Raw genomic sequence first — 57671 nt, 5'->3', positions numbered from 1 at the left:
CGGCGGACAGCTTGGCGATATCTTTACGCAGAGCGTCCAGATCTCTTTTCAGGTTGGTGTAATCTGGGTTTTCAGTTCTATCGCGAACAAATGCTTCTTCTCTGACACTCATTTTCGGTCTCCTTGTTGATTAGCAGGCGTCGCCTTACGCTCGCCTGTCTGCAACAGGGAAACGGCAATAATCATGCCGCCATGTCGAGACCACGGTAATCGCGCCGAAGGACTGGAGATTCATGAATATCATATGGGGGACACGAAAAATCACAGGTTTCTCTCAACGTAATTTTTGCAACGCTTTTGCGCAAAATTGCATATTTTGCAAAACCGGTAGCGTGTAACGTTCTATTACAGCGAAAGAGAATTGCCTCTGCGTCAAACTTGGACCAAGCTTAAATCTATCCCGAGTCTTTTCCGGACCAGTCCAGGGAGGCGCGGTGGAAACTTCCGGTTGCTCTTAAAACGCATCTATATCGGGGGTGGGATTATGGTCGACACCTTACAGGACACACGCAACATTCCTTCCGTCGTTCGCGAGGCGCCCGCCGCCGAACGATCTTCCAGATTCCAGGAACTGACAGAAATCGCCTTTGCAAGGCCATTGGAAACCCTTAGTGCGGAGCAACTGCGCGAATTGCAGATCGCGCTGCATCGCCTGGGTTATCCGGTGGGCGACATTGACGGCCTGTACGGACCGAAAACCCGCAGCGCCTGGGCCGAATTCAAAATTGACGTATTTCCAGGCAATCCAACGCTGGTGGGCCCCCAATCTCTGGCGGAATTGATCCGACGCGCCACGCAGTGTTACGAGTCCGCGCACTATGACCTCTCCAGCATGGCTCAGGTCAAGCAGGCCATCTGCGACGAATGTCAAAAGCAAGGCATAGGACTGCCGCAACAAATCGCCTACGTGCTGGCGACCGTGCAATGGGAAACGGCTCAAACCTTCGAACCGGTCAAGGAAGCTTTCTGGTTAAGCGAGGAATGGCGCAAACACAACCTGCGCTATTACCCCTATTACGGCCGCGGCTATGTGCAACTCACCTGGGAGAATAATTACCGCAAATATCAGCAGCTCCTGGGCGCGCCACTGGTGCAGGAACCCGACCTCGCCATGCAGCCGGAAATCGCCCTGTTTGTGCTAACTCACGGCTTCATGACCGGCGCCTTCACCGGTCACAAAATCTCGGACTACATCAACGAGAACAAGAAAGACTTCCTCAACGCCCGCCGCTGCATCAACGGACGCGACCGCGCCCATGAAATAGCGGAAATAGCGCGGGAGTATCTGGCTAGTGGAGAGGTGAACGGCCGCGGATGACGGGTGGAAATCGCCTCAAGCCGCCGCGCGTATTTGCTTTTTCAGCGCGGCGCGAGCGCGAAAGATAGTACGCCACTCTTTAAAAGGGCCGCTGATATCGTCAGAGCAACGAATGCTAAAGTACTCACTCAGGGAAAAGTGAGGGTTAAGGCTCGGGTTCGGGATAGGTCTTGCGAGAATGGCTTTCACCAGAGTATTAATTTCGGACAAGATCAATAAACAATGAAAGGCCATAAACATACCGATACCCACGATTATCCAACTGCTGAGGTCTCCGGAATACCGTGTATACCCAACGAAAAAAAGCAAGGCGACTACAAGGAAAGTCAACAGGTTCACGACCATCTTCCGCTCATGCACGGCTTTAAGTCCCAAACAAAAAGCCGCCCCTTCGTATTCCGCACCAAAAGCCGCGATCTCCCTTAAAATCCTTCTCCGATGGAACAGGCGATTGCCAACAGAGAAAAAGTCATATTTGTGATAACTGAGCACTTCTCCAAACAGCTTCAATCCCAGACCGCGCATCAGTGGAAGCAGTGTCCTCAGATCCTGGGTCGGCGCGACAAACCGCACATACTGTTTATCCAACACAATTCCGTCAATCCGTTGTAGCGCTTCAAAAAACAGCCGGGAGCCATCGCCATGCAGGGTCCATTCAATCTCCTGACCTTTTTCTTGCGCTGCAATAATTGCATCGGCAAGCAGTGCTGACGCCTTTTCAATAAAGGCTTCCCGAGATGTTTTAAGCTTTCCTTCCGACTTCGCATACAAAAAAGGCGGCAGGTAATACAACTCATAGTCAGGGCCTATGACGTCCTCGCCTTTGGCTCTCCAATTAAAAGGGGCGCCGATCCATGGCAGCTGTTGGCTGATAACCATGTCCATACCCAGGTTCATGCCATTGATTACAACAGAAGAGCAGCGCACTCGCTCCGCCGGCTCACCTGCAGTACGGGCCTCTTTCGTCTGATGGATGAGATAAAAGCCCGGTGTAGCGTTTATTAAATCAAAGGAGTCAGCTTCTCTATCCAACATCTTTCTTTCCACTTACAGAAATGACCCATAGCGCCGTAAAATACGAGCGGCGCCACCAAACCTCCAACCGCAATGACAAAAGGAAGTTTATCAGTAGATTGACTCTCACTTACGCCAGAGAACTCAGGGAAAGTTAGCCCAAAGGCGACCCCGAAAAAAATCAGAACGCTATACGCCAGCACCAGCGCGTCGAAACCATGGTATTGCAGTTTCTTGTAAAACATCCTGAAACCTCGCCAGACCGGCTTATCTCTGGTCTCAATCCGGCTTAGCAGTTCTATAGCCTCGGCATTACCTTTATTCGCTCCAAGAATCCAGAATATATGGCCTCGCGCTTCGTCATACTTATTCAACTGAATGCAAACTCGCGCCATCAACATCAACGCCCGCTGATTAGTCGCCTCCAGACGTAAAGCGCGCTCGGCATAGAGATACGCTTGCTCCCATTCTGAGCTGTCGCAATAACACTCCGCCAGGGCGTAAATAACAGCAAAATCATTTGGGTGCTCAGATAAAAGCAACTTCAACGGCGCTAAGATATCTAATCCCTGCTGCAGTCGATCCAACCGAAGTGAAGCGATTTGATAGGCGGTAGTTTGAGGCTCTAATTCCAGAGCCAACTCAATATGCCTGCGAGCCGCGTCATAGCGTTTGTTCGCTTCAGAAACGACCGCCGCGGCGTATTGGCAGAATGCGCTACGACGATCTTCCGCCACGCCATACTGGGCTTCCACTCGCGCAGCCAACATACGGTTTTGCGGAATAAGACATAACGCCAAAAGTGCATGCCCTTCAGCCGATGGAGTCGAATCCAGTATATCTTTCAGCTGCCACGTAGCTTTTTCATAATCTAGATGGTTATAGCTGCGCCATGCTTCACTTAGGCTTTTATCGAGCTTCATATTATCCCCACGAGCACAAGACGACCTATCTCTGTGAAGTGATCAGACACGTCCAAATTCACCGCCAACATAGTGAAACCAAAGATTAACGCCGGCTCATATTCTTCGCTCTTATCCCTGTATTTCGTTCTATCACGTCCTTGATTTTGCGATATAAAAACATAAACAGTGGCGCTCAATTTCCATGCGAACAACACCAGCAAACAACCCTCATACCCTGGGCCGTCGACTGTAAACCAAGGCAGCAGAAACCCAGCTAGCAAATAGGCGCCAATAAGCCCCACAACCATAACGACAAATTCTCTGGCGTAGTTTGGGTTTCCTACAATCCACCCTCCCAGAATAAACAAGGGCCAGCTGAGCCAGACACCCTGCATTAAAAATGCAATCAAGGGTATCAGCGGATTAGAGAGAAAAGACGCAAAGTAGTACCTGTGGGACCAGCGATCTTCATCCGCAAGTTTATAGTCGCTCATTGCCGCCCCCTGCCTTTGTTCCGGTCATTGTCGCCGGCCAATCAGTCTTTCGCAGAAGCGGAAATCTTCCCGACTCTGTTTCACTGGGTTTGTAACAAACGCTGTCGAGAAACTCCGCCATATTTTGTTTGACCCGTTCCATAAAGTTGGTGTCTTTGGTGTCGCTGGGACCTTTTTGCGAGGAAAGCTCCACGGAAACCTGAAGCAGATGCTCGCTTGTCAGCGGAAGCAGGTAGAAAAGTCGCCGATAGGCGCCTGGAATACGCACCTCATAGTGAAACCACGTCAGCCCGTTAGCCTCTTTCTCCATCAGATCGTCCATGGTTATGGGGTACTGGAGCTGCTGTCCTGAATACACCTTGCCCGCTTCAAAGCGTATTACCTTATGCATAGATTTTTTCGGTAAATAGACAGTCGCATACAGCTCCCACCAGTCGTCCTCACACGCTTTTAATAGCCACCGCTTCAGCGACTCAGCGCGACGAAAGTCAGTATCGCTATTCCGGTATGGCAACCGACATAGTTTCATCTCCAGCAGAGCCTCTCCCAGCACGCCCTCATGATCGCAATAGCCCCACCCGGCATAAACAATGGACAGCCTTCTGACCGGAACGTCGTCCAGCCTCGTCAGTAAAGTATCTTTATAAAGATCCGCTTGCTTGGAGATAAAGTATGATTTTCGCTGCTCGCCCCACGGAGTCGTCCGAGAGGCCGAGCTTACTGGCAGCGAAAAGCTCAGTGTGCTCCGAGACAGCAGGATTTCATGCACTGGCGCAGACTTGAAATCCGGCCCCGAGAGACTGGATCTGGACCCTAAACGCAGAACTGATTCGCCTTGCTGGGGTGGGCCTTTTCGCCGTGCGCGGTTAAACCACTTCATCCGCCCTCCTGTCCGCAATATGGGCGTCCGTTCTGGCGTAAGGAGAGTAAATGACCCGAATTTCGCGCATCAGATTTCGAATATCGAGAGGAATGACATCGTCAACGTTCAGGTTGGGACTGAAATAGTCAGGTGTTTTGTCGTCGAGATCAAAAGTAAGGGTGACAACATGGCTGGGAGTCACCGCGGCGTGGGCGACCACATGACCATGATCATGAGGTCTAAAGGCTTCATATATCAGCCAGGGAACGCCATTGATCAAACAAGTAAACAGTTCCTCCGGTTGCCGAGGACGTCGCCAAAGTCGCAAGTCTTCGACAATATTTTTTCCTTCCAACTCCTTCCCGTAAACAGCCTTGATCAATTTACCAAAGGCTTTTGCTGAATCTTTATGGCTATCCCGCGCGCCCAGCCCTAATTCTTCGAGGCGTTCGGCAACGATCTGTTTATCTTTCTCTCTAAACGACTTCTGTACAGAGGTTAACACCCACTCCGCCAACTGCTCGATGTCGCGTAAATCCAAACCATCACTGTCTTGCGCCCACACCAGCTTGGCGAGCACACGCAATTCCGCCACAGCATTCGCTTTCTTTAATGCCCCGGATAAATGATAGGCAAGGTCGAACTTCAGGAGATCGATATACGGGAGCCTGCCCCACATCTCGTAACTCCACTCCTGATAAATGTCATAGACGCCACATAGATCCAAAGAACCGTCACGAGCTTTGCTGGCCGGATAAGGAACGCTAAGAACGATGCCGGAAAGATTGACCAGATAGCGAGGCATCGCGGCGAAGTCGTAGCGGACAACGGCGTTCTGAGCTGGCTGTAATGTGGACATGAAATACCTTAATGACGCCGTGTTCTCAGTTTGGCGTATTCGCGACGAATGCCGCGCCAATTGCCAAAAAAGCCTCTGAAGTCATCCGTGTAGGGAAAACGAAAATCATCCTTCCAACAAAAATGGGGATTCATCTCGTATTGGGGAAGCTTTCTTGCGTAGAACGCCTTAAGGACGTTATTCATATTGGCAAGGCTTAACACCCCCATGAAAAAAATCACGATGCCAAAAACAGCCATCATCCCCCAGTTTATTGTCTCGTCGCCGAATCTTGTCGCATAGAGCAAAAGTCCCAGACAGACCAGCATAATCACTGTATCCAAGCGCCATTTGCGCTCTTTTCTCATTCGTTCCTTCAGGTTATATGCAGCGCCTTCATACTCGGGACCATAATCTCTTACTTTCTTAACAATCCGCCCGTGCTTAAAGACGCGATTGGTCAGGCTCTGATAATCCAAAGGGTTATACCAAAACACATCGCCAAATAAGTTTATGTCGTGCTTGCGCATTTTCGGCAACAGCTTTGTCAAATCATAAGTTGGCCCGATGAATGTCATGTAGTGTTTATCCAAACGCTTATCTTCGATTTTACTCAGCGCCTCGTATATCAACCTGGAGCCCTCGCCATGAACGGTCCACTCCACCTCAACATCTCTACCCTGGGCCTCCTCCAACGCCGCCGCCAGCATCTTAGGGGCCGGATCTGCCGACAGAGCCGCTACGACGCTGTTGCGTCCCTTCCTTGCCTGTGTCCACGCCTCAGCGGGAAAGTAAAAAAAATCAAAGCCGACGACGGCTAAATCCGCGTCTTCTGGATCACACTGCAACGTCTTCCGCACCAATTCCGGCAAAATGGACTCCGCCTCCATCTCCCTGCTTACCTGGAACCCAATAACAGCAACATTCTTCTTGATCACGAATGGTTTAGGACCCGTAGCGACCCACTTCCCATCCTTCCAATTCGCTGTGTAAAAACCTGCCTCAGTGATACTCATTGTCTTAGTTTTAAATGTTTAAGTAAGGTTGCTTTATCGCTGATTTGTGCGCCTCTGAGCACCCCGTAGGCTGCAGCAAATATTGAAAATACTCCAATGAACACGGGGAATACCGAATTCTGAGGATCTTCTTCAAAGATCTCCGGCCATCCTTGATTGACTAACATAACCACCCAGAAGCTGAAAGGAACCAAAAGCGCCGCGGTCATATACACGGCATCCAGACCTAACCCCTTCACCTTTTCGTAGATGCGCCATTTCAGCTTCGATTTCAACGAGTTCCTAGATGCCAGCGCTGCTAAAAGGGCTATTGCTTCACGATTTTTTTGGTTCGAGCTTAACGCCCAGAGTAAATGCGTTTCCGCTTCCGCATACTCTTCTCGTTGGATGCAAATTCTCGCCATAGCTAGCAGCGCATTGACGTTGACGGGCTCCAATCTCATGGCCATGGACAGGTATTGATTGGCCAGCCCCCAATCTTCCCTTTGCTCGTATAAACGTCCCATTTCCATAAAAATGGGAAAAGGGTCTGTCACAGTCCTTGCCAACTGAGACAGTTGCGTCAAGCACTCCTCCTCACCCTGCGTCGTCAAACGCATCATGGCGACATGATATTCCGCGTTATTCGGCGCCAACTTCAGCGCCGTCTGCAAATGCTTTTTCGCAGTCTCAAATCGACCCTCTTCCGCGGCGATCTCCGCCATTACGTAGTGGCAGTATGGGTTGTTTCTATTACCCGCAATCCCTTTTTGAGCCTCAATTTTACCAGCGACCTTTCTTCCTTCCCGCCACAGTATGAGCCCCAAAAAAGCGTTCGCTTCTGGAAACGCCCCACGACTCAAATACTTTTTGAGTTCTTCAATCGCAATTGCTATGTCGCCAGAGCGGTAATAGCACTGCACGTCCCATAGTTTTTCCTTGCTGTTCATATCAATACCCCCGCCAGCGCATAACGCCAGAAGTCATTCAGGTAGGCGTCTACCTGTATTTGCTTGATAAAGATGAGTGCAATTGAAAAGAAGATAAGAGGAAAATGTCTCCTCTTCTGTCGATCACAGGAGGCTTGTCGCCAACAGCTTTGCCAATGATAAACGCCCACCGTTATCAGCGTTTTCCAAGCCAACAGCGCCAGCAACCATCCATTATCGACATACCCCGCGCCGCTGCCCTGAATAGCGACAAAGTTATACTCAACAAACAGGTATACCCCAAGAAAGCCAGTGAGAATTAATAAGGCTTCCCGTTTCAGAGTAGGACTTCCGGCCGCGATGCCACTGAGAAGAAATAGCGGCCAGCTTATCCACAAGCCCAGCACGACAAAGGCAATCAGAGGGACAAGAGGATTGGCGATGGACTCTATATAGTAAGGATGCACCAGGTTTTCATGTTCGTTCTCATCCGTTAAAAAATAACGAGACATTATTCTCTCCTGCTTCTTACGCCAGTCATTGCCGTTGGCCACTGACTGACGTAAAACATCTTGATGTCGCTTTTTTCCTGAGCGAAAAGATTCGTATCCCTGGCGTCGCCAGGCGCTGCTTGCAGGTCACAAAACCCAAGTGCGTCGCGCATATCCAAACGCCCTTTTATGCCAAACTGGATTTCAGGGGCGCACCAAAGAGAGAGTACGACTGCGCTGGGCTCCGGCAGAGGGAAGGTCAGGCTGCTTCTATCTAATATCAGTTTGTGGCTCAGCTCAGAGGCTATATCTGGCCCCAGCAAGTTAGAGCGTCCAGCCTGCTCAATTCTTTGTTTGAACGCCATCTGCTCCTGATGAAGGCGCCTCTTTTCACCCCATCCCATCAGTCTCTCCCATTTTCGGGCGCTCAGACAGCTTGGCGTAGCTTGAATAGGTCACAAACACATTGCTCATGTAAGTGCGAATATCGGTCTGCACAATTTCATCCATACCCAGTGAATGATCGAAGAGGCTTTCTTTGGCCTCATTCACACTAAACTCAATGCTTAATATGTGCTCTGGAGTAATCGCCGCACACGCAGTTACTTCAACGTCTCCATCAACTTGAAAACACTCAAATACCAACCATGGAACATCGTTGATAAGGCAGGCGGTAAAGTCAGATTTGGTAGAAGGAAAGCGCCACAGTCTTGGGTCTTTTAGTGGATCTCCCTTACGGGGTCCAGGTGGATGGACCTCATAAAGAAGCCAATCATCAACAACTTCGTCATAATAAACGACTTCTTCATGTGAAGACGGCGCTTGGTATTCCAACAAAACGCTCTGGTTGGATGTCTCATACCTTGCACAGATATTGTCCAGCACCCACTCCGACAGCAATTCGATATCTCTCAAATCAGCGCCTTCCCCCCTGCAAACACTACGGTAGACGCCAAGTCTTACGTCTAGTTTTCCCAGACAAGTCTCATTATCCGTGGAATCTTTCCAGTTATAGGGCCAAACGCTTCCACCCAATCCAATACACCTCAACTCACCCCATTCCGAATAAGCCTGGGGCTGATATAGATCATGGGTGCTGCATAAATCTACAACATTGCAGTTTTTGCTATAGTTCGTAGGAGCGCTCAGATAGATGCCGGACAAGTTAAGCAGAAGCCGAGAGGTTTCCGCGAGATCGCGTCTGACAATGGCGTTTTGAGGTGACTGCGGTGCAGGTGATGTGGACATGTACTCCCTTAACTTCGCTTTGTCATCCAGAGGATGGGATGCAGTCCGCTTCAAGCGGGCAGGAAAATTCGGGAGAAAAGTTTAAAGAATCGGGCAGTGAGATAAATAATCCATTCAGACTATTCGCCCGATCCCTTTGCCTTTGCCTTTGCCTTTGCCTTTGCCTTTGCCTTTGAAGAAGCCAGCTCCAAGGCGCCTAACGCGTCGCCCCACGCAATATGGAGATCCAGCGCCATAGGCGGAACATGTCCGCCAGGGTGTTGGCGACGTAGGTGAAAGATTCCGCTCTAAGTATGCGACGCACGGCGTGTTCCTGTCGGGGAGTGATGTATTCTCCGTCCACCAGGATCGGAAGCGCTTTGTTAAAGCTGGCGTCCCATTCCAGCGGCAATACGACCATCTGCGCCGCCACGGAAGCCAGCAAGGCGATCAGGCCAGTGGCGATGGTCAGCAACACCAGTTGCGGCACGTGCAGCACCGCAAGAATGACAGGGGAAAACATGAAGATAGTGAGAGCCAGTTTTTCCGCGGACTGAGCCGCCGGGGAGTATTTCGCGCGCAGTTTGGTGATGTTCTCGCCGCGAGCGTATTGGATTGCATGCCCGACTTCATGGGCGGCGACAGCGACGGCGGTCAGGGATTTGCCGCGGAATGTCTCAGGGCTCAAACGAATGGTTTTTTCTTCCGTCGAATAGTGGTCGCCGCCGGATTGCGCCATAACCACTCTGACACCATCCAGTCCGAAGCGTTGAACCAGATGGGAAGCCAACTCGCCGCCGGTGCCTGGCATATCGGCGATGTCAGCAGAATACTTTTTCTTTACATGGCGGACCCACAGGTGCGGACCAGCAATGACGACGACTAATACAGATGCGATTATTATTATCAGGTGCATACTATTACGCTCTCACAAAAACCAAGCCTACATTCACTACATCCGCACCGGTTATCCGATGCATTTCGTGCAGCAGTTTCTGCTTCGCCTGGGAGCCCTCCGAGCCAGACGAGTTTCGGGCTGTCTTCGCCAAGCCGGCTTCCTGCCGCCTTCTTAGTAAGGAGTTCAGCGTAGGCGCGCTGCGCCGTCGCAAAAGAAAGTTATTTCAACCCACTTTTTTATTCCTTAGACAGGGATAGAGTGTAGCGTCAATATTCAGCTTAGGCAAAAAAGACTACTTGATGAGAATTATGGGCTAATCCCCTCTTATTTACCCATAGCGTCATCTTGCCGCCAGAGGCCTCAATGAATGTTTCTTCATTCTTCTCCCACCTCTTCTTCAGGCTGGGTGACGGGAAGCCAGATCGTGAATGTCGTCCCTTCTCCCGGCTTGCTGGTCACCTCCATACGCCCGTGATGTTTCTGCACAATACTGTAGGACACGGACAGTCCTAATCCGGTTCCCTTACCCACGGGTTTGGTCGTGAAGAACGGTTCGAAGATGCGGTTTAGATTCTCTGTCGAGATGCCGGAGCCGGAGTCAGAGACTCGGATGAACACCATGTCGCCCTGCTGACCGGTGGAGATTTTGATGACGCCCTGTTTTTCAATCGCATGCGCCGCATTGACGATCAGGTTCATGAATACCTGATTGATCTGCGATGCGATGCATTGCACCCGGGGAATATCGCCATAGTCTTTTTGAACTTCGGCTTTGTATTTCACCTCGTTCCAAACCACATTGAGCGTGCTGTCCATACCATTGTGCAGATCCGCCAACTGCCAGTCGGATTCGCCGACGTGCGAAAAGCCCTTCAGATCCTGCACGATGCGTTTGACTCGCTCGATGCCATCCTTGGATTCATTGACCAGCGTCACCAGATCCTCTTTCAGATAATCAAAGTCATACTCTTCTTTCGCCTTGTTGACGGCGTCCCGAACCGCTGCGTCGCCAACCTTCTCAAACTGTTGTTCATAAACCTCAATGACCGCCAGCAGGTCATTCACCATATGTCCCAGAGACCCCATGTTGGAGTACACGTAACCGGTAGGATTGTTGATCTCATGGGCCACGCCCGCCGCCAACTGGCCGATGGCCGCCATCTTCTCTGACTGCAGCAGTTGATTCTGCGCCTCTTCCAGCTTGACGATGAGTTTCTTCTGTTCTTGCTTTTCGTGCTCCAGACGGGCGGTCAGTTGCTCCAGTTGCAGGGTTTGCTCCGCCACCTCAGTGACATCTGTGATCATGATCAAAACGCCGGTAACCTCGCCTTTTTCATCTGTCAGCGGAGAGAAAGTGGCGTTCTGATACATTACATCAAGCCCTCCGGTCATCGGACGGCTGGTGGGGAAACGAAAGACGTAGGGGCGTTTTTTCCAGTCGGTGAACGCCATGTTCTGAATGGTGTACACCGTGTCGATTTTTTTCTTGAACCAGCTATGCGGCAGGTCGGGAAATACGTCAAAGATGCTTTTGTCGATCGCGCTCGCTTCGCCGCTGTTGATCTGCATGAACTCGTTCCAAAAGCAGATCCGGCAATCCTGATCCAGAATGACGATCCCCATGCTGATTTGCTGCAGCACATTCTCCAACAGCTTTTGTTCGAACGACATCCCCACTCCTTCCCGCAAGTCCTTTACTTACGCGCGCCTTTCGCCAAACGCGCGCCATGGGTCAAACGCCTTTGAGCAACTTATCCACTGCGGTGACGACAGTGGCGATGGATTCATTCGCAATACAGATCAGCAATTCACAGAAAAAGGCGTGCGCTTCGATTTTGAACTGAATTTCCACCAGCAGCGCTTCTGAATCCTGAGGCAGGCGCTGGTTTTCGAGAGCTTCCGCCACGGTTTTTCCCTCCACCAACAGCCCAGGGGTGGAGAATGACGATTTAGTGAAATTCAGCTGCTGGCTCAAGCCGGTAATACAGGCGCCCACCAGAATATTGGTAACGTCGAGAATCAGCTCTTCCTTGATCCGTTGAGGGTCGCTTCCCTGTGAGTATCCCATCAACTCGGCCAGCTCATTGGCGCCGTTCATGCCGAAAAATATCACTACTTCGCCTCGCAAAGGCCCCACAAACGACTGCCGGGTGGCGATGATGGGCGTATCGCCGAGTCGCTTGATCAGTTCCGGATCGGCCTGAGACTTGAGGGAGTAGAGCTTCGGCGCGGACAGGACAACAAAGGTTTCAATCAGGCGAGCAAGCCTGTTAGCGCCCTGCCCCATGGCGATATTGAATATTTCCTGCAGCGCGTCTAACTGGTCTCGAGTAAACATCTTTAAAGTAAACCGATATCGTGAATACGCTTTCTCAACAATTCCGTGGTGACGGGTTTACCGATAAAGCAGGCCGCCCCCAACGCCAGCACTCTCTGCTGCGCCTCGGGCTGAATATCGGCGCTGATGACGCAGACAATTGTGTTCGCTTCCGCTTCCTTCAGCTTTTTTAGCACGGTGTAGCCGTCCATTTCCGGCATGGTTAAATCCAGAAACATAACATCAGCCTTACCGGCGTAATAGGCGTCCATCGCTTCTTTACCATTACGGGCGAACGTGATTTCCACATCGCTAAGCTGCGGAGGCAGAGCGTTCATCACCATTCTCCGTGACAGTGACGAGTCGTCTGCAATAACAATATTCATTGTCATAGGCATTCTCCATTGCGGGCCGTACCGTTTAAGTATAGACAATGAAAAACAGCTGGTGCGGAATCGCCTCCAGCTGAGGGAAATAAGCGTTTGGGAAGCTACAGAGAATGGGTGTCGATGCTTTCGACGTAGGTCAGTAACTGAGGGTAAAAGCCCATAAAGCAGACTTCCAGCGCCTGATAGTGCAGTTCCACTTCCTCGCCTGCGCCATACATCGTGGTGCGCCGGCTCAGTCTGGCGGCGATGTTGTCCAGCGATCGGTAGATATTCGGCAGGCGCGCATAGCCGTTCAGCCAGTCATGTTCGCTCATATGGCTCACAGTGCGTTGCGCCCTTGGCGGCATCAGCTCATATTCTTCCAGAAGTGACGCATAGACGCCGCCAGCGAACGCTTCCAGTGAATCGGCATGCCAGTCTCGCCAGCTCCGAGCCAGGTAATGATCAAACGCCACATCCACAATAATTCCAGCGAAACGGCGGCGGGCGGGAGAAATCAACGCCATGGCCTCTTTGACCAAAGCATGATTATCCGTATACAGGTCGATAGCCCGGTGCAGACGTATTCCTGTGGCTACCGACGCCGGCAAATAATGCAGCTCCGCGCCCTTTACGAAATCGCCAAGTAAATTACCGGTGAATGATGTCGCGGAAACATCCGCCAAATGGAAGTGCGCCAGGAAGTTCATAAGAAGCTAAGTAGAAAGGAACAACGGTATACGGGAGGCCCTCCCTGGCCTCCATTCGGTTAGCGATAGCGGGCGATAATTTCGTCGATTTTACCTTCGCTGCGCATCTTCGCCAGCGTTTCATTGAGCAGGTCGACGTACTGTTGCGGCGTATCCACATTCAACGCCAGATACATCTCTGCCTGATTGAAAACATAGGCCGGCTGCGGAGAGGGATATCCCGCCTGTTTCGCATAATACGGGCCGGAATAAGGGCCGGAGATCCACAAGTCGATGTACTTGCCATAAAGACGCTTTAGGTTCAGCGTATCATCATCGATCAGGCTGACGTTCACGCCTTTCTCAATCAGATACTCGCTGGCAATATCGCCTTTGTATCCGCCCACCCGGTACTTCTTCAGATCCTCAATGCTGGTGATGCTCATGGACTCATTGGGGCGACTGAACGCCACCCAGGAATCCTCCACCAGGGGCCCCACCCATTTGAACATGCTCTCGCGCTCTTCTGTACGAGTGGTGGAGAATACGCCGCGATAGGCCTTGCGTTGTGCGTGTTCAAAGGCGTAATGCCAGGCGCGCAGCTTCATGTTGTAAGGCAGTTTGGTGCGTTCGAACAACATTTTCACAATATCCGCCGAAACGCCGTATATCTGGTCGCCGGAGTGTTCGTACTCACTATTGTTCATGCTCATGTTGTACGGCGGGTAGTTTTCCGTAACTAGAAGAAATGTCTCCACTTTTTCCGCTGCAGACGCGGCGCCCGCGCACAGAGTCAGCGCCAGCAGTAGAGATTGAAAAGAATGTGCGATCAAAAATTTAAAGACCCGCATTTCGAACAGATGCTCCCCTTTTGGAAATAGTTTTGCTCAAACTAGTTTGGTTCTTGTTTGGAAGATTCGCCAGTATATCAGCTAATTAGCATAGGAATGCGGAAATAGCGCTGACGCGCCGCAATTTCAGCGTTATGATGATCACCTGAAGAGACCGGAAACACCCGAATCCCCCTGACATGCAAAGACAGGGCGAAAATGAATTTAATCGTGTAAAATTAATTGGCCCAAAGTTGATAAGTACAGCCACATGGGCTATTTACGATAAAGGGAAAGCAGAGCAAACTACTCGGAAATAAAATGGATTTAAGGTGATGGACATGCCGACTCTGGTGCAAGCAATATTCGGAAGGGGACAAGCCAAACTCAAACGGCTGCTGAAGGACTACCCGCCCTATCAGGCCCCGCATTCACAGGAACCGTTTTCCTTAACGATTGAGCAAGCCTACGCCAATCTCAACTACCTGATCGCAGAAAAAGCCAACCGTCTGGTTATTTACGGCGAACTGCTACGCAAGTTCGGTCTGGACCTGGACGAAGGGCTGCACAACGCTTCGCCAGAAGCCTTCTTGCGCGATCTTCACGCCTGGGCCTATAAACACTGGCCGGAAGTCTACGAACCGCATCTGGCGCGAAAAGACATATGGTTGAATTCCAAACGGGACGGCGATCATATTGTTTTCTCCATGTTGATGGACACCGCTATCGCCCTGGGTGAAATCGTGGTGAAGCATCGCCCGCGCACTTATTGGGGCCTGGATCTAAGCAACAGCAGCTGGCGCCTGCGTTACGTCAGCTATCAGCGGCCAGTATTGCTGGGCGTTCCCGACCCATACCAGAATAATGCGTTCATGGCGTTGGACTTCGAGAACACCGCCTTCTTCCATTATTCCAATATTCTGGCAACGCCCCAGCCGGCGCAGCCATTGGGCGTCAAAGTCCTGTACGCCCTGCGCGAAGAAGAAACCCTGACCCAGGACCCCGCCGGCTTGTTCGGCAGACGGGCGTAGCCTGCGCCGTACGCCCGTAGCGTTGTGAGTTAGTCGCTGCTCAGGGGGTTCTCCAGGTCAATGACATACAGGGTGTTGGCGTCTACGCGCCCTGTAGCTGGTATTATTTTTTGCGCTACATTCCCATTCTGCTCAGCCACCGCGAAATCATCGTCATTGATCACCGCCACTTTGTTAGCGCCCATAATCCACAACCCTTCCAGCTTATCGTGCGGATAATTCATCTGCGCCAGCAAGTCGACCACCAGGGTCTTGCGCACGGGTTGCACGCCCGCCGCCGCAAGCTCGTCCCAGCTTAGCTCCTCCAACGCCTTACCATTGATTTGCATGCCGGTCTGCGAATCAAAGTCTCCGCTGACGTCCGTCGCCCCACGCAGATCAATTTTATATAAACGCTTATATTTGGCTTTTTCACCGGCGAACCCGCCGTCCCTTTCCACCATCAGAAACTCATCTTTGGAAATGGCGGCGATTTCTGAGTTGGACAGGTTGTCCGCTTCCTGACGATACAAATACTGATGGGTTTCGCCTGTCGCAATATCCAGCGTCAGAATGCGCGTCAGGGCTTTATTCTTCACCGCTTTTTTAGAGGGATTGAACAGCGTGGATTGCATGACGCCCACCAGACGTTGCTCATCCGGCGTAATCGCCAGTCCTTCCATGCCGCGATTAGGTCTTCGATTGGCGAACACTTTCGGCAGTTTACGACCGCCCGCCCCTGTTCCAAACGGATTAAGGCGCTCCAGCTCATAGCCTGCGGAAGAGTAATGCACGATATGGGGGCCATATTCATCGCTCACCCAAAAGCCCCCATCCTTGAGCGCTGCGATACCCTCAGGATCAAGTCCGTAGGGATCGAAACGCAGTACGCGACCAGCGTAATCATAAGGCGTTTCCCCCGTCGCCCCCATGCCTTCCGGGTTAGGCAGCCCCGTAATAGGCTCACCGCCGGGCGCATGCAGGGTCAGCGTGCGCACAATTCGCAGCTCGCCATTGCCGAGTCGCTCCACTTCAGCGATACGTGGCGAGTAACCTGGCACAGGGAACTTCTTACCTTTCCCCTCTGGCCCATCAAAGTCCACATTGGGACCACGATCCGTCAAGACATAGAAATGGTTGGGTTTAAGGGGGTGTCCCGTCATGGCGGAGCCAAAGCCGCCATTGCGCACTTCCACGCCGTTATCCAGTTTCTTTATTACCGAATAGGCGAGCGCGCCGACCAGTTCTTCCTGCGCTGACGCGGTGGCGACAATAGCGCTCAAACAGAACGCAAATGCGCCCTTACTGAGAAATGTTCGCATAGTGATTCCTTAAAGAAGACGTTAAGCCCTCTTCTGATATCAACCTTGCATGACAAATTCATGAAAATTTATCATTTTTTGAACAACTCTCTGAAAAATAAGCAATAAACTCTCACGGTTTCACAGAAACATGAACTATAGTTAATGCGTGCGCGAAGGACATTCATTTTGCGTACGGCCGATCAGTACCTCGTTAGTTAACTGGCGGCGATAACAACTAAAGATACCAATCCGCTTTTCAGGGACATCCAGGACTGTACACAATGCTTTGCTGTTCATTCGGCCGCGGCTTACTACGCGCCTCGCCCAGACATTCCTTATTATCCGGCGACGCCAAATCGCCACTCTCCAGTTCTCCCACGCTGCGTGCGCGGCGCTTGGTTCTGGCGGTATGCGCGCCGGCGTTGCTACTCAGCATCGCCGCCTGCCGGCAGACTGAGGAGGCCACGGACTCAACGCCTGATGCGCCTAATACAGGGCCGGGAACTACGCCAGAGGTAATTCATTTGCAACAAGGCTGGTCCAGCGCCACCCGGGACCAGGCTCAGTTCGCCTCTTTCGGTTCGCGCATTGTTCCCTATGACTGGCTTCTACATCTGGAACAGGCGGATAACGCAGCGCCGTTCCTGGCCGCTGCGCATATGGATGAACTGGGATTCCTGAGCGCGCCGGCGTCCGAACACAACCCTGACGCACTGCCTGTAGGTTTCGCCAAAGATGTGGACGACAATGGAGTCGCCTGGGCGGGATTGGGATGCGCCGCCTGCCATACGGCGGAAGTGCGTTATCAGGGAAAAAGCATCCGTATTGACGGCGGCTCAGCGCTGATCAACTACAGCGGCCTGGAATTCGCTATTCGCGACAGCATACAAGCGACGCTGGCGCAACCCGAGAAATTATCCCGCTTCGCAAAAGCGTTATCAGCCGAATCAGAAGCACAACTGAAAGCAGCCCTACAGCAGCGCCTGGACTATTTCTCAGAGCGTTTCGCCATGAACAGCACCGAGGTCCCCTACGGTCGCGGAAGGCTGGATGCATTCGGGCAGATCTTTAACGTGGTCACCTCTGAAATCACTCATCAACCGGAAAACCGCCGCTCGCCCGATGCGCCCGTCAGCTTTCCCGTACTCTGGGGCACTCCGCGCATGGATCTGGTGCAGTGGAACGGCTCCGCCAGCAACGCCGCACCAGGACCATTGGCGCAAAACGTGACTACCGCGTTAGCGGTATATGGCGCAGCAACTGTAGATGGCCACAGCGAGTTGCCCGGTTATCCCAGCAGCGTCAATTTCGGCAATCTGGGCGATATTCAAAAGCGCAATGAAGCCCTGCTGGCGCCGAAGTGGCCGGAATCGATTCTTGGCAAGTTGGATACGCAACGAGTAGAGCAAGGGCGCAGTCTATACGCGGAACGCTGTCTCTCCTGCCATACGCTGACGGACCACAACGCGCCTGACGCGAAGATCAATGTCGCTCTGACGCCGCTTGATGAAGTTGGCACCGACCCGAAAATGGCCATGAATTTCCTGCTCGCCAGCGCACAAAGCGGACCTTATCAGGGACGTAAGCTGATGGTATTCGGCGGCGCGGTGCTCGGAGCGACGGAGCCCAGCATCAAGCTGGTCATTCACGCCGCCATCGGGGCCATCGTGCGTCACCCCATCGCCGCCACGCTGGATGTCGCGGAAGCCTCACATCCCAGCGGCAAACCCAGCGCGACGGCGATCCCACGCTATTACAAAGGACGCCCGCTGGATGGCGTCTGGTCGTCCGCACCCTATCTGCACAACGGCTCCGTTCCCAACCTGCAATCACTGTTGTTGTCGCCGGAACAACGCCCGCAAACATTCTATGTCGGCGATCGTGAGTTCGATCCCGTTAAGGTCGGCGTCAGCACAGAGCAGAGTCCCGGCGCGACGCTGTTCGACACGCGCCAGCCCGGAAACAGCAATGCAGGGCACGTGTTTGGCGTGGATCTGAGCGCTGACGACAAGCAAGCGCTGCTCGAATATCTGAAATCTCTATAACAACGCAATAAGAACGAAATAGGTGCGAAAGGAAAGGATATGACCTCCAAGGGAAGTATGAAGTTTGTCCAGCAAAAACGCAGCGCGCCGCTGCGACTGATCAAATGGCTAACGTTCGCCGTTATCGTATTGGTCATCGCCGCATGCGCCGGGTTCGCCTGGTTTGTGCTGTATCCCAATAACAGCCTGCCGGCGGCGGAGCCTGTCGATAAATATGTGTATCTGGATCAAGGCTGGGATGGAGACAACGCGTCCTTGCGGGAACTTTATTATTACACCCCCCAGGGGGTTTCCATGCCCCAGGGCGCATCCGCTGGAGCGGTGCGCTATAACTGGTTCATACACTTGGAGGAGCCTTTCAGCGAACAACGTCTGGCGGACCCGGAACGCATGCGACTTTTCCGCTTTGTCGTCGACCCTGTTCCCAGCGCGGCCAATCCTGATCAGCTTCCGTTGGGCTTCAGCAAACACCTTGATCCTGCAATCGGCGAAGACGTCCTGGATGTCTCCTGCGCTGCCTGCCATAGCGGCGAACTGCACTATCAACGCGACGGCGTCCGTTATGCGGTGCGCGTCGATGGCGGTCCCGCCATGCACGCGCTCACCAGCATGGAGCACGGCGCGTTTGCGCCGACTTTGGTGGCCTCTCTGTTTTATACCGCCGTCAATCCCTGGAAATTCGACCGCTTTGCGCAAAAAGTGCTGAGCGACCGCTACCCGGAAGGCAAAGATGAGCTGCGCTCCGCCTTGTGGAGCAGTGTCGGCGGATTTGTCGGCGCAGGCCAAAACAACCCTCTGCGTAAACTCTACCCGGTGAACGAAGGCTACGGCCGCACCGACGCCCTGGGCCGCATCGGCAATACCCTGTTCGGCGACCACCTGAGCGCGTCCAACTATCAAGTCGGCGCAGCGCCAGTCAGCTATCCCTACCTGTGGGATATCTGGAAATTCAACTGGGTGCAGTATAACGGCTCGGTGGCGCAGCCTCTGGCGCGCAATATTGGCGAGGCGCTTGGCGTCGGCGCGCGCATTGATCTGGTCAACGCCGACGGCTCCCCCGTCCCTCCCGGCGAGCGCTTCCACAGCGCCGTGCGTATCGAAGATCTCGCCCGTATCGAAAGCGCGTTGCAAACGCTCAAGGCGCCCACCTGGCCGGAAGAAGTATTCGGTCCAGTGGATCAAGACCTCGCCACCCAGGGCGAAGGACTGTTCCGACGCTATTGTCAGGGTTGTCATGGCCCCCATGAAGCCAATGTCGCCGATCTGGAGATCAATGCGCCTCTGAAACCCGCTCCCTGGTCGGAATGGATGATTTCGGTAGCGCCGCTCAGCGTGGTCGGCACCGATCCCAGCGCCGCCCAGGCCTTTATCGACAAGCACTACGACCTGTCAGCGACCGGATTGAGCAATCAGGATATCGACGACGCTTTACGCCCGTTGTTTACGCAACGTCTGATCCGTGAAGTGCGCGCCGGACTGAGACAGATCATCGCACTGCGCCAGGAGCGGGAGCTGCCTCTCGGCGACCTGCCGGAGCTGCTGGCGGCTTACCCCGCCAATGACGTCGTTCCCGTCGTCGCGCCGATTGGCGATTTCGCCGCTATTGCAACAGCGCTAAACAGTCTGTCCACACCAGAAGATAGCGCTTCCTCGAAAACGTCCTATCGTCCCCATTACGTGGAAAGCTGCGACTTGCTCTGCCTTAACGGGAAATTGTTAAGACTCACCCAACAGGGAACCAAGGACATCGACAACCTGCTGGCGAAGCAGGACATCCACAGACTGTCCGAAGGTTTGGCGTTGAATCTCATTGGCGTCCTGGTGAAAAACCGCTACTACGCCGACAACAATATCGATTATGGGCAACGTCAATGCCTGGAAGGCTTCGGCACGCTCGACCTGCCGCAGGAAGTCGCAGGTTATAAGCCGCGCCCTCTGGCGGGAGTCTGGGCGACGCCGCCCTTCCTGCACAACGGCTCGGTGCCTAATCTCTATCAACTGTTATCGCCGCCCGAGCAGCGGGAAAGCCGTTTTCAGGTGGGCTACCGAGATTTCGATCCCCAACGCGTCGGCTTCGTTTCACAGCCGCCACAGGGCGCGGACGCCAACGGCTTTTGGTTCGACACCCGTTTGCCCGGCAACAGCAACAGCGGTCACGCGTTCTCCGCCTCCGTGACGGATTGGCGCGCGTTCCTGCGGGACTCCGAGGCGAATCCGCTGCCCAAAGGCGTCATCGGCCCCATGCTCACGGAGAAGCAGCGCATGGCGATTATCGAGTATCTAAAAGTGCATCGCGATGCGCCGGAAACGCCTCTGGAATTCAGGCCTCCCGGATGCGCGACAGCCTCGGCAAACTGAGCGCCGAACGGCGCTTGCAGCGTCTGACGGTGAAGAAAAGAGGCCGACAAAGGGGGCTTGCAACAGCCTGCTGTTAAGTCGACAATGCGGCCTTTATTGGTAATACTAACCGACTATTGCGCCTTTCCTCCGGCGTACGCTAGGAGAGGGCATGGAAGCTATTTCTTCCAAAGGAACATAAGTTAGTCAACTTTTTGGAGATGGCCAAATGCCTCGCCATAGCTATACGCTAGCTTGCTTAGTGTTTGTGTTGCTTTTTGCCCGAAGTTTGGAGGCGGCCGATGGCGTGTCTCCGTTCAACGCGGACAAAGGCCTCGACATGGCAGGGCTGACGCCGCATCTGGCGTTGCTGGAGGACCCATCGCAATCCCTGCGTTTTGAAGAAGTCAGCTCCCCTGAATTCGCCGACCGCTTTAAATCCACGGGAGGCCAATCCCCTAATTTCGGCTTTTCAGAATCCGCCTGGTGGGTCAAATTCACGCTGCATAACACCACTGCGGAAGAGTTAGCGGTCACGTTACGCCAGGACTATCCTCTGATCGATCACCTGACGCTTTGGGAGCCACTGGCTGACGGTTCCTGGAAACGCCACGCCACAGGCGACCGCCTCTCTTTCTACTCCCGAGACGTCGAGCACCGCGACTACTTATTTCCTCTGAAGCTGCCGGCCAATGCGTCCTACACCTACTACATGCGCTTCAGCAGCGACGGCTCCATGAACATCGGTCTGTCCCTGTATGCGCCAGACGCTCTGCTGGAACATATCGGCAAGGAGCAACTCGCTTACGGCGCTTACTACGGCGGCTTTCTGGTCCTCGTTATCTATAACTTTTTCATGTTTATCGCGGTCCGCGACCGCACTTTCGCTCACTATCTGCTGTACGTCACCAGTTATGGCCTGTATATGGCGGTGCATAACGGACTGACGTTCCAGTTTTTGTGGCCGAATTTTCCCTGGTTCGCCAATCACAGCCTGTTGATCCTGCTGATTCTTTCTTTGCTGGGAGCGTTACAATTCGCCCGCTCGATTCTGGTGACGCAGCAAATTGCGCCCAGAACCGACTTCGCCGCCAGAGTGCTGGAGTGGCTGATGCTGATCAGCCTGGCCTGTACGCCGTTCTTTACCTACCACACGATGATCGTGCCGATATCCCTGCTGACCTTCGTCATCGCCGCCCAATTACTATTGATGGGCGTACTGGCGTTAATGGCGGGATCGCGCCCTGCGCGCTATTACATGACCGCCTGGACGGCGCTGTTGATCGGCGTGCTGGCCTACATGCTGAAAACCTTTGGCCTGCTGCCCCATAACGTGCTGACCCAGAACGGTTTTCAGATCGGCTCACTGACGGAAATGGTGTTGCTGTCTCTGGCGCTGAGCAGCCGTGTCAACGAACTGCAGCGTAAAACCTACACGGACGCCCTGACCGGCCTGTTCAACCGCCGCCATTTCGACGACAAGTTCGCAACGGAATTTCATCGCGCTCAACAAAGCAAACAGCCGCTGACTCTGCTGGTCATCGATATCGACTGCTTCAAGCAGTTCAACGACACCTACGGCCACAACGTCGGCGACCATGCGTTGAAGGAAGTCGCCCGCATACTGGCGAAAGGCGTACGTAAGCCGAACTGTCCCTGCCGCTACGGCGGCGAAGAGTTCGCCGTCATCCTGCCCAATACCGACCACGAAGCCGCCATGAGCCTGGCCAATCGCCTCAGAGTCAAAGTGGCGGAAGAAACCGAGTCTGGCTACAAGCTATCCATCAGCGTTGGCGTGGCGAGTATGAATCACGATGAATTCGACTGCCCCAACAAACTGTTCGAACGTGCGGACTACGCGCTGTACACGGCGAAACAGCAGGGCCGCAACAGAGTGGTGGATTATCGCTCCTGCGCCCCGCGCCGGGAGTCGGATACATCGAAAGAAGGTCTGGTGGGCGCTGAGAGCTGATCAAAGCCTGTCACCGCAGCGGCGATGATGGCTGCGCCAAGGAATAAGAACTATTCATGAGAACAGTTCCTGACGATTTAAAGACTCTCAATAAACTGACTGATCGCGCGCCAGTATTCGGGATACATGCTGATGTCGTTGTGATCCGCTCTATCCAGCGTGACTGTCCGTTGCGGACCGCCCCAGGCCGCCATCAGCCGCTGCCCATGCTCCATCGGCACAACCCGGTCCCTCCCCGCCAGCAAAGCCAGCGCAGGCGCTTTGATCGTCGCCGCGTGAACCAATGAATTAAAAGGATGACGCACCAGCAGACCGACCGGCAACCAGGGGTAATGTTGCTTGCCAACGGCGGCCAGACTGTCAAATGGCGTGGTCAACACCACCGCCCGCACCGGACGGCGATCCGCCAGCTGCACCGCCACGCCGGAACCCAGGCTGCGTCCCAGCAGAACGATATGTTGGGGGTCGATTTTCAGCTTGCGCGTGAGATGGTCATATAAGGCGACGGCGTCGCCCACCAACGCCTCTTCTCCCGGAGCCCCCTCGCTGTCGCCGTAGCCCCGGTAGTTCATCAGCAGAAAGGACTCCACCGGCAATTTTTCCATCTCCCAGGCGTTCCATGACACCTCTTCGCCATTGCCGCCAAAGTACAGCAGCAAGGGCTTGCGCGCAGAGATCTCTCCCCGTTGAAACCACCCGGACAAGGTCACGCCATCATGCTCAAACTTAAACTCTATGGACTTCAACCTGCTGCGATTGCCTGCGTCCACCGCCTGCGGGAAAAAGATCATCCGGTCCTGATATAACCAGAAAAACGCTGCGCCGGAAAAGCAGATAAGCAGAAGAGTGCTGATAAGAGCCCACATGAATGTTCGCGCCTTAGCCCAGGATTGTCTCATGTTCTAATTGTCATTCCGTCCGCCAGAGAATAGCGATAAGCCCGATAGGCCGGCGCTGCTCCGATTAATACGCCCGCCAGGATGATGCCGCCCAGGACGGCCAGGTTATCCACGGTCAGCGGGTCCACGCCGATAAACAGACCGAAGTAACTCTCCAGCGCCGGCTGAGCGGCGAACAACGTCAGAAACAGCATTGCGACGCCGACCAGCACGCCGCAAACCGCCATCAAACCGGCTTCGATCATCAGTAGAACGAAAATATGCCGCGGCTTGGCGCCAACGGAACGCAGGATGGCCATTTCCCGGCGGCGTTCGTTCAACCCTGACCAGATTACCGTCAACATGCCGATCAAGCCAGTCGCGACGACAAATGCCGACACGGCGAGCAAGGCGACCTCCGCCACGCCCATCATGCTCCACAGCTCCTGCAGCGCCACGCCGGGCAGGATAGCCAGCAACGGCTCTCCGCGATAATTATTGATCGCACGTTGCAGAGTGAAGGTGGCGATTTTGGAGTCCAGTCCAACCAAAAAGGCGGTTATCAGCTTGGGTTGTAAATCCGCATGCCGCGCCTGCTCCGCGCTAATCGAACCACTGGGCGCGCCGCTGTCCCATCCCAAATGGATCGCTTCAATGCCTTCCAGGGAAACGTGCACGGTGCGATCCACCGGAGTGCCGGTCTTCTTCAAAATGCCGACGACTTTGAAAGGCTTATCATCGTGATTGGCGAAACTCACTTCGCCGGCGCCGTGAGAAATCACAATGGACTGACCAAGTTTATAGCCCAGTTTTTCCGCCACTTCCGCACCTAATACGGCGTCGTATACATCCTCGAAACGGCCGCCGTCGCTAAATGCCAGCTCATGTTTGGCCCCGTAGCGGAAGTGCTCAAAGTAATCCGTATTGGTGCCCAGCACGCGAAAGCCGCGATGTGAGTCGCCTAACGATAACGGGATGGTCCATTTCACCCGTTTCATGCCGGCAACTTCCTGGTAGCTATGCCAGGAAATATTGTTAGTGGCGTTGCCGATGCGGAAAACCGAGTACAGCAAGAGCTGCACGGAGCCGCTGCGAGCGCCCACAATCAGATCAGCGCCGGAAATGGTGTTGGCGAAGCCGGCTTTGGCTTCCCGACGTATGTTGTCCACGCCCAACAGCAGCATGACGCTGACGGCGATGGAGAAAATGGTCAGCAGCGCCGTGGTCTTGCGATTCAACAGGCTGCGTAACGTCAAACTGTAAATAGACATCGAAAAGCGGCTCCCGCAGGTCAAGATTCCGGTGGCTGATAAGCGCGATTGATTTCCGCCAGGCTGACAGTGCGATCAAACAGGTCCTGCAAAGCAGGATCATGACTGACGAACACCAGCGTCGATCCACTGGCGGCCACTTCCTGAAACAGCAGTTCGATAAACGCCACACGGGCGTCCGCATCCAGGGCGGAGGTAGGCTCATCGGCGATGATCAGCCCTGGCGAGCCGATCAGGGCCCGCGCCACGGCGACCCGTTGTTGCTGCCCCACACTCAGGTCAGTCACCGGCCTGCGTCCGAGTTTAGCCACATCCAGACGCAAATGAGAAAGCAGGCGCTCCGCTTCCTGCGTCAGACTCGCGCCGCGGGCGCTCACTCTTTGCCGCCGCGCCTTGGAGAAGCGGCAGGACAATGTCACGTTATCCACCAGTGACAGGTAAGGAATCAGATTAAACATCTGAAAAATGAAGCCGATGTTGTCCGCCCTGAAACCATCCCGGCTTGAAGCGCCAAGCGCGCTCAGTTCGGTATCCATCACCCTGATGCTTCCCTCCCTGGGCTGGATCACGCCTCCAAGCAGGCTCAGCAGCGTCGTTTTGCCGCTGCCGCTGGCGCCGCGCAGAAAGATGCGTTCTCCCTCCCGCACCTGCAACTCGGGAATGTCTAACACATCATCATCGCTCCCTGGCCAACGAAACTTCAGGCCTTCCAGCTGCACAAGGGCGCGGGCCGGCGCAGGTTTAACCGTCGCGTCTCGCTCTGGCGCGATGGCGGGTTCGCTTACATTCTGCATGACGCCATTCTCACTACTTACAAATTAATCTGATGTTTTTCCGGGCTCAGCTCAATGGCGGTCTGCCCCTTAGGCCCGATAACCTGTACGTCGAGATCCTTCAGGCCAGGGAAATGCTTGAACAACAAAACGTCCACTGCGGTAAGCTTGCCCGCGTCGCCGCACTCGAAGATGTAAGAGGCGTCGATATCGGAGTGGCCGTGTTCATGATGGTCATGATCATCTTCGTCATCGCCGTGTTCATGCTCATCGTGCGCCGCTTCCTCGTGCTTGCCGCCGTCTTCGTCGTATTCGAAAACATCGCCGTCCACTTCCGCCGACAGCAGCTTACAACCCGCAGCCGGGGTAAGGCCAAACAGTTCTTCGCCCTTGTTCAGCAAGACCGCCGCCTTCTCCACCTGCTGACGTTCCGCGTCAGTAGCGGGAGCATGTTCAAAGCCCACCAGGTTCATCGCGGGGCTTTCCAGCTCAACGACCAGATTTCCCTCTTCCAGCGCCAGATTCATCGTCGCCGCGCCATGCACATGCGCCCCATGCTGCTCAAATTCTTCGGCGTGCGCGAACTGGCTGGCCGCTAACACCATCATACCGACCCACAGGCGATTTCTATAACTCATAAATTTAATGCTCCTGAACTTAGAGAGTGATTCTTCCGCTTGGTTTTTTATGTTATAACATAACGAAACAAAATTGTTATAGGGCGAATTAAATTCAAAAAAGTTAATCTTGGACGCACGCGGTCATACAATGTGTTGCACTTGCTGTTGCGTGGTGTTGCGCCTGGCCAGGATTAGGAATGGCTGTCGGCGGTCTGGATCGCCTTTCCACGTTTTGACGAAACCACTGATTCCATAGGATATTTATGAACAGATTGCTCTCGACGCTGATCGCGCTCGCATTCTCCTCCCTGCTTTCCGGCGGCGTACTCGCGGAGGATTTCAAGACCGTACAATGGCAGGACCTGATCCCCAAGTCCGCGCAGCAAAAAACCGTCAGCGGAACCGTGGAGCATGGCCAGATCGCCATGGAGCCGCCGCCCCAGGCCAGCGCGCCAATCGTGCCGGAGCTGAACAAACAGAAAGTTCGCATAGCGGGCTTTGCAGTGCCTTTGGAAGGCGACGAAAGCGGGGTGACCGAGTTCCTGTTGGTGCCGTACATGGGCGCATGCATCCACGTACCGCCGCCGCCCTCTAACCAGATCGTTTACGTCAAAGCCAAAAAGAAACCGCTGCCGTTGGACTACCTCTACGACGCGTTCTGGGTATCCGGGGCGATCAGCGTGGAGACGGTCAGCAGCGAGCTGGCGGAGAGCGGCTACAGTATGCAGGCGGACGCCTTCGAGCCTTATCAGTACAACTAAGCGGCCAGACATAATTCCAGAGCCAGCTCCTGATCTCGACTACACTTTAAGTATCCGCGCTCCTGCGGAGCTTTAATGGAAGTTGCATCGACAAACCGGGAGAATGTTTGTGGCCAGCGAGTATCAGCCGGATTCTCTGGATATCCTCAACCATCAGGGCAGCGTACAGCAAAAACTGGAATATCTGCTGGAAAATCTCCAGCAGACCTACCCTTATATCTGCCGCATCGCCATCGCCATTTACGACGCCTTGCAGGATCAGCTCAAAACCTTCGCCTCCGCCGGCTCCAGCCATCCCCTGCTGGAGCACTATCAGACGGCGCTGCACGAAGTCTCCTCCCTGCAACATATGAAAGACAACAGGTTCATCCGCGTCATCAATGACATCGGCGATGAACTGGGCGGTGGAGAGAGTCCAACCCAGCACACGGAAGCCCTGCTGAAAGCCGGGTTTCACGCTTCTTACACCTTCCCCATGCGCTACAACGAGCGCTTTCTCGGCTTCGTGTTTTTCAACGGCGCGGAAAAGGACTGTTTTCAGGGCCGGGCGCTGGTGGATATGGATATGATCGGACACATGATCACTCTGATCGTGTACAACGAGCGCAGCAATATCCGCACGCTGATCGCCACGGTCAAATCAGCCATGCTGCTGACCCACTCCCGCGACCCCGAAACCGGCGGCCATCTTGAACGCATGGCGCGCTACTCCAGACTGATCGCCGCGCGTCTGGCGCCGAAACACGGCTTCTCCGACGAGTATGTGGAGCACATTTGCCTGTTCGCGCCCTTGCATGATCTCGGCAAAATAAAAGTGCCCGACAGCATTTTGCTCAAACCAGGTCGGCTGGAGGAAGAAGAACTGGATGAAATGCGTCGCCATCCGATGTACGGACATGAATTAGTGGACGCCTTGATTAATAACTACGGCCTCAATGGCGTCAGTCATGTGAACATGCTGCGCAATATCGTGCTGTATCACCATGAGACTCTGGACGGTGGAGGCTATCCCGAGCATTTGCGCGGCGAAAATATTCCCATTGAATCCCGAATTGTCAGCGTCGCCGACGTCTTCGACGCGCTTACCAGCGCCCGCCCGTACAAACCCGCCTGGGACAATGACAAAGCCTTCGCCGAACTCAAGCGTCTGGCGGGAACAAAATTAGACAGGGGGTGTGTGGTGGCGCTGATGGATTGCCGCAAACAAATTGAAGAAATCCAACAGCGCTTCCGCGAGAACGAATACGGTTAAAGTGGTCGATACACCAGCACTTTGCGCCCGTTTCCGTTGAGATGGCTTGCGTGCAACTGACTCATAACGCCTTTGTCGCAGAACAGCAGGTAGCGGGTTTCTCCGTCCAGCTCCGCCATGCGGCTTTCCAGCTCGTAGAAAGGCACCTGCAGAATTTTGTTGTTGGTCAGCATCAACGGCGCCTTTTCCTGCTCGTTGGGGTGACGGATGTCGATAATCACGTCGTCCAGCGAAGGCGTCGACACCACTTCCACCTCATCCACGGTCAGTTCCGACTGCATGATCTCGTCGATGTTGATCGCCCGACGGTTGGCCAGCGCCTGTTCCAGCACTTGCATATCGAAGCGCTTCTCATCGTTCTCAATGCGATAATCCCGCGCTTTGGTGGTGGGGCGGTCGGAGATGACGCCACAGTATTCCGGCATGTTGCGGGCGAACTCTTCCACGCCAATCTGGCTGGCCATGCGGATAATGTCCTGTTTGTCGGTAACGATCAGCGGACGCAGCACCAGCATGTCAGTGGCGGAATCAATGACGTTCAGGTTGGTCAGGGTCTGACTGGACACCTGCGCCACACATTCGCCGGTAACCAGCGCCGTGGCGGACAGATCACGCGCGACCTGGGTCGCCGCCCGCAACATCATGCGCTTCAGTACTACGCCCATGTTGGAGTGATAGATCTTGTCCAGAATTTCCGCCACCACGCCTTCAAAGGGCACAGTGATGAATTTGACCCGCTGGCCGCCGCCGTACTTCTCCCACAAATACAGCGCCGCCTGCTTCACACCCACTTCGTGAGCGGTTCCGCCCAGATTGAAGAAGCAAAAGTGCGTGCGCATGCCCCGCTTCATAGTCAGGTAGCTCGCGACGCCGGAATCGTAGCCACCAGACATCAGGGACACGACCGGCTCCAGACCGCCGACGGGATACCCGCCCAGGCCTTCGTAGCGTTTCTCTACCAGGTAATATTTATCGTCGCGCACTTCGATGGAAATGATGACTTCCGGATTCGACAGGTCCACCCCCGCCGCCTTGGTGTGCTGGCGCAGTCCTCCGCCGACGTAGCGCTCCAGATCCATGGAGGTGAAATCATGTTTGCCGGCGCGCTTGACCCGCACCTGGAAGCGTTTGCCTTCCAATTGCTCTTCGTACAACGCCTTCGCGTTCAGGTAAATAGTGTGGAAGTCCGCCAGGGGATATTCATGCACCACCAGGAAGTTGGTGATTCCGGACACCCTTTGCAGGGCTTCAATCGCCCGTTTACTGGTGCGCTCGTCGGCGTCCGGCAGCAAGACTTCAATTTTGTCCCAAGATCCTTCAACCACCACGTTTTCGTCAATTTGACGCAATACGCGACGAATATTTATGCGTAACTGCTTGACCAGATCCTTACGCACCGGTTTACTTTTAATTGTGATTTCGGGAAATAATTTGACGAGAAACTTCATAATCTGGCCTGATCCAAATCTCAGCGGGGGCGCTATTCTACTATCATTCCCCCTGTCATGCATGGGCCGATCGCCAAAAATCCCCCTGCGCGGACAACGCCAGGGAGTGATAGCCAACTTCGCCCAGACGACTTACTATTTAGACTCCATCCGGAAAACCCGCTTACCTGCGCCGCGCCGGTCATCCTTACATTACCCTGCTCCCGGATGGGCTCTTATAAATGATAACAATAGCAGATTAGGCTCTATTGGCATTGCAGCGTCGCCACCGTCACGCCTGCATACGCTGTCAGGCTCTGGCTTGCTCCCACAGCCGTCCGCCGGAATCGGAACCGCCGGCCCCGCCGGCAAGTAGAAGTATTAGAAAAGGAAAGATATAGATATGAGTAACAAAATAACCGCACGCATCGCCCCGGAAGGCAGCCTCGATCTGGTCTCACAACACGAAGTCAACCTGTTGAAGGACCGCAGCAATCGCGGCGTGTATCGCCTGTTCCGACAATGCGCCCTGGCCGTATTGAACTGCGGCAACGAGTCCGACGACCCCAACACCATTCTGGCTGAATTCGCCGATTTCGACATCCAGCTGATCCAGCAGGCCCGCGGCATCAAGCTGGAGGTGATCAATGCGCCTCACAACGCTTTCGTCGACGGCAAGATGATCAAAGGGATTCAAGAGCACCTCTACGCCGTGCTGCGCGACATTATCTACGCCAACAACGTGCTGTCTCACAACACCCAGCTGAACCTGAACAACGGCGAGGATATCACCAACTTTATTTTCCATATGCTGCGGAACGCCGGCGTATTGATTCCGCGTCGTTACCCCAACATCGTCGTGTGCTGGGGAGGCCACTCCATCAGCCGGGACGAGTATGACTTCACCAAAGAAGTCGGCCACTCACTGGGTCTGCGCGGACTGGATATCTGCACCGGATGCGGCCCCGGCGCCATGAAGGGACCGATGAAGGGCGCCACCATCGCTCACGCCAAGCAGCGTATTCAGACCGGACGCTACATCGGTTTGACCGAGCCGGGCATCATCGCCGCCGAGTCGCCGAACCCCATCGTCAACGAGCTGGTGATTCTGCCGGATATCGAAAAGCGCCTGGAAGCCTTCGTGCGACTCGGCCATGGCATCATCGTCTTCCCCGGCGGCGCTGGCACCGCGGAGGAGATCCTGTACCTGCTGGGCATTCTGCTGAACCCGGAAAACGATTCACTGCCTTTCCCGGTAATTTTCGCCGGAGCCAAGAAAAACGAGGAGTATTTCGGCCAGATCAACGAGTTTATCGGCCTGACCCTGGGTAAAGCCGCTCAACGTCGTTATCGCATCATCATCGACGACCCCGAGCTGGTCGCCCTGGAAATGAAGAAAGGCATCCAGGACGTCACTTACCACCGCAAGGGCTCCAGCGATGCGTACTACTACAACTGGTTGCTGAAGGTACAACCGCAGTTCCAGCACCCCTTCCAGCCGACCCACGAGAGCATGCGCGCGCTGGCGCTGCACCGCGAACAGCCTATTCATGAGCTGGCGGCGAACCTGCGCCGGGCGTTTTCCGGCATCGTATCCGGCAACGTCAAGGAAGAAGGCGTACAGCTGGTGGAACGTCTGGGACCATTCGAAATCAGCGGCGACAAAACCATCGTCGGCTCTTTCGGATCATTGCTGGAGTCTTTCGTGAAACAACAGCGGATGAAACTGCCAGGCAGCAAATACGTGCCCAGCTATCGCATTGTGGATTAGGAATGCGTCCTTGCTAGAAAGGAGAAGCACTGGCGGCGGCGAGCCGCCAGCGCCCAGGAATCAGAAGTCAGCGATCAGGTTTCCTGCAGCCAACGCGCCGCATCCAGGGCGTGATAGCTGATAATCATGTCCGCGCCCGCCCGTTTCATACTCAACAAGGTTTCCAACACCACGCTGCGTTCGTCGATCCAACCGTTGGCCGCCGCGGCTTTCACCATGGCGTATTCGCCGCTGACGTTATAAGCCGCCATCGGCAGATCGAAGCGATCGCGAAGTTTGCGCAACACATCCAGATACACCATCGCCGGCTTCACCATCAGGAAGTCCGCGCCTTCTGCTGCGTCCAGCTCCGCCTCCCGCATCGCTTCACGCAAGTTGGCCGGGTCCATTTGATAGTGCTTGCGGTCGCCGCCGGCGGGCGCGGAATCCGCTGCATCCCGAAAGGGTCCGTAAAAGGCGGACGCGTATTTCACTGCGTAGGACATGACGGATACGTTCTGGAATCCGTCTGCGTCCAGCGCACGCCGAATCGCCGCCACCTGACCGTCCATCATGGCGGCGGGAGCGACCACATCCGCTCCTGCTCGCGCGTGACTCAACGCCACCTTGGCCAACAGCGCCAGGGTGCGATCATTATCCACGCCATCGCCGCAGAGCACGCCGCAATGGCCATGTTCCGCATACTGGCATAGACATACATCCGTGATCAGCGTCAGCCCTGGCGCCGCCTGCCTGATCAACCGCAACGCCTGCTGCACCGGCCCGTCTTCCCACGCGCTGCGCCCCTGAGAGTCTTTAACTTCAGGCAGCCCGAACAGCAACACCGCCTTGATGCCGCTGCGCCAGGCGCCGACGCAAAGCTCTACCGCCAGATCCGGCGACAGGCGCTCAACCCCGGGCATCGACGCAACCGCTTCACGCTGCTGAACGCCAGGGATGACAAACAGGGGATACACCAAATCCTCCACCCGCAACGCAGTCTCCCGCACCAAATCGCGTATGGAGTTATTGCGACGTAGACGCCGGGGACGAGCCACTGGAAAAGAAGCCTTCATAGTGAGCACCGCCTTTCAGTGATAGGCATTGAAACTCTCTCCCTTTATTCTTAACTGCCTCTGCATCAATGACCCAAGGGCCTGGATTTCATATCCTTCTTCGATTAAGCCATCGTTGGGATACACGCGAATATCCACCTGCGCGCCCATATCCTCAAAAATAACCGCCGCCTCCCATGCTTTTTGCATCAAAACCCTTGCTTCAAGGTCTCTCAGGGTGATCAACATAGGAAGCCCTTCCAAGTCTTCAACGCAGTATTCAGCAACGTTCTTTTCGCTTAACGCGACTCCGTTTAAAAAGGCAACTGCGTCAAGCTGCGTGGAATTACGGTATAGATATTCAGCTACGACACTCGCGCCTTCACGGACCCCCACCAAAACAATGTGCGCCCGTTTATTCACCCTCGCCAGCAAATCATCAATTAGATTTGACACAACCGTGACCGCATCGCTAATCCAAAAAGAGTCAGAAGGATCAGCATGTGACGGACAACAGAGTTGCGCATGTCTTCGCCACACAGATGCAGAAACATAAACAACCCCATCTAGTCGCAGAAAGTTCGCCAGCTCACTCGCCCGTATCCCACGTTCTTTGCCAGGCACATAAACAAGAACCGTTTCAGCGCTTTCAGGTTTACCGCCATATATCTCCAATGTGCTCAGGCGCATAGCCGCTGTCTCTCATATCCCTGATAAATTTTCCTTCACCACGGCGATCTTACGCCTGTGCAGCCCGCCCTACTTCCTGAGAGAAGCCAATGTTTACGCCGAACCAGACAAACCTAACAAAAAGTCATCTTTCTGGTTGGCGCTGAAAATAAAGACTGGGAGCGACGCCCATAATGCGTCGAAACATAGCGGAAAAGGCGCCCGGCGTTTCGTAGCCAAGATCCGCAGCGATCAGTGTCACCGGGTCGCCGGCGGCGAGACGGGGGATTGCGTTGAGCGCGGCGACCTGCTGGCGCCAGTATTGATAAGACACTCCCAGCTCATTGCGAAACAAACGGGACAGCGTACGTTCGGACGCCCCGATTACAGTCGACCAATCTTTCAGCTCGCGCGGATCAGCCGGATTGGCCAGGATAGCCCGACACAGGTTCTGCAAGCGGGAATCGCGGGTGGCGGGAAGTCGTAACGGGCGCTCATCAGACCATTCAATTTCCTCTAAAATCAGTGACATAATTCGACCATCCCGGCCACCTTCGTCGTAATTGCTGGGAACTCGCATCGCACGAATGATCAACTCCCTCAGCAACGGCGATATCTGCAGCGTGCGCGGCTTTTGCGGAAAGCTCACGGGACAGGCATGGGGCTGGATGTACATGGTGCGCAGGGACACGTCGCCACGGGCGCGCATGCCATGCTCCACATTGGGCGGCATCCACACCGCCCGTTGCGGGGGTATCAGCCATACCCCCTCGTCGGTGACCAGCTCCATCACGCCAGACGTGGCGAAAATAAGCTGGCAACACTCGTGTTTATGCGGCGTAACCCGATATCCGCTGGAAAATTCACGGGCCCTGGCGACGATAGGTCGCTCGCCCCTGATAGGCATATATTCTCCGGAATCAAAATCGGCTGCCGTCACATCGGTTTGCTGTCTGACTGTCTGTTCTGTCATAACGCCCTGTTTTAACTCCTTTGGCAGCGATAATCAGCGTAACGGCGCTAATTATCCATGGCGTAAAGACAAGCTCAAGGAAGGAAAGCGCCTGAATCATGAAGATATATGGGAGGACGAAGGAAAGACGGCGGAAATCTGGGACTTGAAAGTGGTTGGAGCGGGACAAGCGCAGCCGTTGATCCGCGGCTGCGCGAAAGGTCAGTTTACTTCATGCTGGAGAAATACGCAGCCAGATTGGCGATATCGTCGTCAGACAACGCCGCCGCCTGACCTTGCATGATAACCGCCTGACCGCCATTACGGTTTTTGCTGCGGTAGGCTTTCAACGCCTCCACCAGATACTGCTCGTTCTGGCCCGCCAGGTTGGGATAAGTTGGGATAATTGCCTTGCCGTCCGCGCCGTGGCATGCCGCGCAGACTGCAGACTTAGCTTTGCCCGCTGCAGCGTCCGCCGCTTGTGCGGACACGGAAAGCAGTATGGAAGCCATGCCGGCCAGGATTAAAGGGACTTTCTTGGCTACTCTCATCAGTAATTCTCCTTCTTGGAGTGTTGGAATTTTTGTCAAGCCTTTATAGCATAGGTCGCTCGCCGCCCACCAGCCGCCAAAAACTTATGCTTGAACGGTTGTCTGGACGTCGAAAATGATCCGTCCGCGCATGGGAAGCGTAGACACATTTCGTTCTGCGAAGGCGCTATAATTCAACGCCATACGCTCGGGATCGCAATTGTAAATATTCAAACTGCGCGCTTGCATTGACGCATTGCAGTTTTCAAAGCGCTCTCCCGATATAAAATTAATATCCCTTAGCTGGAATGCCTATCTGAATGATCATTAGTCCCGATAACACCCGGAGCGCCGTGCTGCTTGTCAACCTGGGCACGCCGGACGCCCCAGACGCCCCCGCCATACGCCGTTACCTGAAGCAGTTCCTCAGCGATCCCAGAGTGATCGAGGTCCCGCGCCTGATCTGGTGGGCGATCCTGAATCTGGTCATTCTCCGTTTGCGTCCCAGAAAACTCATTCCCAACTATCGCAAAATCTGGACGCCAAAGGGCTCGCCGATCAAAACCATCACGCAACAACAAGCCTGCGGACTGCAAAACGCATTGGGACAAGAGCTGGGCGCCCGCGTGCTGGTGGATTTCGCCATGACCTATGGCGCGCCATCCCTGCCGGACAAGCTCGCAGCGCTGCAACGCCAGGGCATCGAAAAGGTACTTGTGCTGCCCTTGTATCCGCAATACTCCGCCACCACCACCGCCGCCAGCTTCGACGCGCTGGCTCAGGCGCTGGCGAAGATGCGCGACATTCCAGAGCTTCGCTTCGTCAAGCGCTACCACAACCACCCCGCCTATATCTCTTCTCTGGTGGATAGCGTGCGCGCCCACTGGCGGGTGAGAGGGCGTCAGGGCAAATTATTGTTCTCCTTCCACGGGCTGCCCAAAGCTTACGTGGAAAAAGGCGATCCTTACCGTCGTGATGCGGAAGAAACCGCCCTCGCCGTAGCGAGAGAGTTGAAGCTGGATGAATCGCAATGGCTGATGAGCTTTCAATCCCGGGTTGGAACAGCGGAGTGGCTGAAGCCTTACACCGACGCCACCGTTACCGAACTGGGCGCCAACGGCTGCGAAGCCTTGGATGTTATCTGTCCCGGCTTCTCCGCAGATTGCCTGGAGACGCTGGAAGAGATCGAAGAAGAAAACCGGGGCTTGTATGAACAGGCTGGCGGCAAGGATTTTCACTACATCCCCGCCCTAAATGCAGAACCGGAGCATATCGAACTGTTACAGGAACTCTGCGAGCAGCACCTACGAGGCTGGATCTGACCTTAACGACTGACTGCTATCCGGCGCTCTGCGCCTCGACGCCACCGCCATGAGTACCCTCGAACTTGCTGCGCAGGTGTTGAAAGCGGGGATACTGCTTGTGCGTGGGCTTGATATGCACAATGCGGTCAAAACAGGCGGCGCAGGCTCTACGCGCCGCGCCGTCACCGGGAGATGAACTTAGCTGCTTCAGCAACACCTGAGCCAGATTCAGATTTAAGGCAGGATGTCTGGCGGAGTACTCCAGCGCCTCGTTAAAGGCCGCGACAGCGCCTTTGAAGTCTTCCTGTTCGGCCAGCTTAATCCCCTGTTTATTCAGTTCCGCCGCTTTTTGCCGCGCCGCCGGACTGACCGGCTCGTCACGCATTTCCTCAATACGTTTTTGCAGCTCCGGTTCATCCCCGTGCATCAATGACAATTGCGACAGGATGAACTCCGCCTCCAGATCTTTGCCACTGGCCAGCAGCACCTGAGCGTACTCCATGACCCGTGAGCTTGGCAGGTTGAATCCAACCGATTGATACAGGGTCTCCGCCAGCGCCAGTCGCTCGTCCCGCTCCTCTTCATGCTTCAACATGCAGCAGGCCTTCGCCGCCACCACTTCATATTGAAAACGCGCGGTGTCGTTCATGACAAAGCGCTCGTCCATATTACGCAGGACTTCAAAGGTTTCCTGCAGCGCCGCTTCACGCATGACTTTTGGCTGCGCGCCGGCGCGTTCACAGAGACTACGGGAAAATCCCAGATGGTTGTCGAGCCTGTCAAAGATGCTTTTGCGTCCCAGCTCAACCGCATTACGAAACGCCTCAACCGCGCAGTCCACATCCTGATTTTCCCAGGCGATATCCCCCAGCCTGGCATGCCTGAGGATGGCCGTCGGCGATAAACCCACCGCATCCACCAGCCATTCCTGCGCTTCTTTACCCCGGTGTGTGTCCACCAGCACCCGCGCCAGCAAGTCATAGGCCACGAGACAGTTTGGAGCCGCCTCCACCACCTTGCGCAGTAATTCTTCCGCTAAATCGTAATCCGCCTGGGCGATATAGACTCTGGCTACCCCAACCTGCGCCCAGATCAGCGTGCGTTCCGACAGCACCTGTTGATACACCCGCAGCGCCTCATTGAGCGCGCCGGTCTGGAAGTACAGCTCCGCCACGGTTTTTTCACACCAGCGCAGGTACTTGCTGCCACGGGCGATTTTTTCTTCGCAACGGGAAATCGCTTCGCTCCAGCGCTCCATATCGATGGCGTGCTTCAGTTCATATAACACCTCGTTGTCCACCAGCAAGTTATCCAGACGCTGCTTTAAGACATCGGATGTGATCGGTTTGTTGATGTATGCGTCAGGTTGATGATCGATAGCCGCCAGCACCATTTCCCGGGTGGTTTCCGCCGACATCATGACAAACAGGGAGGTGTAACGCAGAATTTTGCGCTCTCGCAGCTCTTCCAGAACATGCTGACCATTTCTGCCCGAAAGCTGGTAGTCGCAGATGACGACGTCGAACAGTCCATGCTCGCACTTGTTGATAGCCTCATCGCCATCCGCCGCCATATCTATGTACCAGGCGCCGAATGATTTCAGCATTTTCTCCAGAGCCAGACGCAATTGGGTATTGCCGTCCACTATCAGGAAGCGTGCGTTGCGATATTCCCTGTTAAACATCAGTCTTCAGCTCAGTTTGAAATCTAGTAGGAAGCGTGCGTCAACATCTTCGAAGCGAGAATGTTTTAAGCATAGCATCGCCGCCACGGAGCGTCGGGAGACACGCCCGTTTTTTGATCCATTTCAATTTATGCTTGCGACCAGCTTGGCCCACAACGCGCCTAAATATTCGTGCCAGGCCTTCTGTGTCGCGGCCAGTCCCCCGAGCGCCGGCCGAAAGCGTCGCCAATCCAGTTCCTGATGATGTTTGATGGTATGTCCTGTGGGCGCTGGAATGGGATGCAGTCCCACGCCTTCAAATAGCTGCATCGCCCGGGGCATATGGTAAGCCGAGGTCACCAGCGCGAATGGCTGATCCCCCATTCGCGCCTGCGCCGCCAGAGCCTCTTCATGGGTATCCCGAGGATCTTCCTGCAGATCGATCCGTTCACTGGGAAAACCCAGCGACTCCGCCAGTCTCGCGTAGGCTTCCGCGTTAGAGAGAGGGTCCGTACGCGCATAGCCGGACACCAGCAGCCTCGCCTCCGGATTAAGCAGAGCCACCCGTATTCCCTCAATAATGCGATATATCGCATCGCCCTCTATATAACTGGTGATAGGAAGACTCGAATCCGACTCATGATAACCGCCCAGCACCACCACATAGCGCACCTCCTGACCGGCGTAGGGTGGATACTGACTCTCCAGCGGCTCCATCACTTTGTCAGAGAACCAGGGGGTGCTGATAGTGAGCAATCCCAGCCAAACTACGCCGAGCATTCCCAGCGCCAATTTTCGTCTGCGCCCCCTGATCAGCATCATTAGCGCAATAAATGAGATCAGCAAAGCAAGGGGTAAGGGCATTGCCCAGTAACTAATGAATTTCTTTATCAAAAACATAAACTTGCCACTTTTATCCTTGTATACAAAAGCATCAAAAAGGCCAAGCTTTGCACAATTTAACAAAGCTCCGCCTTGAACCGCCCGCTCTAATTGGTTATTCTGCGGCCGCTTTTTCGAACAGCCGTTTACTCCTTGAGAACGTTAAATTTTCACTAACACACAGGAGGAAAGCTTTGGTTAGCTCGATGCAGTCAGTGCGCTAACCAAAGTTTTCATCTTAAATCTCGGGAGAAACCATGTTATTGGAAGCGCCTATCGAATCAACTCTAGCTGCGGCCCTGACGTTGTTCGGCATAACCTATACTGTTCGCACCGTACTTAACCACATGATCAAGCGCGCGCAGGAAAAGCGCGACGCAGCCACCGTCGAAGCGGGAGACACAGGAGCCTCCTCCACCGCTGACGCCTGATCGGACACTCGTCCAGATTACTCAAGCAACTGACTCAATGTCAGTTGCTGCCCTTACTTCCTCCAAACGCCCCTTCACTCTCAAAACACAACCGCTTGGAAGCGCTAAAAACTTAACGGCGTTTACTCGCATACTTCGGGCCCTTCGCGCTACCGCCGCTTCCTTAAAACGTTTCCTGGCTATTCCGTTTAGCGCCCGCAGCCACAAGATTTTCTCTTTTTAAATAACGCATTTACGTTACCTCTTGGCGGTTATGGCTAATTCCCGTGGTGGATTCTGCAATGCCGTTGCGCCGCCATAAGGTCTAGAATGGACCTATGCGAGCCAAGGCTCAGAGCGTAGAGGAAGACCGTGTGACATCTTCCAGAGCAGGCTCATTCTATCCATAAAAATAAGATTACAAGGAGTCCCAAAATGCAAACCAGGGTCCCGTTATATATAGACGGCTCATTTACGGAAAGCGCAGCCACCCGCCACATCCCGAACCTGAATCCGGCCACCCAGCTGAATCTGGCCGACACTCCCTGCGCCACCCCGGACGAAGTCAACCGGGCGGTAGCCAGCGCCAAACAGGCGTTCGAAACCTGGAAGGACGTCCCCGTCATCGACAGGGCGCGCCTGATGATGAAGTTCGTGCAACTTCTCAAGCAGAACCAGGACGAAATAGCAGAAATTCTCAGTCAGGAAACCGGCAAGATTTTCGCCGACGCCAAGGGCGATGTATGGCGCGGCATCGAAGTCGTAGAACATGCCTGCAACATCCCTTCCATGATGATGGGCGAAACCGTTGAGAACGTGGCGCGGGATATCGATACCAGCTCCTACATGCACCCGCTTGGCGTTTGCGCCGGCATCACGCCGTTCAATTTCCCGGCGATGATTCCCCTATGGATGTTCCCCATGGCGCTGGCCTGCGGCAACACCTTCGTGCTCAAACCCTCAGAGCAGGACCCGCTCACTCCCATGCGCATCGCGCAACTGTTTGACGAAGCGGGCTTTCCCAAAGGCGTACTGCAAGTTCTGCACGGCGACCGCGAGCAAGTAGACATGCTGCTGACGCATCCAGACATCAAAGCCATCTCCTTCGTCGGCTCAGCGCCTGTCGGACAGCATATCTATCGCACCGGCACACAGCACCTGAAACGGGTGCAATGTATGACCGGCGCCAAAAACCACATGGTCATCATGCCGGATGCGGACAAGAAGCAGGTTATTTCGCACCTAACCGGCGCCTCCGTCGGCGCTGCTGGGCAACGCTGCATGGCCATCTCCGTCGCGGTATTCGTGGGCGAATCCGCACAGTGGCTGGACGAACTCAAAGCTTCTATGGCGGAAGTGAAACCCGGCGCCTGGAATGACGAAGCCGCCGGCTACGGCCCGCTGATCAGTCGCGGTTCCAGAGATCGCGTGTTGGGTCTGCTCGCCAAGGGCAAAGAAGAAGGCGCACAGTGTCTTCTCGACGGCTCCAGTTTCACCCACCCGGATTTCCCGGAAGGCAACTGGGTTGGTCCAACGCTGTTCAGCAAGGTCACCCCGGAAATGACGATCTATCGTGAGGAAATCTTCGGCCCAGTGCTGCTCGCCATGCAAGTGGACACCATTGACGACGCCCTCAAGCTGATCAATGACAACCCCTTCGGCAACGGCGTCTCGCTGTTCACCAATTCCGGCGGGGCGGCGCGCCACTTCCAGCGCAATGTGCAAGTGGGACAAGTCGGCATCAACATCCCTATTCCTGTGCCTCTCCCCTTCTTCTCCTTCACCGGCTGGCGTAACTCTTTCTATGGCGACCAGCATGCCTACGGCAAACAGGCGGTGCGTTTCTACACCGAGACCAAAACCGTGATCAGCCGTTGGTTCCATCACGGCGAAGAAGTGCAAGGCCCCAACCTGACCATTCAAATGCGGTAAGGATGCGGTGATAGGCAACTGTTAAGAGTGTATGTATCGTGAATTTTGAACTATCCGAACAGCAAATTGCTTTCCGCGACAGCGCCCGCGCCTTCGCCGAGAAAGAACTGGCGCCCTTCGCCGCTGAGTGGGACGCCACCGCCCACTTCCCTGTGGAGACAATCCGCAAAGCGGGCGAAATGGGCTTTCTGTCTCTGTATACCCCGGAGGAATGGGGAGGCCTGGGCCTGCCCCGTCTGGACAGCTCGATCATCTTCGAAGAGCTGTCACGCGGCTGCACCTCCACCACCGCTTACCTGACCATTCACAACATGGCCACCTGGATGATCGCCAGCTTTGGCCATGATGAGTTGCGTCAGGCCTGGCTGCCCAAATTAGTCTCCGGCGAGCTGCTGGCTTCCTATTGCCTCACTGAGCCCAACGCAGGTTCAGACGCCGCCTCTTTACGCACCTCTGCGAAGAAAGACGGCTCCGACTACGTTATCAACGGCTCCAAGATGTTTATTTCCGGCGCCGGCAGCACGGATGTGCTGGTGGTGATGGCGCGCACCGGTGAACCCGGGGCCAAAGGCGTGTCCGCGCTGGTCGTGCCCGCTGACGCCCCCGGCGTCACCTACGGCCGTAAGGAAGACAAAATGGGCTGGAACAGCCAGCCTACCCGCGCGATTACCTTCGATAATGTGCGCATTCCCCAGACCAACCGCCTTGGGGCGGAAGGCGAAGGCTTCAAGTTTGCGATGATGGGGCTCGATGGCGGTCGCATAAATATCGCAACCTGTTCCATCGGCACCGCCCAGGCGGCGCTGGAAACCGCGCAGCGTTATATGCAGGAGCGTGAGCAGTTCGGGCGCAAGCTGTCCGACTTTCAAGCGCTGCAGTTCAAACTGGCGGATATGGCTACGGATTTAGTGGCGGCTCGCCAGATGGTGCGACTCGCTGCGTTCAAACTGGACTCCAAACACCCGGAAGCCTCCACCTATAGCGCCATGGCCAAACGCTTCGCGACAGACGCCGGCTTCAAGGTCTGTAATGACGCATTGCAAATCCACGGCGGCTATGGCTACATCAAGGAATATCCGCTGGAACGCTTCGTTCGCGACAGCCGGGTGCACCAGATTCTGGAAGGAACCAACGAAATCATGCGCGTCATCATCGCACGCCGCCTACTCCTCGAACACGCCATGGAGACTATTCGCTAATGACAGGCACCGAGAAACTCCAACTTGAAATCATTGAGCGCACCGCCGTGCTCACTATCGCCAACCCGCCCGCCAACACCTGGGATGAAACCAGTCTGCCGGCGCTCAAGGCGTTAATTCAGCAACTCAATGACAACAAAGACGTTTATGCGCTGGTGATCACCGGGCAAGGCGAAAAATTCTTCTCCGCCGGCGCAGACCTGAACCTGTTCTCCGATGGAGACAAAGCCAGAGCGCGCCACATGGCGCGTATCTTTGGCGAAGCATTCGAAACCCTATCCAACTACCGCGGCGTATCCATCGCCGCAATCAACGGCTACGCCATGGGCGGCGGCTTGGAGTGCGCGCTCGCCTGCGACCTGCGCATCGCCGAAACTCATGCGCAAATGGCGCTGCCCGAGGCCAGCGTTGGCCTGCTGCCCTGCGCGGGAGGCACACAGAATCTACCCTGGCTGGTCGGCGAAGGCTGGGCGAAGCGCATGATATTGATGGGCGAGCGAATCAACGCTGAAACCGCGCTGAATATCGGACTGGTGGAAGCGGTCGTGGAAAAAGGCGCCGCCCGCGAGACCGCACTGGCTTGGGCGGAAAAAGTCGCGCGTCAGAGTCCGCCCGCAGTGCGCGCCTGTAAAGAACTGATTCAGTCCGCCCGCAGCGCGCCGCAACGTATGGGCCTGCCGGTAGAAAGAGAACTGTTTGTGGATCTGTTTGATACCGAAGACCAGAAAGAGGGTGTAAACGCTTTCCTCGGAAAACGCTCGCCGCAATGGAAAAACCGCTAGAAGGCGACGCCTGACAATATTGAATAGATGGAAGAGAGTGGAATGAGCGAAAAACCTGTTTTATTTGAAGAACGCGAATGCAGCGATGGTCACCGCATCGGCGTGATCACCCTGAACGTGGAGAAATCGCTCAACGCGTTGAAGCTGAGCATGATCGAGTCGATGTACAGCGTCATGCAGGAATGGCGGCTGGACGACAAAATCGTCGCGGTATTTATGCAGGGGGCGGGCGATAAAGCCTTCTGCGCCGGCGGCGATATCGTGCAGATGTATGAATCCATGTGCGACGCAGGCGAGGGTCCGCCGGCTTACGCAGAAGAGTTCTTCACGCGGGAGTATCGTCTCGACTACCTCATTCACGTCTATCCTAAACCTGTCGTCTGCTGGGGCAACGGCATCGTTATGGGCGGCGGACTGGGTCTGATGGCAGGAGCCAGTCACCGCATTGTCACGGAGTCTTCCCGTATCGCCATGCCTGAAGTGACCATCGGGCTCTTTCCCGATGTCGGCGGCACCTGGTTCCTCAACCGCATGCCCGACGGAGCAGGCCTTTATCTGGGACTGACCGGCGCCGCCTGTAACGCCGCTGATGCGCTTGAGCTGGGTTGGGCCGACGGCTTTTTACCCCATGCGCAAAAGGAAGCCTTTCTACAAGCGCTGACCCGAACCTCATGGAGCAGCCCTGAAAGCAACCATACTCGCGTCACGCAACTGCTGCGCTCCTGGAATGAGCAGCATCAGTCGCAACGTCCGGGCGGTCAGGTGGCGCATCATCGCGCCATGATCAAGCAGGTTACCCAGGGCGACTCCGTCACTCAGGTGGTGGATGCCATTCTGAACTACCCCACCGTGGATGAATGGGTTGGCAAAGCGCAGAAATCTCTGCGTAACGGCTGCCCGACCACCGCGCATCTTGTATGGCGGCAAATTCACGAGGGCGGCGGCCTGAGCTTGCCCGACGTCTTCAAACGTGAACTGATTATGGCGGTGCAGTGTACAATGCACCCCGAGTTCCGCGAAGGCGTGCGAGCCCTGCTCATTGATAAAGACTTCAAACCGCAATGGCGTTACCCGTCTTTTGCGGATGTTCCGGAGGCGTGGGTGGATGAATTCTTCTCTTCCCCTTGGGACATCAGTCCCTTGCATGACTTAGCAGTACTGTAAGCACAAGCAACGGTCCCGGACCTTCAATTAATCACCCAGACAAAAATAACAATCTGGAGGGAAACCATGAAAACTATCGGATTTATCGGCCTCGGGCACATGGGTGGCCCTATGGCTCACAACCTGCTGAAAGCCGGATTTGAGTTACGTGTTTTCGACTTAGTCAAAGATGCAGTCTCCGCCGCAGAGAAGGCGGGCGCCACCGCTTGCAGCAGCGCCCTGGAGGCCGCCCAAGGCGTCGATGCGGTAATTACTATGTTGCCGGCCAGTGAGCACTCTGAAGCTGTCTATCTAGGCGAGAACGGCCTGCTGAACCAGCTTACCGAGCGCCCTTTGCTAATCGATTGCTCCACTATCGCACCAGAGACATCCCGCCGCATCGCTGCGGAAGCCAGCAAAAAAGGCTTCGCCATGTTGGACGCGCCAGTTTCCGGCGGCACAGCGGGAGCCACAGCGGGGACGCTGACCTTCATTATCGGAGGCTCGCCTCAGGATCTGGAAAAAGCGCAGCCAGCTCTGTCAGCAATGGGTAAAAACCTGTTCCACGCAGGCGATCACGGGGCCGGACAAGCCGCAAAGATCTGCAACAATATGCTGTTGGCCGTTCACATGATCGGAACTGCGGAAGCGCTCCAGCTGGGCGTCAATCTGGGACTCGATCCTAAGGTGCTTTCCGACATCATGCTGAAAAGCTCAGGCAGAAACTGGTCTTTGGAACTCTACAACCCCTATCCTGGCGTTATGGAAAACGCGCCTGCCGGTCGCGAATATGAAGGCGGCTTCGCCGTTAATCTGATGAACAAAGATCTCGGCCTGGCTTTGGAGGCGGCTATTCAAAGCCGCTCCAGCACGCCAATGGGCGGCTTGGCCAAGTCTCTGTATCAAGCGCACAGCAGACAGGGGTCCGGACAGCTGGACTTTTCCAGCATCCAAAAATTATTCGCAGACAAAACGTGACAACTTTGTAAAATCTCGTCAAAAAAGGCGGCCTGAATGCCGCCTTTATTTTTCACGGAAGCCCCATTCCATGGGCTCTCGCACCTCACCCGAATAGCCTAGACCATACTCACTAAATAAATATGAGAGAATATCAGGCAAGATAAAAACTGATCAAAGTTGAATCGACTTTGAACAGATTCCGGCCACACACTTAGGCCCGGCAGTTGGAATCCAAAACCATCCTTCAGTCTCCGCGGAATCTTCCGGCGTCAACGCGCCCACCCCGCTTTTGTCCGGATGGGAGACAGAATAATTTGTCCAGATCTGAATAGGGACGTTGATGACGGCTATTGCAAAGTTCACAACAGACACTCCGGCGCCCGCCTCGTTCGAGGACGCCGCGAGCTATAACGCGGCCGACTCAATGATCGGCCGCGTGCTTAAAGGCATGTACCGCCTGGAATATCTCCTGGCCGATGGCGGCATGAGCCGGGTTTATGTCGCCCGTCAGTTGTCGCTGGACCGGCTGGTCGTCGTCAAAGTATTGCGCTCTGGCGCTCCGAATGTGGGCTATATCCAGCTCTTCTATCGCGAAGCCCGCATCGCGAGTCAGCTAAATCACCCCAATGTCATGCAGGTATTCGACTTCGGCGCCACCGAAGACAATATGCTGTATCTGGTGGCGGAGTTTCTGCAAGGAGAAGTCCTGTCCGACCTCATGGAAAAGCACGGGAACGGACTGCCGCTGGAAAATGTCGTCTGGCTTATCGAACAGATGGCCGCAGGTCTGCAGGCGGCGCATCAGCTCAATATTGTCCATCGTGATCTCAAGCCCGGCAACATCATGGTAGCCAAGGTATCGGGCAATCATTCCGTCGCCAAGCTGCTCGACTTCGGCATCAGCAAACCCCTGGAAGAGCAGGATCTGCAATACACCCAAATGGGCCTGGTGGTGGGTACGCCGGGCTATCTCGCCCCAGAACAGATCGACAGCTCAAAAGACATCGACGGACGTGCGGATATCTATGCGCTCGGCGCCGTCCTTTATTACTGCATCACGGGCGAGCGTCCTTTCAATGGCGAGACGCATCACCACATCATGGCGCAACAGCGCAAATACCTGCCGCAGCCCTTAAGTGATAAAGAGCTGGCTGACCCGCGCAATAAAATACTGGAGCCTGTGCTCACCAAAGCCATGGCGATTGACCCTGCGGATCGCTACGAAAACTGCCTTGATATGGTCCGCGACCTGCAATTGCGGGCGCGAAACGCCGTACGCAACAGCAATGATCACGGCCTGAAGCTGGTCAACCTGACCACTTACGCGTTTGTCTTTGCAGGCGAACTGGCGGAAGGCGTCGAACGCGCCGTCGTCCTGAAAAAACTGAAGACCAAGTTTTCCATCAGTGACGCCGGCCTGAAAAAAATGTTCAGCGGTAAGCGTATTATCGTTCGCAAGAACCTGAATCTAAGTCAGGCGAAGAAGTTTCAATCAGCCTTTAAAGCCGCCGGCGCCATCGGCCATGTAGAAGATATGAACCCGGCGACACTGGTTGACCCCGCTCATTCAAGAGAAGAGCGCGCCTTCAGTCAGCCTATTGAAGTAGACTCAACCACACTGACCAAGTCGCTTCATCTCACTCGTAATGGAACATCCGGCACAACCAGCCAGTCTCATTCCGGTATTGCAACGCAATTGCCCCAGGCGCACGAGTCTAAGAAGCGCAAGGCATTCCGTATCCCCGCCGCAGTTAAATACTTTTTTGCTGGGGCCGCCATTGTCATGGGCTTGTTATCAGCCAGCCTGTTATCGCCAAAAGTACGCTACCAGCTGTCCGATCTGAACGCAGGGCTTAATGGTTGGTCCGCGCCACGGGGTGTGAACGAGAATGAGATTCGCATAGGCATGAGCGCCCCAATAGGTGAAGATGGCCAAGCGCAAGGCAGTTCCGCCAGACGCGGAGTGCAGGCCCGTTTTGAAGAACTCAACGCCAACGGCGGCATACATGGGCGTATGCTGACATTACAGGCCTTCGACGACGCGAATCAGCCGCTGAAGTCCCGTATCAACATGCAAACGCTGCTATCACAGAACGGCTCATTCGCTCTTATTGGCAATATTGGCGCACCGGAAGTCCTCCTCCCGGCGATTATGGAGCAACAGACGCTGGTGATCGGCGTGCAATCCGGCGCGGCTGCGCTACGCCGCAATCCCCCTGATCGTTACGTTTTTAATTTCCGGGTTGGATATGCAGATGAAACCTTCGCTATCGTGCGCCACTTTGTGGATATTCAGGAAGTTGAACCCAGCCGAATCGCCGTACTTTATGAAGACACCGCCTCCGGACGTGACGGGCTTGCTGGAATGGAGCGGGCTCTCGCTTTCTATAATGTGCACGCACGGGATATTCCGCAGTTCACCTACCAGCCCTATATAGAGCAAATCGAAGGTCCTGCCCGCCTTTTTCTCCAAGAGCAAAGTGAAATTCAGGCCCTGGTCGTTATCGGCAACTATGCCGCCACAGCGAGAACAATTAATCGCATCCGCAAAGCAGGTTGGGAAGGACGAATCGCCGTTGTATCCTCCGCCAGCACTGATGCGCTGGCGCAAGACTTAAAAAGTCTGGAAGCGCCGCACACAGCCGGACTTATCGCAACCCAGGCAACCCCTCCAGTGCATTCGTATGCAACCGGTGTCCTGCGCCACCGTCAGGCTATGCAGCGCTACTTCCCAAATCACAAACCTGACGCGCAATCCCTTGAAGGCTATCTGGCCGCATCACTATTTACCGAAGCCTTACAGCGGGCTGGTCGCAACTTTAATACGGAAACAATGGTCTCCACACTGGAAAGCCTGAGAGATATTGACCTCGGGATTGGAGAGTTGATTTCTTTCAGTTCCATTGATCATCAGGCCAGCGAAAACGTCTGGGCTCTTCAGCTCAACAAGTCCGGCGCTTTCGAACCGCTCACGTTGACCTCGAGAAGCTGGTGACGACCAGTCTTCTCGAATAAGCCTCTCTCCCTCAATCAATTCCATTCGCGAATAATTTCGTTTTCTTCCGTTACCTGCTTCCTACATTTATTTTCCTTACGCCCATAGCGAACAAAATATATACAGACCATTCATCGCGCCGGCAAAATCCAACTTAAATTCATTGTTAACACCACCCAGATAAAACAATAGGATTATGCCTTTTGATTAGTTTTATTTTAGTTACAACCCCTCTTACGAAAGCGCATAAAAATAATTTCAATTAATAATACTCAGAGTGAATAACTGGAATTTATATCAGGACAAATTAAATAGTGTCAGAGTGATTTAAAAAATGGGGACAGAGTGAAGATACAGGCATATAAGTAATTTAAGGACATCATTACACTCTCAACAAAATAAATAGGGTCAGAGTGAACTGAATTTGGTCAAAATAAAGCCATCAGAGTGGAGTAAAAGTCGTACTCCCTTTACAATTAAATAGTGTCAGAGTCGATTTAAGTTATTAAAAAATAAGGATTTTACGTATTGCCACCCTTTACCCTCTTCTCTATTATGCTGTCTCAACGGGATGCCGCAGGCCTCTGAAAAAAATTTACTTTTTCATGAAATTTTTTGACGGCATTTCCAATTGATAGACGCTTTATATAATGTCGATCACAAAACATTCGTAAACTACAGAATAGGGAATACACCATGGCTATTTACATGAACTACGACGGTCTGAAAGTTAAAGGCAACGTAACTGCTGAAGGCTACAAAGACTGGATTCGTCTGGACAGCTTCCAATTCGGCGTTGGTCGCCACATCACTATGGAAGCAGGCCATATGTCCAACCGCGAAGCTACTCGTCCTAGCATCAGCGAAATCTCCGTTTCCAAGCTGATGGACAGCGCTTCTTCCGGTCTGTTCAAAGAGTCTTTGACTGGTACTGCTGGCGTTAAAGTTGTGGTCGACATCGTTCGCACCCAAGCTGACAAAATCGAAAAATACGTTTCCTACGAAATGGAAGACGTAATGATCAGCAGCTACAGCGTTTCCGCTGGCGCAGAGTCCGCTCCTAGCGAGTCAGTATCTCTGAGCTTCTCTAAAGTGACCATGTCTTACACTGCTTCTGACAAGAAGCACGCTGGCAAAACTCCAGAGCGCGTTGGTTACGACCTGGAAGCTGGCAAAAAACTGTAATAGTTTTTTCGCTAACCAGCAGAAAGTGCGGATGGGCTTCGGCCCCTCCGCATTTTTATTTGTCAGCCCAAAGCCGCTTCCCTCTTATTATTTCCTCACCAATATCCTCTCTTTATAAGCCTAAGTCATAGGCAGTTCAGACAGAACGCACTCGTCCATGTTCCTGATGTAAATCCGGGAAATCTCCCTACAATCTCAAGTTTTATTAACCGTTTAGATTCCGGCGGTTAGGACTCAGACTTTAAGTTGGAGGGGAAATATGGATTGGGAGATAGACTCTATCATGCAGGAGGCTGAGCACAGCTCAGGCTTAAAGGTCGCATTTAAACTCACTGGTGGCGAGCTCAGCCAGATAACGCCATTCAACGTGCCAACCAGCATGGACCCGACCACACTGTGCGCGCTTATACGATCCGCCCGTGAAACCATTCTAGCCCGCCAACACGTCAGGCCCTATAATTCCCGATACCCAGCCCAGAATTCGTCGCAGCCGCCTCGAACAGAAGTGAAGGTTATACGCCGTCGAAAACTGCTGGTTAAGGAAAGTTAATCAAAGAATTGGCTTCGTTGCAGAAGTGTTGTGAACTTTTTTCTTCGCAGCAGGTCAAAATTGCCAGCACCAAACATTCAGTGCATTGCAATTTATCAAACTAAATCAGTTAAAGGATAAAGTAGATGAAAGCTAAAAATACTGCCGCAGCCACCGCTATCGCAGCCGTTCTTGCTCTGGGCGTTGCAGGTTCCGCAAACGCAGCCAAACCAGGTTTCGAAAAATGCGCAGGCGTCGTAAAAGCAGGCATGAATGATTGCGCCGCAGGCAGCCATGGTTGTGCAGGCCAGTCTACAGCAGACAATGCATCTGATGAGTGGATCTATGTTCCCGCCGGTACTTGCGAAAAACTGTCAGGCGGCAAAGTTAAGTCATGATTCCAATGCCGCTTTGGCGGCAGGCGACTGGGCCGATTTCCGGAGCGGGAATCGGCCTCCGCTCTTGCCACTTCGGTCATATCCTCGAAAAACGCCCTTCTCTTCCCTGGTTCGAAGCCCTCACCGACAACTACCTGACTGCTGGCGGCGTAGCCAAAAAGCGCCTGCTTGATATAGCCTCTATCTACCCTGTCGCATTACACGGTGTCGGAATGTCTTTGGGCGGCACAGAGCCGTTAGATAAGGACTATTTACGCAAACTCCAAACCTTGAGCCGTGAGTTACGCCCGGCCTGGATCTCAGAACATCTTTGTTGGACCTCTGTCCACGGCGTCGATTTGCATGAGCTCATGCCGCTGCCATATACGGAGGAAACCATACGCCATGTCGCTGAACGCATAAAAATCGCGCAGGATACTTTTGAGACCCGGATTCTGCTGGAAAACGTGTCCAGTTATCTCACTTATGACAGCTCTTGCATGAGCGAGTGGGATTTTCTGCGTCAGATTGCAGAAGAAGCGGATTGCCTGCTGTTACTCGACATCAATAATATCTACGTCAGCGCCATCAATCATGAATTTGACCCGCGCACTTATATCGACGCGATTCCTGCACAGCGTGTAGCTGAATACCATTTGGCGGGGTTCGAAGACAAGAAGACCCACCTCCTTGATACCCACGGAGCCCCGGTGGACCAGCGCGTCTGGGATTTGTATGAATACGCCCTGAGAACCATTGGCGCAAGGCCGACTCTTATTGAGCGGGATAATGATATTCCCGGCTTTGAAGAAGTCGCCGCCGAGGCCGCAATCGCTCAGCGCATGTTGGAGGAAGTAGATGTCGCTGCGTGATTTACAACTCAGTATGCTCGCGGAGATTCGCCAGCAAGGCGAGTGCTTGCAGGTCAAGGACAAAACCAGCTTGAACGCACGCACCTGTGTGGATATCTATCGCGACAGTTTACGGGAAACCCATGTCCGCGCTTTGCAGACTATGTTTCCAGTCTGCCAGGAACTGTTAGGAGAAGAGTGCTTCCGCGCGACGAGTCGCCGCTATTTTGCAGAAGTTCCCTCTAAAGAAAACTCCTTCACAGAGTTTGGCGCCGCATTTGTCGCCTTTCTCGCTGATTTTACGCCTCTTCAACATATCGAATTTCTTACTGATGTAGCCAAGCTGGAGTTGCTGATCCATATTGCGGAAGAAGCAGACGATCATGTCAGTGATGATTGGGCGCAGTTCAATGACTACTGCGCTCAAGGTCTTCCGCTACAGTTTCGCCTGCCTGCAAACGCCACGCTTTTGCAATGCGCTTACCCGGCGCATGAAATATGGGCTGCGCATCAACCCGGTGGAGATCTTGCCTCCGTCGAGTTATCTGAGGACAACTTTTACTTGATGGTCTGGCGTCCGGAATGGAGCGCCAGAATAGATCCTTTGGACGCGCCCACTTTCCGTTTTCTGCTGTTCATCGAGGAACTCTCTGACTTTGAAGAGGTGTGTGAGCGGTTCGCCGAAAACTTCCCGGAAGCCGACTTGGGCAGCCTACTACAACAATGCATACAAGCAGGATTTATCGCCGGATATATTCCTTAAGCATTAAAAAAGGGAGCTAGTACAGCTCCCTTTTTTCGGTCAGTTATTGGAATCAGGCGGTCGGCAAATAACGTTTACGTAGCCAATGATCCGCAGACAGTAAACCAGGACCGTAAGCGACAATCACAGATAGCAGCCCGCCCCAGAACAACAGCTCTTTCACTCCCACTGCACCAATTAACTCAGCCGCAGAGTAGATACCGACGATACTCAACGCCAACAAGCCAGCCGCGCCGACACGGGCGCCCAAGCCCACCACCAACAGAACAGAGCAGATCAGCTCAACCGCCGTAGAGGAATAAGCGGCGAAAGCGGGAGAAACAACAGGAACGGAGTACTCATACTCAAACAACGCCAATGTGGTGCTCCAGCTCTTTATCTTGGTCATTCCGGACATGAAATAGATTTTCGCCAGGTAAATCCGGATGGCCAGCAAATAAACTGGCTGCAACATCTCCACTGCCTTGATTCCCCATTGAAAAGGCATGATTAGCGCGTTCGGCATTGTTATTTCCTCTAGATATATTGAATTGCACAGTTAGACCGGGCTGCTCGCCGAAGGTTCCCTGAGTATTACAAATGATCACGAATATTGCTTTTCCTGGTACATCCTGCTGTCCGCCACGTTCAACAATGTATCCAGGCAAACGCCGTCTCCTGGATAGGCGGCGTACCCGATGCTGACGTCCAGGTTACAGCTGACGTTTTTGATATGAATAGGACCACGCAGGCTGTGTTTGGTCTTATGGATAATGCCGTGGAGCTGATCTTTGGAACAGTGCCCATTCAACAGAACGACAAACTCGTCGCCACCAATTCTCGCCACCGTATCCGACTCGCGAAAGCTTTCCCGCAAGCGCTGCGCCACCGCCACCAAAACCGCATCGCCGACATCATGTCCGTATTGATCATTGATCGGCTTGAACTTGTCCAGATCACAATACAGAACCACAATTTCGTTCGCGCATCGTCTGGCCATATGTTCCGCTTTGGTGAACAGCTCATCCAACAGGCGCCGATTGGCGAGACCAGTCAGATCATCATGGTTCGCCATTTCTTTGAAGCGGGACTCCGCCTCTTTCAGCTGGGTGACGTCGATCACCGATCCCAGAATGGAGGTGCGCCCATCCCGGTGGGTAATGGGACGGCTGGTGTAATTGAAATAGCAGAGTGAACCGTCTTTACGAATGGTGCGCAGGCAGCCATGAAAAGGTTGATTGATCTTCAAGGCGCGCTCCGTCGCATTACGCAGCTCATCCCGATCCGAGGGATGGATAAAGCTCATAAAAGCTTCAACGCTGAGGCTTCTAGCTTCAAAAGGCAATCCAACCATAGAGCAAAACTCCGCGTTGCAGCATACGCTCCATTGTTCAGGCAGATACTCAAAAGAGCCTAGTTGGGCGATCGCCTGCACCAGACTGAGCTGCGTGTTTTTCTCCTCCAGTTGTTCCGTACGCTCCTTTACTTTGGACTCAAGATCCACATTGATTTTCATGACTTCACGTTGGGTTCTCACCCGCATACGCAAACTGACGATCAGCAGCATAACCAACAACGCGAGAAAGCCGACAACCAGCACAACACCCCAAAACAACGTCTTGTGCTGCTGATACAAGGTCACCGGTCGAAACAGCAACACGCTGTCCGCCGGCAACTCATCCTCTCCAATATCAAACCGCAGCATCTCACGATAATCAAACACGTAGCGGTTTGGGCTATCGGTTACGACCGGGATATCACCCACCGTTTCGCCCCTGAGCGCCCTCAGTCCGATATCGGCGGCGACACGCGCCTGTTCAAAATGAGAGACGACTTTCCCTCCCAGAATGCCTTGGCCGATACCATGCATCCATAAATGAAACAAAGGCGCTTTCAGATGATCGCGGATCAAAGACAGGCTTTTCTGAAACTCAAGGGTTGCGCCATTCTTGTCCCGGAACAGAGAGATCAGAAGCACAGGCTCATTGGTGGGTATTCCGCGCAGCTCCGCATAAAGCTCACCAAAACTCAGTTGCTCCAATGACAGCACCCGAAAGTTGCGGTCCTGACTTCTCGTCATGAAGTGAATGAAACTACCAAGATCGTTGCGCCCGGTGGTCGTCGCGTCCGTAATCACGGTAATCGGCGCCTTAGGGCCATATAAGCGCCGCATCAACTGCACTGTGTCGTCCATTGAAATAGCCTCAACAACGCCAGTCACCCCACTTCTTCCGCTGAGACTAGCGGCGAGACGTTCGTCATTGACGCCGAAAAAGACGATTGGCGTCGCGGCGAAGAGTTCCGCTTGTCGCTCCAGAGCAAAGTGAAGCGCATTATCATCGCCCACAATCAATAGCTCATAGGAAGGCAGCGCTTGTAACTTTCCCTTCAATAATTCGTAAAAGCGTTGATAGTGCACGGGACTGCTGAGGCGCTTGCTGTCCATGAACTCGATATCGAGCTCAATGTTCTGCCCGTCGAAGGCGCTGTTAAGCCCCCTGACCTGCTCAGAAAACGTGGGGAATTGTGGATGATACGAGCTGATGAACAACACGCGACGGGTTGCATCATGAATACCAGGGGTTATCGCAGACACTCCGTTGCACGCCAGCATCACGCAAAGGAAGCCGACGGCGACGAACACCCCCAGACTTCGTCCAGGAGATACGCACATAAACCTGATCCCGACCAACACCGCAGCGCATTGAAATGGGCGAACGCCACGCTGATTGTTATTTTCTGCGCCCTTTATCAGTCTAGGACGCAGTTCGATTTTTATCCAACCTCAGCTAGGAGCGGGCGCCAGACTGCAACAACAGCATTTGCAGGTCCTGTAAACCTTTGCGTTGCGCCGTACTCAACGCGGAGTCGCCAGTGGCGTTGCGATAGTTAACGTCAACGCCGGCGTCTACCAAGAGCTGCGCCATCAATAGAGAGTTCTGCTCCACCACATACATCAACAGAGACCGTCCCGCATAGACGACATTGACGTCAGCGCCTGCTTTTATCAGCGCCTTGGCGGTGGATAGGTGGCCATTTTGCACCGCCAGCGCCAGCGCTGTGGCGCCATTCGCCATCGGGTAATCCAGCTTGGCGCCGGCCGCCGCCAGCACCTTTACGCCAGTGGCGTCGCCCCTCTCAGCCAAGTAGTGCAAGGGTGACGGCGCACCTGCGCGGAGCCCCACATTAGGATCTGCGCCTGCTCGCAGCAATGCGATCACCGCTTCCGTATCGCCATTTTGAGCTGCGACATCCAAAGCGGAACCCACTGGGGCCACGACATTCACTGGACTGCCCGAGGCCAGCAAACTGCGCAGACGCCCTTGGTCGCCCTGCTGTGTCGCCACAATGACTTCGGTCGGCTGTTCCGCCGTTAACACCGCCGTTTGCTGTTGGGACGGGTGTGAACTGCAGGCGCTTACCACAACGCTGATCGACAGCGCGCACAGCATTTTCGACAATAGCGTCCAAGAAATTTCAACGCCCATCCTGCAGGCGAAAAGAAGAGAAAATAGGGGGAGTTGACGGTATCGAATGCAAAGCATGTTTGTTTCCTATGCCGCTGCTTATGTCTTAATTATTATTCGCGTTGGAAATAAAGGCGCTCGACGATGCTTACCGCACTCCACCGTCGTCTCACCTGCAATTTATAATAGGGAAAAACTTATGCGGAATATGCGGACCACACCATGAAACCCAAAATATCCATACGTTACTGCCCTCTGTGCGGCTGGCTGCTGCGATCCGCCTGGATGGCGCAGGAGTTGCTGACGACATTTACCGACGAACTTGAAGAAGTCGCCCTGGTTCCCGCCGGCAAAGGCGAATTCAAAATACTCTGTGACGCAGAGACTATCTGGGATCGCAGTGTGCATGGCGGCTTTCCTGATGTCGCGACACTAAAACAGATTGTCCGAGACGCCGCCTGCCCCGATAAGTCACTGGGCCATATAGACAAATCCCGCAACAGCGGATAATCCCACTCCCCACGTCTGAAATTAGGCTGGAGGCCAACCTCTCCTGTGGTTAAACTTAGGCCCCTCGATCAGGGGCCTATGAGCCCGGTCTCTCCAACCATCACTATCAGGCGAGCATGCAGTTAACCGAAGAGCAGCAGCGGATCATCCAGTCCGGCTTTGAGCACAGCGTTATCACCGCCGTCGCCGGCAGCGGCAAAACAACCACTCTCGCTCACCGAATCCATCATCTGATGGACCAGGGACATGATCCGCGCCGTATTCTGATATTGATGTTCAACCGCGCAGCCAAAGAAGACTTCGAGCGCAAGCTGCGCGAAGTTGCGGGCGCGCATTACCGCGAACTGCCGGAAGTCCGCACTTACCACGCCATGGGATTACGCCTGTATCAGCGCTTCATCCGCGAAGGTGTGCTACCGGCGTTTGTAGGGCAAGTGCTGTCGGATCAGGAGATTCACTTCCAGCTCTGGCAATTGCTGCGTCGGCACGCACCCGAATCGCACCAGGACAGCGTCAAGCGCAATAAGAAAGAGTTCATTGAGCTGGCTTCTCGTCTGCTGGATATGAGCAAAACGTCGCTGCTGCCACTGCAGACCGTCTTCGAACAATTGGAATATCGCAAAGAACTCGCGTTTCTCATTGAAGTCGTCAACGGCTTTGAAGCCTGGCGCAAGTCGCATGCGCGCATCAGTTTCGCCGACATGCTTTACGAGCCGGTCAAATGTCTGCAGGAGTCCCCGGATCTGGTAAAACTGGTCGCGGACAAAATGGATGTGATCCTGGTGGACGAATATCAGGACACCAACGAGATCCAGCACTTACTGCTGCGTTATATCGCCGGTAAACGCGCCCGGGTGACCGTTGTAGGCGATCCTGATCAAACCATCTACGAGTTTCGCGGTGCGCAACCGGAGTTCATTCTCAATCGCTTCGCGGAGGAGTTTGAAAGCCCTCGTGAATTCACTCTTTCGTATACCTTTCGCTACGGCCATAAAGTCGCCTTGCTCGCCAATCACCTGATTACTCACAATCATGGACGCAAGGATGTTCTATGTCGCTCCCACACAGGGACGCCCGCCACGGAGGTCAACGTACTGCAGGGCGGCGATGAAACCCGCCAACTGGTGCTGCAATTAGGGCGACAGCTTAACAGCGGCTGCGAGCCGGAAGAGATCGCCATTTTATTCAGAGTCTGGTCCCAGGCCGTGCCCATTGAGTTGGCTCTTCTGGCCCACCGCATTCCCTATCGTATTGACGGAGACAAAGGCGCTCTGGCGAATCGCGAAGTCATGCACATCCAATACGTGCTGGAAATGGCGTCGGGACGGCTGAGTATGCTGGAGGAAAACAAGCGCGCGGAGGTGCTCGCCGGACTGCTGCGCTTCCCCCATGTCGGATTGAAAGACGACACCCTGCGCGAGCTGGCGCATATACTGGCGCAACACGACGCGCATTGGGGCGATCAGCTGTTGGAATGGATTCCTGACTCGCTCCACGCCCTGCAAAAACGCAAGTTGAAGCGCACCGCTCAAGCCTGGAGCCTCCTGCCGAAAATGAAAGGTTCCGCCGCGGATATCGTGCGCTTTTATATTGACGATACGGAGTTGTTCAAGACCCTTGAGGAGCTTGCCCTCACCCATGAAACCGCTGACGAGCGCATTAATAACGTGCTCGGCATTGAGCATTACCTCGCCACGTTGAACCTGCCGTCGTTGGAGACGCTACAGCATTTCGATGAATTGCGGCGTCTGGCGGGAGCGCAGAAGCAGCAAGGCGGCGTCACCTTATCCACCATGCATCGCACTAAAGGTCTGGAGTGGCCTGTGGTGATGATCATCGGGCTGAACGAACAATATCTTCCCTACAGCATGCGCGGCGGCGAAGACATCGTTGACCACCTGCAAGCGGAACGGCGTCTGCTGTATGTGGCCATGACCCGAGCCAAAGAAGCCCTGTATC

At 54.3% G+C, this 57671-nt stretch carries 54 protein-coding genes (2 of these 54 running past the window's edge); 22 read left to right on the top strand and 32 right to left on the bottom strand.

The window, feature by feature from the left end; all coding sequences use genetic code 11:
* Positions 1–112, bottom strand: the 5' portion of a protein-coding gene (locus ONV78_RS13970) for a hypothetical protein (RefSeq protein ID WP_279503907.1). It extends 182 nt beyond the left edge of the window; 112 of the gene's 294 nt are visible here — the first part of the coding sequence; its start codon is at positions 110–112; the stop codon falls past the left edge of the window.
* Positions 113–484: 372 nt separating this feature from the next.
* Here ONV78_RS13970 and ONV78_RS13965 point away from each other — a divergent pair, with 372 nt between their 5' ends.
* Positions 485–1318, top strand: a complete 834-nt coding sequence (locus tag ONV78_RS13965; RefSeq protein ID WP_279503905.1) for a peptidoglycan-binding protein — start codon at positions 485–487, stop codon at positions 1316–1318.
* Between the two features lie 15 nt (positions 1319–1333).
* Here ONV78_RS13965 and ONV78_RS13960 read toward each other — a convergent pair whose 3' ends face one another.
* From ONV78_RS13960 to ONV78_RS13885, 16 genes are all read right to left on the bottom strand, one after another.
* Positions 1334–2353 (bottom strand): hypothetical protein, encoded by a 1020-nt coding sequence (locus ONV78_RS13960; RefSeq protein WP_279503903.1) that lies wholly within the window; start codon positions 2351–2353, stop codon positions 1334–1336.
* Positions 2320–3255, bottom strand: a complete 936-nt coding sequence (locus ONV78_RS13955) for a CDC27 family protein (protein ID WP_279503902.1) — start codon at positions 3253–3255, stop codon at positions 2320–2322. The genes ONV78_RS13960 and ONV78_RS13955 overlap by 34 nt, the downstream gene beginning before the upstream one ends.
* The gene (locus ONV78_RS13950; RefSeq protein ID WP_279503900.1) at positions 3252–3731 is read right to left on the bottom strand and encodes a hypothetical protein; all 480 of its coding nucleotides are present in this window, start codon (positions 3729–3731) and stop codon (positions 3252–3254) included. Before ONV78_RS13950 ends, ONV78_RS13955 begins: the two co-directional genes overlap by 4 nt.
* The gene (locus ONV78_RS13945) at positions 3718–4611 is read right to left on the bottom strand and encodes a hypothetical protein (RefSeq protein ID WP_279503898.1); all 894 of its coding nucleotides are present in this window, start codon (positions 4609–4611) and stop codon (positions 3718–3720) included. The genes ONV78_RS13950 and ONV78_RS13945 overlap by 14 nt, the downstream gene beginning before the upstream one ends.
* On the bottom strand, positions 4598–5452 hold the full coding sequence (locus ONV78_RS13940; protein WP_279503896.1) for a hypothetical protein: 855 nt from the start codon (positions 5450–5452) through the stop codon (positions 4598–4600). Before ONV78_RS13940 ends, ONV78_RS13945 begins: the two co-directional genes overlap by 14 nt.
* A gap of 8 nt (positions 5453–5460) precedes the next feature.
* A complete protein-coding gene (locus tag ONV78_RS13935) occupies positions 5461–6369 on the bottom strand; it encodes a hypothetical protein (protein WP_279503895.1) in 909 nt (302 codons plus the stop codon).
* Positions 6370–6443: 74 nt separating this feature from the next.
* Positions 6444–7376: a tetratricopeptide repeat protein gene (locus ONV78_RS13930; RefSeq protein ID WP_279503893.1), complete on the bottom strand. Its 933-nt coding sequence runs from the start codon at positions 7374–7376 to the stop codon at positions 6444–6446.
* On the bottom strand, positions 7373–7867 hold the full coding sequence (locus ONV78_RS13925) for a hypothetical protein (RefSeq protein WP_279503891.1): 495 nt from the start codon (positions 7865–7867) through the stop codon (positions 7373–7375). The genes ONV78_RS13930 and ONV78_RS13925 overlap by 4 nt, the downstream gene beginning before the upstream one ends.
* Positions 7867–8211, bottom strand: coding sequence for a hypothetical protein (locus tag ONV78_RS13920; RefSeq protein WP_279503890.1), 345 nt, complete (start codon positions 8209–8211; stop codon positions 7867–7869). The genes ONV78_RS13925 and ONV78_RS13920 overlap by 1 nt, the downstream gene beginning before the upstream one ends.
* Positions 8212–8236: 25 nt before the next feature.
* Positions 8237–8761 carry a hypothetical protein gene (locus tag ONV78_RS13915; protein ID WP_279503888.1) on the bottom strand — a complete coding sequence of 175 codons (525 nt, stop codon included), beginning with the start codon at positions 8759–8761 and terminating at the stop codon, positions 8237–8239.
* Positions 8762–9290: 529 nt separating this feature from the next.
* Positions 9291–9989 (bottom strand): zinc metallopeptidase, encoded by a 699-nt coding sequence (locus ONV78_RS13910; protein ID WP_279503887.1) that lies wholly within the window; start codon positions 9987–9989, stop codon positions 9291–9293.
* 357 nt (positions 9990–10346) lie between these two features.
* Positions 10347–11642: an ATP-binding protein gene (locus tag ONV78_RS13905; protein ID WP_279503885.1), complete on the bottom strand. Its 1296-nt coding sequence runs from the start codon at positions 11640–11642 to the stop codon at positions 10347–10349.
* A 61-nt stretch (positions 11643–11703) separates the two neighbouring features.
* The gene (locus ONV78_RS13900; RefSeq protein WP_127968255.1) at positions 11704–12309 is read right to left on the bottom strand and encodes a chemotaxis protein CheC; all 606 of its coding nucleotides are present in this window, start codon (positions 12307–12309) and stop codon (positions 11704–11706) included.
* 2 nt (positions 12310–12311) lie between these two features.
* Positions 12312–12680 carry a response regulator gene (locus ONV78_RS13895; protein ID WP_127968254.1) on the bottom strand — a complete coding sequence of 123 codons (369 nt, stop codon included), beginning with the start codon at positions 12678–12680 and terminating at the stop codon, positions 12312–12314.
* A 98-nt stretch (positions 12681–12778) separates the two neighbouring features.
* Positions 12779–13366 carry an ACP phosphodiesterase gene (locus ONV78_RS13890; RefSeq protein WP_279503881.1) on the bottom strand — a complete coding sequence of 196 codons (588 nt, stop codon included), beginning with the start codon at positions 13364–13366 and terminating at the stop codon, positions 12779–12781.
* A 59-nt stretch (positions 13367–13425) separates the two neighbouring features.
* Complete coding sequence (locus tag ONV78_RS13885; RefSeq protein ID WP_253938553.1) at positions 13426–14178, bottom strand: ABC transporter substrate-binding protein; 753 nt, start codon at positions 14176–14178, stop codon at positions 13426–13428.
* Positions 14179–14516: 338 nt separating this feature from the next.
* Between ONV78_RS13885 and ONV78_RS13880 the strand changes: the two genes are divergently transcribed.
* A complete protein-coding gene (locus ONV78_RS13880; RefSeq protein WP_127968251.1) occupies positions 14517–15206 on the top strand; it encodes a hypothetical protein in 690 nt (229 codons plus the stop codon).
* Positions 15207–15235: 29 nt separating this feature from the next.
* Here the strand turns inward: ONV78_RS13880 and ONV78_RS13875 are convergent, their stop codons facing one another.
* The gene (locus ONV78_RS13875) at positions 15236–16507 is read right to left on the bottom strand and encodes an esterase-like activity of phytase family protein (protein WP_279503879.1); all 1272 of its coding nucleotides are present in this window, start codon (positions 16505–16507) and stop codon (positions 15236–15238) included.
* A gap of 263 nt (positions 16508–16770) precedes the next feature.
* Here ONV78_RS13875 and ONV78_RS13870 point away from each other — a divergent pair, with 263 nt between their 5' ends.
* The 3 genes from ONV78_RS13870 (at position 16771) to ONV78_RS13860 (ending at position 22843) form a co-directional block, all read left to right on the top strand.
* Complete coding sequence (locus ONV78_RS13870; protein WP_279503875.1) at positions 16771–18534, top strand: di-heme-cytochrome C peroxidase; 1764 nt, start codon at positions 16771–16773, stop codon at positions 18532–18534.
* A 39-nt stretch (positions 18535–18573) separates the two neighbouring features.
* Positions 18574–20892: a cytochrome c gene (locus ONV78_RS13865; RefSeq protein ID WP_279503872.1), complete on the top strand. Its 2319-nt coding sequence runs from the start codon at positions 18574–18576 to the stop codon at positions 20890–20892.
* A gap of 286 nt (positions 20893–21178) precedes the next feature.
* A complete protein-coding gene (locus tag ONV78_RS13860) occupies positions 21179–22843 on the top strand; it encodes a sensor domain-containing diguanylate cyclase (RefSeq protein WP_279503870.1) in 1665 nt (554 codons plus the stop codon).
* Between the two features lie 77 nt (positions 22844–22920).
* Here the strand turns inward: ONV78_RS13860 and ONV78_RS13855 are convergent, their stop codons facing one another.
* The 4 genes from ONV78_RS13855 to ONV78_RS13840 are packed head-to-tail and all read right to left on the bottom strand — an operon-like array spanning position 22921 to position 26403.
* On the bottom strand, positions 22921–23709 hold the full coding sequence (locus ONV78_RS13855) for an alpha/beta fold hydrolase (RefSeq protein WP_279503868.1): 789 nt from the start codon (positions 23707–23709) through the stop codon (positions 22921–22923).
* Between the two features lie 29 nt (positions 23710–23738).
* A complete protein-coding gene (locus tag ONV78_RS13850) occupies positions 23739–24992 on the bottom strand; it encodes an FtsX-like permease family protein (RefSeq protein ID WP_279503866.1) in 1254 nt (417 codons plus the stop codon).
* A 20-nt stretch (positions 24993–25012) separates the two neighbouring features.
* Positions 25013–25786 carry an ATP-binding cassette domain-containing protein gene (locus ONV78_RS13845; protein WP_279503864.1) on the bottom strand — a complete coding sequence of 258 codons (774 nt, stop codon included), beginning with the start codon at positions 25784–25786 and terminating at the stop codon, positions 25013–25015.
* Positions 25787–25803: 17 nt separating this feature from the next.
* Positions 25804–26403: a DUF2796 domain-containing protein gene (locus ONV78_RS13840; protein WP_279503863.1), complete on the bottom strand. Its 600-nt coding sequence runs from the start codon at positions 26401–26403 to the stop codon at positions 25804–25806.
* Positions 26404–26648: 245 nt separating this feature from the next.
* Between ONV78_RS13840 and ONV78_RS13835 the strand changes: the two genes are divergently transcribed.
* Together ONV78_RS13835 and ONV78_RS13830 are read left to right on the top strand one after the other, a co-directional pair.
* Complete coding sequence (locus tag ONV78_RS13835; protein ID WP_279503862.1) at positions 26649–27146, top strand: DUF3299 domain-containing protein; 498 nt, start codon at positions 26649–26651, stop codon at positions 27144–27146.
* Between the two features lie 109 nt (positions 27147–27255).
* Entirely contained in the window at positions 27256–28398 is a 1143-nt protein-coding gene (locus tag ONV78_RS13830; RefSeq protein WP_279503860.1) for an HD-GYP domain-containing protein, read from the top strand.
* On the opposite strand, the gene thiI is transcribed toward ONV78_RS13830, so the two are convergent.
* Positions 28395–29846: a tRNA uracil 4-sulfurtransferase ThiI gene (gene thiI, locus ONV78_RS13825; protein WP_279503858.1), complete on the bottom strand. Its 1452-nt coding sequence runs from the start codon at positions 29844–29846 to the stop codon at positions 28395–28397. The genes ONV78_RS13830 and thiI overlap by 4 nt on opposite strands.
* 382 nt (positions 29847–30228) lie before the next feature.
* Between thiI and ppnN the strand changes: the two genes are divergently transcribed.
* The gene (gene ppnN / locus ONV78_RS13820; protein ID WP_253938555.1) at positions 30229–31596 is read left to right on the top strand and encodes a nucleotide 5'-monophosphate nucleosidase PpnN; all 1368 of its coding nucleotides are present in this window, start codon (positions 30229–30231) and stop codon (positions 31594–31596) included.
* A gap of 74 nt (positions 31597–31670) precedes the next feature.
* On the opposite strand, the gene hemB is transcribed toward ppnN, so the two are convergent.
* From hemB to ONV78_RS13800, 4 genes are all read right to left on the bottom strand, one after another.
* On the bottom strand, positions 31671–32651 hold the full coding sequence (gene hemB / locus ONV78_RS13815) for a porphobilinogen synthase (RefSeq protein ID WP_279503856.1): 981 nt from the start codon (positions 32649–32651) through the stop codon (positions 31671–31673).
* A 15-nt stretch (positions 32652–32666) separates the two neighbouring features.
* Positions 32667–33320 carry a hypothetical protein gene (locus tag ONV78_RS13810; RefSeq protein ID WP_279503854.1) on the bottom strand — a complete coding sequence of 218 codons (654 nt, stop codon included), beginning with the start codon at positions 33318–33320 and terminating at the stop codon, positions 32667–32669.
* Positions 33321–33444: 124 nt separating this feature from the next.
* Entirely contained in the window at positions 33445–34206 is a 762-nt protein-coding gene (locus tag ONV78_RS13805; protein ID WP_279503852.1) for a helix-turn-helix transcriptional regulator, read from the bottom strand.
* Between the two features lie 272 nt (positions 34207–34478).
* Positions 34479–34802: a cytochrome c gene (locus tag ONV78_RS13800; RefSeq protein WP_279503851.1), complete on the bottom strand. Its 324-nt coding sequence runs from the start codon at positions 34800–34802 to the stop codon at positions 34479–34481.
* Between the two features lie 299 nt (positions 34803–35101).
* Between ONV78_RS13800 and hemH the strand changes: the two genes are divergently transcribed.
* Complete coding sequence (gene hemH, locus ONV78_RS13795; protein ID WP_279503849.1) at positions 35102–36103, top strand: ferrochelatase; 1002 nt, start codon at positions 35102–35104, stop codon at positions 36101–36103.
* 16 nt (positions 36104–36119) lie between these two features.
* Here hemH and ONV78_RS13790 read toward each other — a convergent pair whose 3' ends face one another.
* Together ONV78_RS13790 and ONV78_RS13785 are read right to left on the bottom strand one after the other, a co-directional pair.
* A complete protein-coding gene (locus ONV78_RS13790; protein WP_279503847.1) occupies positions 36120–37769 on the bottom strand; it encodes a response regulator in 1650 nt (549 codons plus the stop codon).
* 123 nt (positions 37770–37892) lie between these two features.
* Complete coding sequence (locus tag ONV78_RS13785; protein WP_279503846.1) at positions 37893–38528, bottom strand: ElyC/SanA/YdcF family protein; 636 nt, start codon at positions 38526–38528, stop codon at positions 37893–37895.
* 359 nt (positions 38529–38887) lie between these two features.
* Here ONV78_RS13785 and ONV78_RS13780 point away from each other — a divergent pair, with 359 nt between their 5' ends.
* From ONV78_RS13780 to ONV78_RS13730, 11 genes are all read left to right on the top strand, one after another.
* Positions 38888–39061, top strand: coding sequence for a hypothetical protein (locus ONV78_RS13780; RefSeq protein WP_164887185.1), 174 nt, complete (start codon positions 38888–38890; stop codon positions 39059–39061).
* A gap of 414 nt (positions 39062–39475) precedes the next feature.
* On the top strand, positions 39476–40972 hold the full coding sequence (locus ONV78_RS13775; protein ID WP_279503845.1) for a CoA-acylating methylmalonate-semialdehyde dehydrogenase: 1497 nt from the start codon (positions 39476–39478) through the stop codon (positions 40970–40972).
* A 38-nt stretch (positions 40973–41010) separates the two neighbouring features.
* A complete protein-coding gene (locus ONV78_RS13770) occupies positions 41011–42171 on the top strand; it encodes an acyl-CoA dehydrogenase family protein (RefSeq protein ID WP_279503843.1) in 1161 nt (386 codons plus the stop codon).
* Positions 42171–42953 (top strand): enoyl-CoA hydratase, encoded by a 783-nt coding sequence (locus ONV78_RS13765; RefSeq protein ID WP_279503841.1) that lies wholly within the window; start codon positions 42171–42173, stop codon positions 42951–42953. Before ONV78_RS13770 ends, ONV78_RS13765 begins: the two co-directional genes overlap by 1 nt.
* Before the next feature lie 42 nt (positions 42954–42995).
* A complete protein-coding gene (locus tag ONV78_RS13760) occupies positions 42996–44117 on the top strand; it encodes an enoyl-CoA hydratase/isomerase family protein (RefSeq protein WP_279503839.1) in 1122 nt (373 codons plus the stop codon).
* A 66-nt stretch (positions 44118–44183) separates the two neighbouring features.
* Positions 44184–45074 (top strand): 3-hydroxyisobutyrate dehydrogenase, encoded by an 891-nt coding sequence (mmsB, locus tag ONV78_RS13755; protein ID WP_279503837.1) that lies wholly within the window; start codon positions 44184–44186, stop codon positions 45072–45074.
* Positions 45075–45396: 322 nt separating this feature from the next.
* On the top strand, positions 45397–48051 hold the full coding sequence (locus tag ONV78_RS13750; RefSeq protein WP_279503836.1) for an ABC transporter substrate-binding protein: 2655 nt from the start codon (positions 45397–45399) through the stop codon (positions 48049–48051).
* 696 nt (positions 48052–48747) lie between these two features.
* Positions 48748–49236, top strand: coding sequence for a type VI secretion system tube protein Hcp (locus tag ONV78_RS13745; RefSeq protein WP_011394613.1), 489 nt, complete (start codon positions 48748–48750; stop codon positions 49234–49236).
* A gap of 675 nt (positions 49237–49911) precedes the next feature.
* Positions 49912–50163 (top strand): DUF2282 domain-containing protein, encoded by a 252-nt coding sequence (locus tag ONV78_RS13740; RefSeq protein ID WP_127968225.1) that lies wholly within the window; start codon positions 49912–49914, stop codon positions 50161–50163.
* Positions 50160–51014 carry a DUF692 domain-containing protein gene (locus ONV78_RS13735; protein ID WP_279503828.1) on the top strand — a complete coding sequence of 285 codons (855 nt, stop codon included), beginning with the start codon at positions 50160–50162 and terminating at the stop codon, positions 51012–51014. Before ONV78_RS13740 ends, ONV78_RS13735 begins: the two co-directional genes overlap by 4 nt.
* Complete coding sequence (locus ONV78_RS13730; RefSeq protein WP_216738841.1) at positions 51001–51756, top strand: DNA-binding domain-containing protein; 756 nt, start codon at positions 51001–51003, stop codon at positions 51754–51756. The genes ONV78_RS13735 and ONV78_RS13730 overlap by 14 nt, the downstream gene beginning before the upstream one ends.
* Positions 51757–51808: 52 nt before the next feature.
* On the opposite strand, the gene ONV78_RS13725 is transcribed toward ONV78_RS13730, so the two are convergent.
* The 3 genes from ONV78_RS13725 to ONV78_RS13715 all read right to left on the bottom strand — a co-directional run bounded on the left by ONV78_RS13725 (position 51809) and on the right by ONV78_RS13715 (position 55280).
* Positions 51809–52261, bottom strand: a complete 453-nt coding sequence (locus ONV78_RS13725) for a DoxX family protein (protein WP_127968222.1) — start codon at positions 52259–52261, stop codon at positions 51809–51811.
* A 78-nt stretch (positions 52262–52339) separates the two neighbouring features.
* A complete protein-coding gene (locus ONV78_RS13720; RefSeq protein WP_279503826.1) occupies positions 52340–54409 on the bottom strand; it encodes a sensor domain-containing diguanylate cyclase in 2070 nt (689 codons plus the stop codon).
* A gap of 115 nt (positions 54410–54524) precedes the next feature.
* A complete protein-coding gene (locus ONV78_RS13715) occupies positions 54525–55280 on the bottom strand; it encodes an ankyrin repeat domain-containing protein (protein WP_279503824.1) in 756 nt (251 codons plus the stop codon).
* A gap of 144 nt (positions 55281–55424) precedes the next feature.
* Between ONV78_RS13715 and ONV78_RS13710 the strand changes: the two genes are divergently transcribed.
* Positions 55425–55712 carry a SelT/SelW/SelH family protein gene (locus ONV78_RS13710; RefSeq protein ID WP_279503823.1) on the top strand — a complete coding sequence of 96 codons (288 nt, stop codon included), beginning with the start codon at positions 55425–55427 and terminating at the stop codon, positions 55710–55712.
* Positions 55713–55828: 116 nt separating this feature from the next.
* A protein-coding gene (locus ONV78_RS13705) for an ATP-dependent helicase (protein WP_279503822.1) crosses the window boundary here: on the top strand, positions 55829–57671 show its 5' portion. It continues 410 nt past the right edge of the window; only the first 1843 of its 2253 coding nucleotides appear in the window; it begins with the start codon at positions 55829–55831; its stop codon lies beyond the right edge, outside the window.

This window comes from Hahella sp. CR1 (assembly GCF_029813005.1).
In the GTDB taxonomy this organism is placed as follows: Bacteria; Pseudomonadota; Gammaproteobacteria; order Pseudomonadales; family Oleiphilaceae; genus Hahella.
Note: the sequence above shows the minus strand (reverse complement) of the source record. Positions and strands in the feature narration are given on the sequence as shown.

Bases quoted from the DNA above. Each gene is read 5' to 3' on its own strand.
- ONV78_RS13965 (WP_279503905.1), top strand. From the start codon at position 485: ATGGTCGACACCTTACAGGACACACGCAACATTCCTTCCGTCGTTCGC.
- ONV78_RS13960 (WP_279503903.1), bottom strand. From the start codon at position 2,353: ATGTTGGATAGAGAAGCTGACTCCTTTGATTTAATAAACGCTACACCG.
- ONV78_RS13955 (WP_279503902.1), bottom strand. From the start codon at position 3,255: ATGAAGCTCGATAAAAGCCTAAGTGAAGCATGGCGCAGCTATAACCAT.
- ONV78_RS13950 (WP_279503900.1), bottom strand. From the start codon at position 3,731: ATGAGCGACTATAAACTTGCGGATGAAGATCGCTGGTCCCACAGGTAC.
- ONV78_RS13945 (WP_279503898.1), bottom strand. From the start codon at position 4,611: ATGAAGTGGTTTAACCGCGCACGGCGAAAAGGCCCACCCCAGCAAGGC.
- ONV78_RS13940 (WP_279503896.1), bottom strand. From the start codon at position 5,452: ATGTCCACATTACAGCCAGCTCAGAACGCCGTTGTCCGCTACGACTTC.
- ONV78_RS13930 (WP_279503893.1), bottom strand. From the start codon at position 7,376: ATGAACAGCAAGGAAAAACTATGGGACGTGCAGTGCTATTACCGCTCT.
- ONV78_RS13925 (WP_279503891.1), bottom strand. From the start codon at position 7,867: ATGTCTCGTTATTTTTTAACGGATGAGAACGAACATGAAAACCTGGTG.
- ONV78_RS13920 (WP_279503890.1), bottom strand. From the start codon at position 8,211: ATGGCGTTCAAACAAAGAATTGAGCAGGCTGGACGCTCTAACTTGCTG.
- ONV78_RS13910 (WP_279503887.1), bottom strand. From the start codon at position 9,989: ATGCACCTGATAATAATAATCGCATCTGTATTAGTCGTCGTCATTGCT.
- ONV78_RS13905 (WP_279503885.1), bottom strand. From the start codon at position 11,642: ATGTCGTTCGAACAAAAGCTGTTGGAGAATGTGCTGCAGCAAATCAGC.
- ONV78_RS13900 (WP_127968255.1), bottom strand. From the start codon at position 12,309: ATGTTTACTCGAGACCAGTTAGACGCGCTGCAGGAAATATTCAATATC.
- ONV78_RS13895 (WP_127968254.1), bottom strand. From the start codon at position 12,680: ATGACAATGAATATTGTTATTGCAGACGACTCGTCACTGTCACGGAGA.
- ONV78_RS13890 (WP_279503881.1), bottom strand. From the start codon at position 13,366: ATGAACTTCCTGGCGCACTTCCATTTGGCGGATGTTTCCGCGACATCA.
- ONV78_RS13880 (WP_127968251.1), top strand. From the start codon at position 14,517: ATGCCGACTCTGGTGCAAGCAATATTCGGAAGGGGACAAGCCAAACTC.
- ONV78_RS13875 (WP_279503879.1), bottom strand. From the start codon at position 16,507: ATGCGAACATTTCTCAGTAAGGGCGCATTTGCGTTCTGTTTGAGCGCT.
- ONV78_RS13870 (WP_279503875.1), top strand. From the start codon at position 16,771: ATGCTTTGCTGTTCATTCGGCCGCGGCTTACTACGCGCCTCGCCCAGA.
- ONV78_RS13865 (WP_279503872.1), top strand. From the start codon at position 18,574: ATGACCTCCAAGGGAAGTATGAAGTTTGTCCAGCAAAAACGCAGCGCG.
- ONV78_RS13855 (WP_279503868.1), bottom strand. From the start codon at position 23,709: ATGTGGGCTCTTATCAGCACTCTTCTGCTTATCTGCTTTTCCGGCGCA.
- ONV78_RS13850 (WP_279503866.1), bottom strand. From the start codon at position 24,992: ATGTCTATTTACAGTTTGACGTTACGCAGCCTGTTGAATCGCAAGACC.
- ONV78_RS13845 (WP_279503864.1), bottom strand. From the start codon at position 25,786: ATGCAGAATGTAAGCGAACCCGCCATCGCGCCAGAGCGAGACGCGACG.
- ONV78_RS13840 (WP_279503863.1), bottom strand. From the start codon at position 26,403: ATGAGTTATAGAAATCGCCTGTGGGTCGGTATGATGGTGTTAGCGGCC.
- ONV78_RS13835 (WP_279503862.1), top strand. From the start codon at position 26,649: ATGAACAGATTGCTCTCGACGCTGATCGCGCTCGCATTCTCCTCCCTG.
- thiI (WP_279503858.1), bottom strand. From the start codon at position 29,846: ATGAAGTTTCTCGTCAAATTATTTCCCGAAATCACAATTAAAAGTAAA.
- ppnN (WP_253938555.1), top strand. From the start codon at position 30,229: ATGAGTAACAAAATAACCGCACGCATCGCCCCGGAAGGCAGCCTCGAT.
- hemB (WP_279503856.1), bottom strand. From the start codon at position 32,651: ATGAAGGCTTCTTTTCCAGTGGCTCGTCCCCGGCGTCTACGTCGCAAT.
- ONV78_RS13810 (WP_279503854.1), bottom strand. From the start codon at position 33,320: ATGCGCCTGAGCACATTGGAGATATATGGCGGTAAACCTGAAAGCGCT.
- ONV78_RS13805 (WP_279503852.1), bottom strand. From the start codon at position 34,206: ATGCCTATCAGGGGCGAGCGACCTATCGTCGCCAGGGCCCGTGAATTT.
- ONV78_RS13800 (WP_279503851.1), bottom strand. From the start codon at position 34,802: ATGAGAGTAGCCAAGAAAGTCCCTTTAATCCTGGCCGGCATGGCTTCC.
- hemH (WP_279503849.1), top strand. From the start codon at position 35,102: ATGATCATTAGTCCCGATAACACCCGGAGCGCCGTGCTGCTTGTCAAC.
- ONV78_RS13790 (WP_279503847.1), bottom strand. From the start codon at position 37,769: ATGTTTAACAGGGAATATCGCAACGCACGCTTCCTGATAGTGGACGGC.
- ONV78_RS13785 (WP_279503846.1), bottom strand. From the start codon at position 38,528: ATGCTCGGCGTAGTTTGGCTGGGATTGCTCACTATCAGCACCCCCTGG.
- ONV78_RS13780 (WP_164887185.1), top strand. From the start codon at position 38,888: ATGTTATTGGAAGCGCCTATCGAATCAACTCTAGCTGCGGCCCTGACG.
- ONV78_RS13775 (WP_279503845.1), top strand. From the start codon at position 39,476: ATGCAAACCAGGGTCCCGTTATATATAGACGGCTCATTTACGGAAAGC.
- ONV78_RS13765 (WP_279503841.1), top strand. From the start codon at position 42,171: ATGACAGGCACCGAGAAACTCCAACTTGAAATCATTGAGCGCACCGCC.
- ONV78_RS13760 (WP_279503839.1), top strand. From the start codon at position 42,996: ATGAGCGAAAAACCTGTTTTATTTGAAGAACGCGAATGCAGCGATGGT.
- mmsB (WP_279503837.1), top strand. From the start codon at position 44,184: ATGAAAACTATCGGATTTATCGGCCTCGGGCACATGGGTGGCCCTATG.
- ONV78_RS13750 (WP_279503836.1), top strand. From the start codon at position 45,397: ATGACGGCTATTGCAAAGTTCACAACAGACACTCCGGCGCCCGCCTCG.
- ONV78_RS13745 (WP_011394613.1), top strand. From the start codon at position 48,748: ATGGCTATTTACATGAACTACGACGGTCTGAAAGTTAAAGGCAACGTA.
- ONV78_RS13740 (WP_127968225.1), top strand. From the start codon at position 49,912: ATGAAAGCTAAAAATACTGCCGCAGCCACCGCTATCGCAGCCGTTCTT.
- ONV78_RS13735 (WP_279503828.1), top strand. From the start codon at position 50,160: ATGATTCCAATGCCGCTTTGGCGGCAGGCGACTGGGCCGATTTCCGGA.
- ONV78_RS13730 (WP_216738841.1), top strand. From the start codon at position 51,001: ATGTCGCTGCGTGATTTACAACTCAGTATGCTCGCGGAGATTCGCCAG.
- ONV78_RS13725 (WP_127968222.1), bottom strand. From the start codon at position 52,261: ATGCCGAACGCGCTAATCATGCCTTTTCAATGGGGAATCAAGGCAGTG.
- ONV78_RS13720 (WP_279503826.1), bottom strand. From the start codon at position 54,409: ATGTGCGTATCTCCTGGACGAAGTCTGGGGGTGTTCGTCGCCGTCGGC.
- ONV78_RS13715 (WP_279503824.1), bottom strand. From the start codon at position 55,280: ATGCTTTGCATTCGATACCGTCAACTCCCCCTATTTTCTCTTCTTTTC.
- ONV78_RS13710 (WP_279503823.1), top strand. From the start codon at position 55,425: ATGAAACCCAAAATATCCATACGTTACTGCCCTCTGTGCGGCTGGCTG.